This window comes from Rhizobium sp. CB3090 (assembly GCF_029714285.1).
Lineage (GTDB): Bacteria > Pseudomonadota > Alphaproteobacteria > Rhizobiales > Rhizobiaceae > Rhizobium.
Map to the genome: position 1 here is coordinate 56,803 of NZ_CP121664.1, position 57,671 is coordinate 114,473.

The following is a 57,671-nucleotide window of genomic DNA, read 5'->3' on the forward strand; positions in this document are numbered from 1 at the left end:
CGCCTGCTTCCAGCCGCGATCTTCGAACAGGTCGCGCAGGGTAATCATGAGGTCGGCGCGGAACTTCATGTCGGCAGCTTCCGAAGCGTTGTCCGATATGACATCGAACAGGCTTGTGACGCGCTTTATCATTGAATTTCCTTGAGTGAATATATAAGATTTGGCATATTTATGCGACGTCGCCCGAAATGTCAACAATTTAGATAATCAATTTTAGCCGCCAGCTGACGGCACAATGGAGACGTCGACGAAGTTGAGAACGGCCGCCGGTTGATGATGAGCCTCTGCCCGGGCACGTAGGCGTTGTCGCCGCTGCGGGAAACATAGTCGGCGTCAGCGTTCGGAAATTTATCCGAAATCGATATGGTAATTGAAGTCAGGCGCCAGTTAAGCTCGGAGCGTCCAATTTGCGTGCAGAGCGGGTAATTTCCTCTAGGTGGTGTGAGACAGTGGCAGTGTCGGGAGGTTTGAAAGAAAATACAAATAGATAGCTTTTACTTTTGGCGGGTCGATGGTTCGATTCCGCTCAAGGCGATCATTTGCCCTAAGCAATAGGAAGATCGCAGCGGACGCTGACAAGGACCATAGATCATTCACTTAACCGGCCCGTCGAGCAGATCCCAGGGATACCTGCGGGTACCATTTAACCTATTTCGCCTTGCTTGTGGCTATTCAATCTCAAGCGTATGCCCTCCCTTGGCAAACTCCGCCTTTATATCATCTAATATCGCTTGCTTTTCTGCAGCCGAAATCGGCAAGGCTTGGTCAGGTGGATCCCAGAAATCGATGGTGTCTGAAAAGACCGCAAAGCCAAGCTTGTCGTTTCCTGGAAAGAACATCTCCCCCTGCACCGTTGCAATGCGGTCCAAAATCTTCACCTTGATATGGCCTCGTGATACATCAAGGATCATGGCTTACCTCGCGTAAAGATGACCTTACTAGCGCCCGTCGCAGGGTCAATAGTAATGATTTGCGTAACTTTAGGATTGTTCATCAAGGCGGGGAGCTCGGCGGTTTCCCAGACGTTGCCCGGCCGAAGGCTTGAGCCAATGACCGCGCGAACTGTTCCCGAGGCACCGGCAGCATATAGCGCGGAAATATTCTGCCACGCTTGGACAACCGCAGGATTTGAGGCGTCCCATGCTGGCATCTGGACGCCATTTTGCCCAATTAACGTCTCAAGTGTCGTACCGCCGTTCTCCAGGGCAATTTGGGCGGCGACGTCTTGACCGCCAACACTGCCAGTTCGACCTGACCAGAAGAACGCAGTATTCGGTTGCGTCGCAACCGGATTGTTCGTGGCCGTAGAACCCAAACCACTCGACTGCTGGAAGTATGTGACACCGCTATTGCCACCCACGGCTATGGCATTGCCGCCACTATCGAGCGTGACGTATTTCCCGGTCGTTTCACCACTCGGACCGAGTTCCTCATAGACCGGCTCACTGCCGTTGTATGTGGTACCGACGCTGCGGAACAGACCGCCTGAGCCATTTATAGCGATGCCGTCGCTCTGGTTGAGCCAGTTGAGGCTCTCCGGCAATCTCACCTGACTTGGGGATGTAATCGATGGAGGCAGCCTCGGACCATTTAAGGCTTCAAATTCGTCCAGTAGATCATCCCACGTTCTAAATTCGTCTTCAGTTTCGGGGTCGACCTCCTGCCCAGTCTCACTGACGACGGTTTTGTCCTCGGAGCTGAGGACGGTGATCTTGGGGCCGATCTCAACAATCCCTATGATCGCGCGCGCCAGATCGGACGAAATTGTGCCGTATGAAGGGTCGACGCCAGAGCATATGCTGCCGTTACTCTGCTTCGCGCAGCTGATAAGCGCTGTCTGAAGCTTCGGGTCCTTCAGGCTCAACAGAATGTTGCGCGCCGTCTGACCATCACTGGACGATATCTTCCGATCGGCGACCATCTTATCGAGCGCATTGCCGATTGCCTGCATCAGCGTCTGGCCGGCATCCACGGCCGCCTGCAGGCTCTGAACCGAGATATACGGCTCCAGATCGATATGCTTGTCCTTGGTGACGACGTTCTGCTGGGTGGGATTGGTGTTGATCTGGTCGACCGCTCCCGTCTGCCCACTCTGTTCAAGGGCGGCCTGCCGATCCGGATTACGGATGGTGATGTTGCCAGCCCCGCCGCTGCCACTGATCGTCGCCTTGACAGACTGCTCGACATCATCGAGCTGGTACTTGCCCTCAGCACTGCTGTTGTTCTGCGTCTTGCCGTTTGCATCGGCGCCGCCATAGAGATCGATATTGGCGTCGACCTGATAACCCTGGTATTTTTGCGAACCGACGAAGTCGGACCAAGTCAAGGTGCCGGTGTCGAGGTTCACCTGGCCATTGGTGGAGATCAGGCCTGCCGCCGTCAGGTTGGTGTTCTCGCCGACGGTGATGTTCTGATCGCCGGTGGAATAAAGGCCGGCCGGCGTGTCGATCCAGTTGGTGGAGCCCTTGCCGGAGCCGAAGCCCGGCTGCACGCCGCCAAGGGTGAGTCCGCCAAGCGCCGTGCCGACATTGCTTGCCGTCAGCAGGTCCTGACCTTCCGTCTTGCCGATCGTGCCTCCGGTAAAGGAGAAACCGAGCGAGGAAGAACTATTCGACTGGGCGCCGGTATTCGGCGTCGAGATGATGGAAAGATTGCCACCGACATCACCGTCGATCGTATCGGCGGAGAAGACGGTGTTGTTGAGCGTCGTGTCGCCCTTCGAGACGAATTTGATGTTGTTCGAGGCGCTGACGGACGAGATGACCTGCGTCGTCGAGGAGCTGGACGATTTCGATTGGCCGGCCGACACACTGGCTGTCGGCGTGATGCCGGTCGCGCCACCTATGCCGACGCCGACGGAAACGCCGATGCTGGCGCCAGCGGACTCGCTGCGTGAGGAGGCATCGCTTGTCGCTTGCGCACCGGCCATGTCGATATTGTTGGCCGAGATCAACACGCTGCCGTTCATCGGGTCGGCGGCGTGATCCGGGCTTGCTTGCGCCGAGATCTGCAGGCCGCGGCTCACAAAATCGCCGTTGGTGGAGATGTCGACGGAGCTGCCCGAGATCGTCGGCAGCACCGGCGTCGAACTCGAAACCGAGGTCTCGGTCTTCGAATAGGTAAAGCCGGCCGTCAGTGAGACGGAGGCGAGATTGCCGGCCGCGACGCTGTCCTTGAGATTGGAGAGCGCCTCATAGGCCTTCATGCCGGCAAAGGCGACGTTGGCGGCCGAATAACCATCTGTGACATTGCCGAGTTTGGACGCGAGGTTCTCGATGCTTTGCCCGGCGCTAACGAAGCTCGAGGAGACACCGACGCTGACGCCGGCAAAGAAGCTGGTGGCCACTTCGTCGAAATTGGTGACGTCGTTGCCGGAGAGGATATTGACGCCATTCGCGCCGCTGATGGTCACACCGCCGCCTGCGGCGATCTGACCGGCTTGGTCGTTAAAAGTATCGCCCGCCTTAAGTGTGATGTCGCCGCCAGCGTTGATCGTCGAGACCGCATTGGTATCGGCGCTTTGATTGACTTGGTCGGTGAAGCGGCCAACGCCGATGCCGATCGACGCGCCGCCACCGCTGGTCGAGACCTGGATGCCGAAGCCGGAGCGCTTGTCGCTCTTCGAGGTATCATCGCTTTCATGCCCCGGCAGGATGTTGATATCGCCGGTGGCCTTACCCGTGACATCGCCGTTGGTCGCCGCGATCGAGGATCCGATGATGTTGAGATCGCCCTTGGTGGCGTTGAGCATGATGTTGCCATTGGCGGCAGTGAGTTTCGACCCGACGTTATCCGTTGAGCTTTCGCTGATCGTCTTATCGTGGCTGCCGTAAATCGAGATAAACCCGCCGCCCGAACCGACGCCGATGCCTGACTTCTTCGTCTGCTTGTCGCTCTCGTGCTCTTCCTCTGCCGCCATGACGGTGACGGTCGAGCCGGAGAGGCTGAGATCATTGCCGGCGGTGACGCGCGATCCGGAGATGACGGTCTCACCGCCAGCGGCGACGTTGACGTTGCCGGATGCCGTAATGGAGGAGCCGACGGCATCCTCGTCGTAGGTGTGCGTATGGGTCTTCTTCGACGACAGGAAACCGCTCGACTTACTGTCGGAGGTCGTTTCCTCCGTATCCTTGCCGGAGGCGACGACGATGTTGCCGGCAGCACTGACCTTGGCATCGGCGGTGTGGTTTGCGTCGCCAGCGGTGACATCGGAAGCCGAGATCGTGACGTTGCCGCCGGTGGAGGCGATGCTGACGCCGGTCTGGCCGGAGATCGTCGATCCCTCAGCCGTGGTCGTCGTCTCGCTGCTCTTGGTATTTCCGGACTTGCTGGTGGAAGAAGCACTATCGGTTGCTTCACCAATGGTGATGTCACCCTTGGCGACCAGGGTGGCGGTGCCTCCCTTGGCGACGATATCGGACCCGATGACGCTGAGATTGCCGGCATCAGCCTCGACGGTCACTTTGCCATTCTCGGAGGTGATCGACGAGCCGTTGCTGCTGACCGAGGTTGAGGACGAGCTGCCGCCCTTGTAGCCGGTGGCCAGGCCGGCGATCGTCTTCGACTGGCTGGTGGTCTGATCTTCAGTCGCCGTGATCGCAATGTTGCCGCTCGCCGAGACGATGCCGAGATTGCCCTTGGCATCGAGCGTCGAGCCGGCGATCAAGACGCCCTGATTGCCGGAGACCAGCATGGCGCCGCCGGCGATCAGCGACGAGCCCTGCTGGATCTGGCTGGTGGTCGTGGTGATGGTGCCGCCTTGGGCAAGGCTCAGCCGGTCCTTGGTGAGGACGGTGTTCTCAACGCCGGCGGAGATGATGTTGACCGAACCGTTCGAGGAGAGGACGGAGAGATCGCCGCCGACTTTGGCGGAACTTGCGATAATGTTGACGCCATTCGTGCCGGCGATGGAAAGGTTGCCGCCGGTCGTCACCGTGGTACCGATGAGAGCCTGCGTGCCACCATTGTCCTGCTTGACGGCACCAAGCGTCACGGTCTTGCCGGAAAGCTCGGCCGAGCCGCCGGCCGCCACCTTGGTGCCGGTGAGCGTCAGGCTGCCGGCGCCGGCATCCATCTTCAGATTGCCACCGGCGGTGACCCCGCCATTGGCGGCAACGACGGTCTGGCCGCCGATGTTCATCGTCTGGGCGGCCAGCGTGATGCCGTTGGTGGCATTGAGGTTCATGTTGCCGCCGGCGAGGAAGACGCCGCCATTGGCCTTGATGTCGGTGGCATTGATGGTCATGCCGTCGGCGGCAGCGATCGCGCCGGAATTGTCGACGGAGCCGGCATCGATGCTGACCGTGTTGCCGGCAATGACGGCGCCGCCGCTATTCACCTTGGCGCGGTCGGCGGCCGAGAGATAGACGACCGGCACCAGCACCTGCGCCCCGTCGACGATCTCGGTCTGGTAGATGACGATCGACTGGGTGAGCGACGCCGCCTGCTCGGGCGTCAGCCCCTGGCCGAGGGCAAGGCCGTTGGCCTCGGCATAGGCGACACCATTGTCGAGAAGCGTCTTCATCTGATCGGTGGCATTGTTGCCGGGGATGAAGGAGCCGGCGCCGAGGCCATCGCCGACCAGTTGCCGCAACTGCTCGTCAATGAGCTGGTTGTCGAAATAGGCGTCGCCGAGGAAGGGAACCTGCGTCTCCGGCGTATAGCCGATCCGGTCGATAAAATAGGCCGAGCCGTAGAACTTCGATACGTCGAGGAAGGCTGCCCGCGTTTCGAACAGGAAGACCTGGCCCGGCACCGTGCCGCCGACGCCGCCGGACTGCGGCTTGGCAAGTGCGGCGAGCTGAGCGCCGTTTACCTGCAGCATCTGGGCAAGATTGCCGCTGTTGCCGATGGCGGCGGTGAGCTTGCCCATCAGGCTATTGGGATTGACCGAGGCGCCACCGGTGGTCAAGGCAGTCGAATTGATCGAAGGTCCGCCGGCGGCGGTCACGCCGTTGCCGCTCAGCGAGGCGCTACCATTCGCCGTCAGGCTGCCGCCGCTAATCGAAACGCCGTTAGCGACAGCCACGCTGTTCCCGTCCACTGAGGCGCTGCCATTCGCCGTCAGGCTACCGCTACTGATCGAGGTGCTGCCTGCAGTCAGGCTGCTGCCATTGACCGTCGGACCGCTGGCAATCGTTGTGCTGGTGCTTGCAAGCGACGGGCCGCTACTGAGGCTGGCACCCCCATTGGCGGCGACGCTGGCGAGTGCAGCATTGACGTTGAACAGGGCGCCGCCGGCCGTCATGCTATTCAAGGCGCCGAGCGGATTGCTCGCGGTTGCCGGCGCATCGATGGCAACCCCGCCGTTGATCGAGCCATTGGCGGCGACGTTGTTGACCGTGCCGCCGCCATTGATGACGAGCGCGCCCCGCGCCTCGATGACGCCCGAGATCGCGCCGATCGCCTGTAGGCTCACCGTGGAGCCGGCGGCAAGGTCCTTGGAAGCGTCACGATTGCCGTTGGGATTGTCGGAATAGGTGAGCGACGGATCGTTGCCGCCGATGCAGGGATTGTTGGGGCCGCTGCAATCCGGACCGCCTTGCGTCGTATCGGATTTGATGACGTCAGGATAATATTGGCAGGGCGTAGAGCTGTCGCAGGTGGTCGTAGTGGTGCGGTTCAGCGTCGTGCCGTCATTGGTCAGCGTGCCGGCGACGGTCAGCAGCATGTTGCTGTCGGACTCGATCGAGCTATAGGCGTTGGTCAGATTGATCGCATTGATGGTCAGGGGACCACCGGCACGGATCTTGGCCGAAGCGCCGGCGCCCGAGATCAGTTGATCCTGCGAGACGATCTGGCTCACCAGATGGTCGACGGTCTCCGTCCAGGCATAGGTCGGCTCATGTTGTCCCGAGCCGGTGCCGCACCGCGTCTCGCACTTGTAGGTCTCGGTGATCAGATCATAAGCGCTGAGGATGGTGTTGGAGATCTGCACATTGCGCTGGATCACCGGTCCGGAGGTCGTGGTGTTGGTCAGACCGTTGGTCAGGATCGACATGCTGCCGCCGGACTGAATGAGGCCGGCGTAGTTGACGACGGCGCCATTGCGACCGCCGCCTGGCCCTGCAATGGCAAGACCATTACCGGACAGCAGAGCTCCCTGGTCATTCGTGAGCACGCCGCCGACAAAGAAGTTGGCGTTGTTGCCGGCAAAGACGAGGCCGGAGGGGCTGTTGTAGAAATCCCCTGATACGTTGAAGGTGAGATCGTTGCCGGCGGCGAGCTGACCGGCATTACCGAGCGACGGCAGATTAAGCGTCAGGTCGTGCGCGGCAAGCAGCGAGGTGCCGGCCGTCGTGGTAAGGCCTGCGGCGGAAACGGTGATGTCGCCTGAGCCGCCACCGTTGGTGACGGCGCTGACGTCAGCATTGGAGAGGTCGGCGTTGCCGGAAAGATTGAGTGTCAGGCCGCCGAAGACGAGATTGCTGCCGGAGAGGTTGGCGGAGGATGCGTTGACGATCAGCGTGCCGGCGCCGGCAATCGCGCTGCCCCGGCTGCCGGAAAGATCGAGGGCGCCGGTGTTGAGGGTGAGATTGCCGCCGACACGGGTGGTGCTGGTATAGCTGATGGAACCGGGTGCGGTGAGCGTGGCATTGCCGAGGCTCTGCAGGCTGGCATAGCCGATGTTCTGCGTTGCCGTGGCGGCAACACTGCCGCCGGAGAGCAGCACGTTGGCGTTGATGCTGCCGCTGGAGGCGGCAAGTGTCATCGCGCCGGTGTGCTGCAGCATCAGGCTGCCGCCTGAGGCCGCACTGGTGGCGGCAAAGTCGACGCCGGACACCAGGCTGTTGATTGTCATCGACCGGGCAGCAAGATTGGCGTTGCGCGCGGCCAGCGACTGGCCGCTAAGCGTGATCGCATTGCCGGCATTTACCGTCAGGTCGCCATGGGCAACGGCATTGGTGCTGACATTGCCCGCCGCATTGGCGGTGATGCTGCCGGCGGCCATCAGGCTGCTGACAGAGATGTCGCCGGACGTCGCCTGCAGCGTCAGATCACCCGCATTGCCGAGAACGATATTGCCGCTTGCCGATTGGCTGGTGGCGGTAAAATCGACGCCGGCGACGATGACGTTGCCGCTGATGCTGGATCCGGTGATCGAGACGTCGCTGGCGCCAAGAAGCTGGCCGTTGATCGCAATCGCGCCGGGGCTGGTGGACGAGCCGATCGCCACCGTGCCGTGGCTGGTGATATCGCCGCCGGTAAGGGCGCTGGCCGCCACATCGAGACTGCCGGCGACGATCAACGTGCCGGCCGTGACGCTTGTCGCAACGATGTCGAGATCGCCACTAGATCCGAGAGCGATGGCGCCGTTGGACGATTGCGCGGTAGAGGCAAAATCGACGCCGGTGACGGCCTGACCGACCTGGACGGCCTGGCCGGAGAGCGAGACATCATCGGCGCTCAGAAGCTGGCCGGTGACAATGACACTGCTGCTGCCGGCAAGGGTGACATCGCCATGGGCGGTGACGGCGCCGGCTGTAATGGTGGCAGCGCTGGCGTCGATATCGCCGGCCGACAGCATGGTCGACGTTGCAAGACCGGCGGAGGCGTAAAGATCCATGGCGCCGGACGATGCCAGCACGATACTTCCGCCGGCGGCATTGGTCGCGGCAAAATCGATGCCGGAGATCAGGGTGGGGGCGCTGATGCTGCCGCCATTGATGGTGAGGTTGCCGGCGGCAAGCACCTGGTTGCTGACATCGACATTGCCGAGAATACCGACCTTACCGTGGCTGGTGATGCTGTCGGCCTGAAGATTGGCCGCCTGTGCGGTAAAGTCGCCGGCCGACAACATGGTTTGCGAGACGATATCGCCTGTCGCGGTGAGGTTCATGGCACCCGATGATCCGAGCACGATATTCCCGCCGGCCGCGGTGGTGGCGGCAAAGTCGATGCCGGAGATCAGCACCGGCGCGCTGATGCTGCCGCCGTTGATGGTGAGATCACCGGCGGCGAGGATCTGGCTGGTGACATCGACGTTGCCGTTGATCCCGACCTTACCGTGGCTGGTGATGCTGCCGGCCTGAAGATCGGCAGCCGTCGCCGCAAAGTCGCCAGCAGACAGGATGGTGCCGGCTGTGGCATTGCCGGAGACGGTGAGGTTCATGGCGCCCGATGATCCGAGCACGATATTGCCATTGGCAGCGGCCGTGCTTGCGAAATCGACACCGGAGACGATGGCGCCGGCGGTGATGCTGGAACCGGAGATGGTGATATCGCCGCCGCCAAGAACCTGGCCATTCACTGTGGTCGCGCCAGCAAGCGTGATGTCCTGGTGCCCGGTGATCGCGTCGGCAGTGACAGTGGCCGCGCTGACATCGATGGCGCCGGCAGCCTGCATGGTCGATGCCGCGGCGTTGCCGCTGACCGCAACCGTCAGATCGCCTGCCTGGCCAAGCACGATATCACCGCCGGCAGCATTGGTGGCGTCAAAGTCGATGCCGGCGACAAGGGTTTGGGCACTTAAGCTCTGGCCGGTGATCAGCACATTGCCGGAGCCGAGCACCTGACCATTGACGACGATGGCGCCGCCGAGCGTCACATCGCCATGCGCCGTCATGGCATCGGCAGTGACGGTCGAACCGGCAGCGCTGAGATCGCCCGCCGACAGCAAGGTGCCCGTATTGATGTCGCCGGCCGAGGTCAGCGTCAGATCGCCACTGCTGGCAAGGACGATGTTGCCACCGGCGGCCACCGTTGCGTCGAAGTCGACGCCGGAAACGAGCGCACCGGCCTTGATGCTGGAACCGGAGATGTCGATGGCGCCGCCACCGAGGACCTGGCCGCTGACGGCAGTGGCGCCGGAAAGGGTGATGTCCTTGTGGCCGGTGATCGCGTCAGAGGTAACGGAAGCTGCACTGATGTCGATTGCGCCGGCGGCCTGTGTGGTCGACGCCGCGGCGGCGCCGCTGACCGAAATGGTCAGGTCGCCGGTTTGGCCAAGGACGACATTGCCACTAGCGGCATTGGTAGCGTCGAAATCGATACCAGCGATGAGGGTCTGGGCCGACAGGCTCTGGCCGGTGATCGACACGTTGCCGGCACCAAGAATCTGGCCGCTAACGCTGATCGCGCCCCCGAGTATCACATCACCATGCGAGGTTACCGCATCGGCGGTGACGATAGTGCCGCTGGCATTGAGATCGCCGGCCGACAGCAGCGTGCCGGCGTCGACATTACCGGTCGAGGTAAGCGTCAGATCGCCACTGCCGGCAAGGACGATATTGCCGCCGCCGGCGGATGTGGCAGCGAAGTCGACGCCGGAAACCACGGTGCCGGCCTGGATGCTGGAGCCGGAGATACTGACATCTCCGCCACCCAGGACTTGACCGTTAATCCTGGTCGCACCGGAAAGGCTGATGTCCTGATGACCAGTGATCGTGTCGGCGGTGACGGTGGCGCCGCTAACATCGATGACGCCGGCGGCCTGGATCGTCGACGCCACAGCCGCGCCGCTAGCGGAGACCGTTAGGTCGCCGGTCTGGCCAAGGACGATATTGCCGCTAGCGGCCTTGGTGGCGTCGAAGTCGATGCCGGCGACAAGGGTCTGTGCTGACAGGCTTTGGCCGGTGATCGAGACGTTGCCGGAGCTCAGAACCTGGCCGCTGACGTCGATCGCGCCGCCGAGCATGATATCGCCATGGGCTGTGACGGAATCCGCGCTGACACTGGTGCCCGTCACGTTGAGATCGCCGGCCGACAGCAGCGTGCCGGCATCAACGATCCCCGTCGAAGCAAGGGTCAGATCGCCGCCGTTGGCAAGGACGATATTGCCGCCGCCAGCAGACGTGGCGGCGAAGTCAACGCCGGAAACGACGGCGCCGGCCTTGATGCTGGAGCCGGAGATGTCAATGTTGCCGCCGCCGAGGACTTGGCCGCTAATGTCTACGCGACCGCTTGCGGTCGTCGTGCTGGTCGCGCCGGCAAGGGTGATATCCTTGTGACCGGTGATCGCGTCAGAGGTAACGGACGCTGCAGTGACGTCGATCGCACCGGCCGCCTCAATGGTCGAAGCCGCGGCAGTGCCGCTGACCGAAATGGTCAGGTCGCCGGTTTGGCCGAGGACGATATTACCGCCAGCCTCATCGGTCGCGTCGAAGTCAATGCCAGCAATCAGGGTCTGCGCTGAGAGACTCGGGCCAGTGATCGATACGTTTCCGGAACCGAGGATTTGGTCGGTAACACTGATGGCGCCGCCGAGCGTCACGTCGCCATGGGCGGTAATGCCGTCCGCCGTGATCGTCGAACCGGTGGCACCGAGATCACCGGCGGAGAGCAGCGTGCTGGTATTGATCATCCCGGTCGCGGTGAGGCTCAGATCGCCGCTGCTGCCGAGCACGATGCCGCCGCCAGACGCAGCCGTCGCGGCGAAGTCGACACCGGAGACGATGGTGCTGGCGATGATGCTGGAGCCGGAGACGGTGATGTCCCCGCCACCGAGGACCTGGCCATTGACAGTCGTTGCGCCGGCAAGCGTGATGTCTTTGTGACCGGTAATCGTGTTAGCGGTGACGGTGGCTGCACTGACGTCGATAGCACCCGCAGCCTGGATCGTCGACGCTGCCGCGGCGCCGCTGACCGCCACCGTCAGATCGCCGGTTTGGCCAAGGACGATAGTGCCGCTAGCGGCATTGGTGGCGTCGAAGTCGATACCGGCGACCAGGGTCTGCGCTGACAGGCTCTGGCCGGAGATCGATACATTGCCGGAGCCCAAGATCTGGCCGCTGACGTCGATCGCACCGCCGAGCATCATGTCGCCATGGGCCGTGACGGCATCCGCGGCGACGGTGGTGCCCGTCGCATTGAGATCGCCGGCCGACAGCAGCGTTCCAACGTCGATATTGCCGGTCGAGGCCAGCGTCAGATCACCGCTTGTCGTTTGGACGATGGCGCCGTTGGCGGCAGCCGTTGCGGCAAAATCAACGCCGGAAACGATGGCGCCAGCCTTGATGCTGGAACCGGAGATATCGATGTTGCTGCCGCCAAGGACTTGGCCGCTTACGTTAGTCGCACCGGCAAGGGTAATGTCGTTGTGGGCGGTGATCGCATCCGCAGTGATGGTCGCGCCGCTGGCATTGAGATTGCCGGCCGCCTGTATGGTCGGCGCCGTGATGGCGCCGCTGACCGCAACCGTCAGATCGCCGCTGGATGTGAGCACGATCGTGCCGCCGGCGGCATTGGTGGCGTCGAAGTCGATGCCGGCGACGAGGGTCTGGGCCGACAGGCTTTGGCCGGTGATCAGCACGTTGCCGGCACCGAGAAGCTGATCGCTCACGCTGATGGCGCCGCCAAGCGTCATGTCGCCATGCGCCGAAACATTGTCGGCGGTGATGGTCGCGCCGTTGGCTGCGAGATCGCCTGAAGACAGCAGCGTTCCGGCAGTGAGCGCGCCTGAGGCTGCAAGCGTCAAATTGCCGGTTCCGGCGGCCGTTGTGCCAAGGACAATCGTGCCGCCGGCCGCGTTGGTGGCGGCGATATCGACGCCGGAGACAATGGCGTCGGCCGCAATGCTGGACCCGGAGACGCTAACATTGCCGCCACCAAGGACCTGGCCGCTGACATCGACGCGACCGCTGCCCGTCGCCGTGCCGCTGGCGCCGGCAAGCGTGATGTCCTTGTGGCCGGTGATGGTGTCGGCGGTGATCGTCTGGCCGACTGCATCGATCGCGCCTGCGGCAAGGATCGTCCCGATCTGGACGGCGCCGGCGCTATCGTCGATCGTCAAATCGCCGCTACTCGCCAGCACGATATTGCCGCCGGCCACCTTGGTCGCGGCAAAGTCGACACCGGAGGCTAGAAGATCGGCGCTGACGCCATTGGTATTGCCGTTGATGGTGATGGCGCCGGAACCGAGCAACTGGCTGGCGACATCGACGCCGCCATCGATGTCGACATTGCCGTGGCTGGTGAGATTCTCGGTCTTCAGCAGGTTGGCTTGAGCGGTGAGATCGCCGGCCGACAGCAGCGTGTCGACATCGATCATGCCGGCGGCGGTTAGATCGAGCGTGCCGACGCTCCCGAGAGTGATATTGCCGCCCGCCGCATCGGTGGCGGTAAAATCGACGCCGGAGGCGATCGTCGTTGCCTGAATGCCGGCCCCGGAGATAGTGATGTCACTGCCGCCAAGGATCTGGCCGCTGACATCCACGAGACCGTTTGCGGCCGTCGCGCCGGTGGCGTTGATTGTGATGGTGCCGTGGCCCGTGATGGTCTGGGCCGTCAGCGATGTCGCATCGACCGTGACGTTGCCGGAGGACAGCAGGCTTGCGGCATTGACCGCACCACCCGTCGCCGTCAGTTGCAGGTCGGCGGCACTTGCCAGCACGGTTTTGCCGGCCGCATCCGCCTGCGTTGCGGCGATGTCGAGGCCGGAGACGGTGGCGCCGCTCGAGATCGAGCGGCCGGTGGCGGCAATCTTGCCCTGGGCGAACACCGTGCCGGCAACGGAAATGTCGAGACCGGCGGTAAGGCCGATATTGTTGTAGCTCAACAGCGATGCGGCCGCGATCGCGCCGGAGGTCGCCGTGACCGACAATGCGCCCTTGCTGCTGACGGCCCCCGTGAGGCTGATATTGCCGGCCGACGCCGACAGTGACGCTATTCCACCGGCCGTGACATTCGCACCAGAGATGCCGCCCGCGGACGTCATCACGAGATTGGCGGCGCTATTGACGTCACCCGTCACGCTCAATAGGCCGGCGCCGCTCGACAAGGCGATATCGTCGTCGGCAGCAACCGATTGCAGCGTGATGCCGGAATCGGCCTGAATGGCGAGCTTTGCCTTCGAGGTCACCTTGGCCGCCGTCACCTTGGACTTCGAGGTGATGGAGACGCCCTGGCTGCCCGACACATTGCCGATCGAGATCTTGCCGTCCGCCGACAGCGTCAGATCCCCGGCATTGGCGGCCATGTCGCCGCTCATGTTGACGCCGGCGCCCTTCTCTGTGACGACGATCTTGATGCGGTCGGCCTGCATGGCGCCGAGCGCCGTGCCGTCGATAGCGTATTCCGGCGTGCCGGAGACGGAAGTTAGCGCCGTCGCCTCACCCGTCGCATAGTCGTATTTGTTCGCGCCGGCCGTCAGCCGCAGCGTCTTGCCATAAACCGGGCCGTTGACGTGAATGCTGCGGGAGACGACATCGAAGAGATCGACTGCACCGGGGCTGGCCGCAAAGTTGCCGCCGGCTCCCTCGAAGGTGACGTCGCCGCCATTGACGGTGAACCCCGTCAGGCTGCCATCGGCGCCGATGGTGGGTACACCGGTGGTCAGGGTGGCATGCGGCGTGTTGATGAAGCCGCAGCCATTGCAGGTAATTCCGTTAGGATTCGCTACTATGACGTCCGCTTTGGTCCCGAACACTTCCGTCGGGCCATTGAGCGCCGAGCGGTTGCCGCTGGTGACTTCGTTGAGGATCACCGAGGCCGGGTTCGAGGCATTGAGGTTCGGATTGCCCGGCGTGACACCGCCAAGGTTCGAGGTGCCTTGCTCGCCCTTGAAATTGTTAAGGATGGCGCCCTGGGTTCCGACGTTGAAATTGTCGTATTTGTTGTGCGACAATCCAGCCGCGTTTGGGGTGACGATGTCGACCAGCGGCACGCCGTTGGGAGCCGCTCCGACACTCGGCTGGTTGGCAACAGGTGCCGTCGTGCTTGCCGAGATCGATTGGGCGTTGGCGATCATCGGCTGCAAGAACAGAAGCGCGCTGAGGGTGACGGCAAGCGTTTGATGTCCAAGGCGCGCGAGCCGGTGAATGGCCTTACGTGCCCTCGACCGCAAGACGGTCCGCTCGTTGAACGATTTGCTGGAATCCCACCCGGAATGCTTGCCCACGATACGCTCTCGCCCTTTAGAGGCTGAGGCCACGTCTGCGGATCTCGCAGGAAAATGTAGCCTACATCTTGCCTCGCCCGGACCGCGTCATGCGGCACCATATTGATGGTTTTTCTTGATTGACTTGGAGGCGGACGTCAATTCACTACACGGATATGGAGAGCAAACTTCAGGGAATTCGCGTGAATTTGGTAAAGCCTGTGTGAATTTTACACCAACCACTATAGTGACACGACGGAGAACACGCGTCGCGGCTGATTCAGGTGCTTCAGGTCGAGTGGCGCGGCGACGGCGACGTACGTCAATACGGCACCTTGGTTTGAAGCATTTGTTTTAGTCAGCTGTGTGGATCCGACCATCCTCTCTTCATTTGAGGCAGTCTCGGCTCAGTTTTGAGACCGGAATGACAGATCAAACGATCACTGGCAGGCAACTGTGTACCCCGCACCCTCGTCAAGGAGCTTGGTCAAATTGATCCAAGCGGGAAGTCTTGCGGCAATTGTTGCACTGGAATTGCCGTACCAGCTTTTTGCCGTTGTCGCGCGGCGCATAACCGGCAAAGTCAAGTTGGCCGAAGACGCCACAATGCGGACAAGCAAGATGCGCGACCGAGGGCTTAATACCCAACTTGATCTTGGCATGCAGCCGACCGGAGGGATCAAGGTCAAGCAGCCAGGCGCGGAAGACGCGTACCCAACGCGCCACCATGTCCTGCATAACGTCAAGCCGATCGGCGGCTTCCGCCATAGTCATCTGCTGCGAAAGCATCGGCACGAAGGCGGTCAGGCTTTCGCGTTTGCGGAAGCCGACAAGCGCCGTGCCGGTTCGCCGCGAAAAACCCTGACCGCAGCTCTTGCAGGAAAAATAGGGCGTTCCGGTCGGTGAAATGCCTTTGTAACGCAGAACAGTATTGCTGCTCTGGCAATAAAAGCAGGCCGGCGGATCGAGGCTCAGTGAATAGGCCTCTTCGATCTCTGCCATGAGGAAGGCGGTCAGCTCGGGATCTTCGGTCGGGGTGAGTTCGACGGGATGGCGACGGTTCTTGTGCCTCGTGCGTGGCAGCATCAGGTCGAATTCGGGTTCGGGAACCTTTTTGCGGGGCATTGGCTATCGTTTCTCCCTACGAAGGGTCCGAATTCTTAAGGCGGTCAAGCTGACATATCGGGAAAGCTCAAGTTTTTTGCGGATCCACCTTTAATTTCAAGGCGTCATCTGGCGTTTTCCAATGGATTTACTCGAAATCTTTGATGAGCCATCCATAGAGAAAGCGTCGTCCCTGTGTCCCAAACTTTCTTCTCGATCTCGATGGGACGTTGGTCGATTCCCAACCGGGCATCCTCTCGAGCTGCCGGGCAGCCCTGCGAGCCCTCGGCCACGAAATGGATCCGGAGATGGATATTCGCTCGATTATTGAGATGATGCAGCTGCCTTATCCAGGCATGCGCGGCCCGGGCTACAGCCATGGCAGCATGTCGATCGAGGCGGCCGTCCGCGGTGCAGGCGTCGCGCTCGGGCGGAGCGTGCTGGTCGCCGAAGACCTCGCGGCAGGCCGTCTCGTCTCGCTTTTCCCGCAAGCGAAGCTTGAGGTCGAATGGGGCTACGACCTGGTCTACCGCGTCGGGAGCCAAGATCATCCGAAGGTGAGGACTTTTCGGACGTGGGTCGCCGGCGAGGTTCGTCAGTTTACGTCGGCCGTTCCGTAATTCGTGTCCTCTGCTAACGGGATCGCCGCCATGATGCAGCGAGGAAATAGCGAGGGCGCGGGTTCTGCTACCGTCACGGCGAAGGAAAATCGCCTCAATGGCGGCTGCGAGCGGTGCCATTTCAAAATCGTGTCGCTTGGCAGTTAATCGTGAGAATGCGGCTGTTCCGGCGATGTTTGGCATTTAAATGTGAGAATCGTGGATGCGGATCCTATTCCTTGATGCCGATCAAAGTAGCCACAACCCTCTGTATCGTTTCGAATTTGCGGAAAGGATTCCGAGACAATTGGCCGCCATCATTTCGGGAAGAATTCTCGATTGAAGAAGGCCTGATCGATATTCTCGATTTAATTGCCAATTCTCAAATTATCTGCAACGCTAACCGTTTGAAATTATTGAACGAGGTTCTTTAAAATTAACTGCCAAGCGACACGTATCGAACCCACAATTTTTGGCTGTATTGCAGAGAATCGCTCGAGATGCTGTAGATGCGGGCAAGATTTTCTCCCGTCTCCTGTCTGAATCTGTTTTCCCCGGCGGCGACTTTGATCGTTGCGTCGGTGCCCGGATTGCGCGCTTCACGCTCCTGGCGAGTAACGATGATGGCGGCGAGACGACACAAGGTTCTTTCTGAACTGACCAGCCCATCTGCGGTTTGAGATTGCCAGAAACGGAGAAATAAAAGACGGGGTACGAAAGCGCGGAATCGGGTTGCAGGCTTCGGCAGGTCAATAAACATTTTTCGAGCATATTCTATGGAACAACAGCAGGCCGAAAATGTTGAATTCCTCAGGGAAACAACGCTCCCGCTTCCCGCAATGTCGACGCCAACTGGCTTTGACAGCAACTGCCGCCAGTAGTAACTCAAGTGTCCCGTAAAGGGCTGGCGGCGGTGCATCCACACGTCTGGAAAATTGCCAAAGAGTTCTTTCATTTTCTCGGGCATCGCTTCACCCACGCGCCCCCCACTCACTTTGCGGACAATCAGCAAGCAAGAGGCTCTGCCGCCCAGGCATGCTCCATGGCAGCGATTTCGCGAATTCAAATGAGTGGATTTCTGTACTGCTCGATGTGCATTTGGATCGTAATCGCCTCGTAAAGCGCCTCAGGCGTTTTCTCACCGGCGATTACGCAGTTGACTGCAGCGGCCATTGCAGACTTCCCACGTCGCTGTCGAGGTCGATGTGGTTCTTTTCGCACCAGAGTTTGACGATGGTCGTAACGATCGCGATTTCATTGTCTTCGAGGATGAGCAAGTTGGAGTGCAACATCAATGTGCGTTCCATAGGCAAACGGATTGGATATCCCAGTCGCCGCGCCAATCGTCACGTGAGGCCGTTTTGATCCCTCTGACAAATCAACCGAGGGCGGTTCCGGTAGGGGGCGAAATGACATTGCAACAATCTTAGATGACCGCGTCAGCTTCCCGTTGGACGTTGTGAAAAATGATAGGGCAGTGGGTGTTGGTGATCTGCCTTGTCGATCTCGTAAGGTGATGGCGGAGAACCCCGTGGGAGATGAAGCGTGCTGTCAACAAAACCGGCGAACCGCCTCATTATCCCACCGAGCAGATCGACCCCCGCAAAACCCCAAAGCAGCCACGACCCGAGACATCTCGGGTCTGGCTTCGTCTGCCGTGCTCAAAGCGGTCTGACGTTTTCCGCCTTTGACTTGCCGGTCTTCCGATCCTGACCGAGATCGTAGGATACGGATTGGCCCTCTCTGAGCACATCGCCATATTGCAGGGCGGAGACATGCACGAAAACGTCCGTTCCTCCGGATTCCGGCGTAATGAAACCAAAGCCTTTGTCGGCGTTGAAAAACTTAACCTTGCCACTCGGCATGAAAATCCCCGTGCCGTTAAAATTTGTTCGCGGCGGCAACCTAGCGGTCAGCCGTCGCCAGATCAAGCTGCTCCAGCGCAGGGCGCTCTTTCGCGTCTCGTCGGATCTGGTGGATGTAAATCCTGCCCTGCAAAAGAGATTCTAGTCCGTTCAAGACCGCCGCAAGGCCCATTACACAAGGGAGCTTAGCGTGAAGGCAGAGGCAGCGCCGTATAGACGATTTTCCCATGCACAGTCCGAACGAAGCCTTCGGGATAAAAGCGCCAGCCGATGTGAGGTGCGTTACCTCAGTCGGATGTTCTCGATTCCACTGCGGAGATCCAGCGTCTTGGATCCTTATCATTCGGTAGTGATCTCACCTGCAGTAGTTGCTGAAGGTCCTCGATACCCTGTAGGCGCCCGATGATCATCACGCTCTAACGCCAAACCTTCACGGCGCAGAAAGAGCCCGCCGACGGGCTCTTTCATTTTCATTGCTCACTTGGAGTTCTTGTGGCTCTGTTCGCCAGCTTTGACATGCTGCTCGTGTGAACCACCCTGCTTGCCGATCGAGCTCGAGCTTTCCTTGCCCGAAGCGCCTTTGCGTCCTTCAGACTTGGAGCCGCTTTTGCTGCCATGCGTTCCACTGGTAGATGGCATGTTAAAACTCCTTCGTTGGTCGAGATCATGATCGATCCCTATCGACGCGAACCGCGATCGCGAGCAAGTGTTCCGACGATTGCACCAAAAATTCTGAAACGGAACGAGCAGCGGCAGCGCAGTCCTATAGCCACCGGCGGCCGATCACGGATCTGAAGCGCCTCTCAGCCAACCGTGTCTACCGGCAGGATGACCGTGTCACAGGTTCATAAATTAGCACGAGCCAGCATTTGCAGTCGCTGCTTTTAGACACTATGGGCTCGGCATGAGGAAACGGTCACGGTTGTATCAGGGCCGGGATTCGCGGAGGAGCGCATTTAGCATAAAGCTGGCAACATCCCGATCCAGCCCTTCGAGGATGATCCCACGGAACTCCGCGGGCCGGCTGGTGGCCGTGTCAAAAACGGTCCACGCGTTCCCTCGCTCGGGCCTCAGGATGTAGTGAGCGGCAATTGGAAAGCTCATCTTCGTCTCCTTCAGGGTTCGTGTTGACGATCTCAGTTCCTTTTGACTGCAGGCATTTGCAGACGGGAAAGCTCAATCTTCCAATTCCGGTTTGTTCTTGCTCTCCTCTAAATTCAGCAGATCGGCCGTATCTTGGGCCAACTCTTTGCCAACACCGATGAGCGGCCAGCCAAGTATCTCAGCCACGTCCTGAGTGAGAGCATCGACCACCGACCAACCGCCGTTAACGTCCGCCTTCGCCGAATATTTCATGTGGCCATCATCGCTCATCTCATCAGAGGCTTGAAAAGCTTAACGTTCCAACCTTCAAATTGTTTTGGTAGAAGTCCATGCGCGGGATCAGACGGAAAGCACGCAGTGATCTGTCCGGCTGTTTATGGCAGACCAAGTTCTCCAGATGCAGCAGGCCCAGACAGATCGCGATTCATTCTGAAAACCTAGAGATCACGCACCACTCTAGCCTTGCTGGCCAGCGGCGACACCACCGTGAAGCAACGACTGCGTCTTGAAGGGCTGAGATCAAAAGAGGAAGCATCCGAGCCACGGGAACAAAAGGACGGGCTTGAATATTTGGATACCGAGACGGTTTCCGAACTCAAGAGGCTGTCGGAACTCCGAAGCGAACTCGTCAGGATCAAGACCGATGCCGGTATCTTACGCCCGGTGGTTTCGATGCCGGCGTAGTTCATTTCTGTTCCCGTGAGGGCTGAAGGAACCATCAGTCGCGATTGCGAAAATGCTGCCATGCAGTGGCTTGTGAGCTGGCATGAGATCTCGCCAGACGGTGGGAACGTCCTGCAAAGACGTGGAGGCTTCCGACTTGGATCGACCGAACGACTGAAGCGCTAAAGAACGACTGCAGGCCCATTGCCGACTATGGCTTGATCGGCAACATGATCTCGGCTGCGCTCGTCGGTCGCGATGGCTCCATCGACTGGCTTTGCCTGCCTCGTTTCGATTCACCGGCATGTTTTGCTTCGCTTCTGGGTACGCCGGAGAACGGCCGCTGGCGCATCGCGCCCGCCTTGACGCCAATGCGCAGCAGCCGGCGATATCTCCCCGGAACGGCGGTCATCGAAACCACGTTTGAGACCGAAGACGGTGTGTTTGAGCTTATCGACTTTATGCCTCTCGCCGAGGATGAGGAGAGAAGCGATATAGTGCGCATCGTGCGCGGCAAGCGCGGACGCGTCGGCGTCGAGATGGAACTCGTCTTTCGCTTCAATTATGGGCTCGTGGTGCCTTGGGTGCGCCGGCGCGACTATGGCCTGAGTGCCGTGGCTGGTCCCGACGCGGTCGAGCTTCACACCCAGGCACCGCTGGAAGGGCAGAACATGAAGACCCTCTCCCGCTTTGAGGTCACCGAGGGTCAGAGCGTTCCATTCACCTTATCCTATCATCGGTCGCACCGGCGGCCGCACTTCGTGCCGGACCGCGAGGAGGCACTGAAACACACGATAAGCTGGTGGCAGGAATGGTCGAAACGCTGTTCGTTCGACCCATCGCGAGAGGACTGGCGGGAAGCGGTTGTGCGATCGCTCATCACACTCAAGCTGCTCACTTTCCGCCCCACCGGCGGGATCATCGCCGCCCCAACCACGTCCCTTCCGGAAACGCCCGGCGGCGAGCGAAACTGGGATTATCGCTACTGCTGGCTCCGCGATTCGGCGCTGACCCTTTACGCCCTTCTTAACGCCGGGTATCGAGAGGATGCGGAGGAATGGCGGCGCTGGCTTCTGCGCGCCATTGCCGGGCGACCAGACCAGCTTCGGATCATGTACGGTCTCGCCGGCGAGCGCTGGCTGCCGGAGCATGAAATTCCGTGGCTGGCTGGATATAGGGACAGTCGGCCAGTCCGGATTGGCAACGGCGCCGCCCGGCAGTTGCAGCTAGATGTCTTCGGCGAAGTGCTCGACACGCTTCACACCGCGCGGGAGGCAGATCTCGCCTCGGCTCCGGACGCCTGGCAACTGCAAAAGGTTTTGCTCGAGCATCTTGCCCAGATCTGGCGCGAGCCGGACCAAGGCATCTGGGAAATGCGGGGACCGGCGCGACACTTCACGCATTCGTAACTCATGTGCTGGGTGTCCTTCGATCGCGCTATCAAGGCAGTCGAGCGGTTTGGGCTGGACGGGCCCGTCGATCGATGGCGGGCGGAGCGCGATGCAATCCACGCAGAAATCTGTGCCGAAGGCTTCGACCCGCGGCTGCGCAGTTTCGTCCAGTCCTATGGTTCGAAAGCTCTCGACGCGAGCCTCCTGCTGTTTTCCCAGGTCGGCTTCTTCCCTGACGACCATCCGCACATTCTCGGTACAGTCAAAGCGGTTGAGCGCGACCTCCTGCGGGATGGGTTCCTACTCAGGTATCGTCCCGAGCACACTGTCGATCCGGACAAACAACCCGAAGGCACATTCCTTGCCTGCTCGTTCTGGCTTGCCGACGCGTATGTCATGTCGAAGCGTATTGACAAAGCCGAGGCGCTGTTCGAGCGGCTGCTCTCGGTGCGCAACGACCTTGGCCTCCTCGCGGAGGAATATCAGCCCTCGTCCCGAGAGTTGCTCGGCAACTTCCCGCAGGCCTTCTCACACGTCGGGCTCGTTAATACGGCCTTCAATCTCATACATGCTGCAGGGCCGGCGCGTCAAAGAGCCGCGCGCACCGGACCCAATATCGCTTCTTAGCGCCCAACAGCGATATGATTGGCTTTCCCCGCTAGTGATGGGGGCCAGGCGGCGCGAGCAGGCGTGCGCAAGGACGCGCGCCACCATGCTATTTCTGGAACAACAAACAGGAAACCAACCTGACGCCAGTGGCTACAAGGGATATTGCTACCATTTCCTGGACATGAAGGTGGAAACGGCGCGTCTGGCGATGCGAGCTTTCCAGCATCGACACGGCGCTTCTAATTGCCGGCGTTCTTCGGAGCGTTTGAAAACGAAGCGGAGATGCGGACATTGTCATCGCCATTGAGGCGGAGACCGCATCGCCGGCGATTTGGTGATCCAGGCGGCTTGTGAAAAGGTCCGGGCTCGAGACCGGGCCTTCTGCGGAGAATTAGCGGCAGACCCGCTCCTCCGTGACGACCCTATGGTCGTGGTGCCATTCCTTTACGACCTTTGTAAAACAGTGGCGATTGTGACGGCCATAGTACCCATCGTCGCGGTCGTCGTAGTGATGGCGATGATGATAATAGGGACCGCCGTCGGTCATAACCTCAACCGAAGCAGCGTGGGATGGAAGGGCTGTGGCTGCAAGCGAGGCGGCGGCGATTGCAGAGGCGATAAAGAACTTGTTCACGGGTTTTCTCCGGTTAGCAGCATTTTGCTGTTCTATAACGTCGCTTGGGGACGTTGGTTCGAACTTAATTCCGAAGGGATGAACAAGACCTGAGGGTAGCGTTAATGGGAGCTTCAGCCGGTCGCCTACCATCACATTCGATTCGCGCGATGAGAGTGAGCCGTCTTATCGGCTTAGGTTTTTGTCGAATATAATCCGGTGGTGTCCGCCCGAATGACCGCGATCCTCTTGACGATGGCTCCGGTATTCCGGCCGGCCTGATCGGTGATATTCGTGATCACCATGATAGCGATGTCGATAGTAGCGGTTCCGATCATAGCGATATCGGTACCGATCGCCGCCGCCAATAAAGATGGCGCCGCCACTGTAATAGCCAGGGCCATATCCGCTTGTGCGGTATGGGCCTTCTTCGACGCAGCTCGACAAGGTGAGCCCGGTAAGGCCAATGATGGCAGCTACCAGCATTGATTTCATGTTCATGAACTTTCCTCCTACGCTGGTAACTAGGGCCGGAGTGTGTTTGTGGCAACGCGCCGGCGGGCAAGGGGGCGGCGCTTCGGCCGGCGGAGCAAAAGCACCGCGGGTTAGGGCAAGGGCGGGCTCCAGAGAAACCGGTTGGCCCAGCAGAAGCGAAAATTGCGCGTAGTATCATGCAATGCGGTCGAACGAAAACTTGAGATCCATGACATGAGCGGAGCCTGAATCGGAATATTGTCGCAAGCCATGAGCCGACACTACCCGAACCTCAGCAATTTCCATGAGGTCGGTAAAGACGGGCATTTTGTCGCCTGGTAGGCCGTACTCTTTGTGGTCGAACTGCGGGTGGTGTTTCTGGCCGGTCAGCGAGGCCACTTTCTAAATTATTGGCCAAAGACGGCAAGCGGGAGCCTCTTTCATCGCATCCTCACACGGCCGTGGTAAAATTCTCGGATTAAGGCTTCCGCCGAATTTCAGTATCTGCAACAGCAAACCGAAGGAAAAAACGATGTCTGAACTCGTAGTGCTCGGCTTTGACAACCCCGACCAGGCGGACGTTGTGCTCAATCGCCTCATTCAGCTTCAAAAGGAATATCTGGTCGATCTCGAAGATTCCGTCGTTGCGATCCGCGACGCTTCGGGCAAGGTTCGTCTCAAGCAGAGTGTCAATCTGGCAGCAGCCGGCGCGGCGAGTGGCGGGTTGTCAGGTGCCATCTGGGGATCGCTTGTCGGCCTTTTGTTCCTCAATCCTCTTGCGGGCATGGTTCTCGGCGGTGCGTTCGGGGCAGGTTCCGGGGCATTGGCAGGCTCGATGACGGACTATGGCATCGACGACGACCTCATCAAGCGGCTGGCCGACACCATCCCGGTAAACAGCTCAGCCCTCTTTCTGCTGATCCGGAAGGTTCAGCCGGAAAAGGTGCTGCAGGAGTTCCAGGGCGAACATGCGCGTATCTTGAGAACGTCGCTCTCGCCTGAGCAGGAGGAGCGTCTGCGCAACGCGCTTGCAGCCGAATCGTCCGCCGCGGCGCGGCCGCCGAGCGATGGGATTTGATGGAGGTGGAATCCACCGCGCGGGTAATCACACCCGTGGAACCGGTTCGTGCGTAGGAAATGCCCTCCCACAGGCCCTATCGGCTTCATCGGTTCCGGCGATTGTAGATCGTGGTGTAGTATGCAAGATGCGTGAGACAACTCGACTGTCATCGACACCCGTGCGTCGCGCCGATCGCGGTGCAAATGAGGCTTGAGGGCTTTTCGTTGAGGCGGTCCGGGTTCGAAGGAAAGGGCGCTCCCTGATAGGCTTGAGCGCCCATTCTCGTTTGTCGGAACGATCGCCGGCTAACGATCTTGCCGCAACTGGAACAATAATGGCTTGATGGGCATTCTGTTGGCGACCTATGTCCGAGAACCGCCATGGCCAGCGACAAGTTATCGACTTACAAATCAAAGCGAGATTTTCAGAAAACCGCTGAGCCGAGCGGCAAGAGGCCGATCAAAAAGGCCAACCGCCGGCGCTTCGTCATTCAGAAGCATGACGCCACGCGTCTGCATTACGATCTACGGCTCGAACTTGACGGCGTATTCAAGAGCTGGGCCGTCACCAAAGGACCGTCGCTCGATCCGCATGACAAGCGCCTGGCAGTCGAGGTCGAGGACCACCCGCTCGACTACGGCGACTTCGAAGGCACTATCCCGAAGGGCCAATATGGCGGTGGTACGGTGATGTTGTGGGATCGCGGCTATTGGGAACCGGAGGGCAGGAAAAGCCCCGAACAGGCGCTGGCAAAGGGCGATTTCAAGTTCACGCTGGGAAGGCAAGCGTCTGCATGGCAGTTTCGTGCTCGTGCGGATGCGCAATGATCGCGACCGTGGCAAGCGCACAAACTGGCTGTTGATCAAGCACCATGATGAGTTTTCGGTCGAGGAAAATGGCGCCGCGATCCTGGAGGAAAATGCGACGTCGGTGGCGTCAGGACGCTCGATGGAGATGATTGCTGAAGGCAAGGGCCGCAAACCCAGGCCGTTCATGGTCGAAGGTGGAACGATCGAGGCTGATGCGGTCTGGGACAGCAATCATGGTCTTGCCGCCGAGGAGCGCAAATCCGAAGCGCGACGCGTTAAAAGGACGAAGACTGTCATCACCGTCGATCTGCCGGACTTCATTGCGCCGCAGCTATGCGAAACCCTGCAGCGTCCGCCTGCCGGCTCGGATTGGATCCACGAGATCAAGTTCGATGGCTACCGCATCCAGATGCGCGTGCTCAGCGGCGAGGTGACGCTGAAGACCAGGAAAGGTCTCGACTGGACCGGCAAATACCCCGAGATTGCCGAGACAGCGTCGACGCTGCCGGACTGCATCGTCGATGGCGAGATCTGCGCGCCGGATTTCGCTGCCCTGCAGGCGGCGCTTTCAGAGCGGAAGACCGCAAGTCTCGTCTACTTTGCCTTTGATCTGCTTTATGACGGCGGCGAGGATCTGCGCTCGCGGCCTCTCGTTGAGCGGAAGGAGCGGCTGCAGGAGCTTCTCATCGAGGCCGGCGAGGATCCGCGGATCCGCTTCGTCGAACACTACGAGACCGGCGGCGATGCTGTCTTGCGGTCCGCCTGCAAACTCTCGCTCGAAGGCATCATCTCCAAAAAGGCGAATGCACCCTACCAGTCTGGCCGCACGGAAACCTGGGCGAAGGCGAAATGCCGTGCCGGCCACGAAGTTGTGATCGGCGCCTATGCTAAGACCAACGGCAAATTCCGGTCCTTATTAGCCGGTGTTTATCGTGACGACCGCTTCGTCTATGTCGGTCGCATCGGAACTGGTTACGGCGCAAAGAAAGTTGAAACGTTGCTGCCGAAGCTGAAGGCGCTGGAGACGGGAAAATCTCCCTTCACAGGCATCGGCGCGCCGAAGAAGGAACACGAGGTCGTCTGGCTGAAGCCGGAACTCGTCGCCGAAATTGAGTTCGCGGGCTGGACGGCTGACGGTCTGGTTCGTCAGGCAGCCTTCAAAGGGCTGCGGGAAGACAAACCGGCCAAGGAAGTCGAGGTCGAACGGCCGGCGCCGCCTGCGGAGACAGCCGTTCCAGAACCGGGTTTCCGTGCAAAGGCAAGCCCGGCGCGACGGAAAGGGGCGAAGGCCGACGTCATGGGCGTGCTGATCTCCAATCCGGACAAGCCGCTATGGCCGGACGCCAACGATGATGAACCCATCACCAAGGAGGACCTCGCGCGATATTATGAGGCGGTGGGATCGTGGATGATCGAGCATATCAAGGGAAGACCTTGCTCCATCATCCGTGCGCCGGATGGAATTGCCGGTGAGCAATTCTTCCAGCGTCATGCGATGCCCGGGCAATCGAACCTTCTCGATCTTGTCAAGGTATTCGGCGACAAGAAGCCCTATCTGCAAATCGATCGCATCGAGGGGCTTGCCGCCGTTGCGCAAGTCGCCGCCGTCGAGCTGCATCCCTGGAACTGCGAACCCAATCTGCCGGAAGTGCCAGGCCGCCTTGTCTTCGATCTCGATCCGGGTCCGGACGTCCCGTTCTCAACCGTCGTTGCCGCTGCCCGCGAAATGCGCGACCGGCTGGACGAATTGGGGCTGATCAGCTTCTGCAAAACGACCGGCGGCAAGGGCCTGCATGTCGTCACGCCGCTCGCGGTCAACAAACGCAAGCCGCTTTCCTGGAGGGAGGCAAAGGCATTTGCCCATGACGTCTGCCAGCAGATGGCGCGGGACAATTCCGATCTCTATCTCATCAAGATGACGAAGAGCCTTCGCAACGGCCGTATCTTCCTGGACTATCTTCGCAACGATCGCATGTCGACGGCCGTAGCACCCTTGTCGCCGCGCGCCCGGCCGGGTGCGACGGTATCGATGCCGTTGACCTGGGCGCAGGTGAAGGCTGATCTTGATCCCAAGCGCTTTACCTTGCGCACCGTTCCGAAATTGGTCCCGAAATCATCGGCTTGGAAAGATTATTGCGAGGGGAAACGCCCGCTGGAGCAGGCGATCAAGAGGCTTGGCCGGACCACGCATGCGGCGTGACCCATGGTGCGTCTCATTGGCGTGTCCAAGGCTCTGCTGGCTTCGCCGCTACTGCAGAAGATCATTTTGCCGTAGACGGCGCATCCGTCATATCGAAGACGGCGGCATTGTCCTGTACCTCACGCAGGCCTTTATAGGAGGGATGACGTAAGCTTCCCTCACGCGTCCAGCCACGAAACTCGATCTCCGCGATCAGGGTTGGTTGCGCGAAAACCAGGCGCTTGCCTTTCAACGGCACGACCGGGGTCTTCGTCTTGAGCCTATCCAACGTTCTACGCAGATCTTCGGCTTCCTTCCGATTGAAGCCCGTTCCGACGGATCCGACGTAGATCCAGCCGTGACCTTTCCGCCCGGCGAGCAGAAGGCTTCCGAGGCCTCCACGCGTGGTGGCGGACTCCTCGTAACCGACGATCATGAAACTTTCGCTCTGGACGCACTTGATCTTCAGCCAATCGCCGAGGCGGCCACTGCGGTAGGGCCGATCGCGGTGCTTGGCAATGATGCCTTCCAAACCAAGGTGACATGCGTAGTCGAGTAGTTCCTCGCCATCAAGCTGTAGTTCCTCCGAAAGCCGGAGGGCGCCATCGGCGTTCTCCGGGATCAGACCTTCCAGAAGGTGACGGCGCAGGGAGAGCTCGGTGCGTGTCAGGTCATGGCCGTCCAGATAAAGCAGGTCGAAGGCGTAGAGGATGGATTCGGTCGAGATGCGTTTGCCGCCGCGCCCTCCGAGCGAGCGCTGCAGCGCCCCGAAATCCGACCGGCCCTGTTCGTCAAGCACGACGGCCTCCCCGTCGAGAATAGCCGTTGTGATCCCGAGGCCTCTCGCCGCGGCTGCGATCGTCGGAAACCGATGGGTCCAATCATGGCCGCCACGCGTGAGGATCCGAATACTCTTTGGTTCGATGTGGATTGCCAAGCGGTAACCATCCAACTTCACCTCGTAAAGCCAATCCGGCCCTTGCGGCACAGTTGGCTTTAGCAGCGCCAGGCAGGGCTCGACGCGCGAAGGCATCGGATCGAAGGGCAGGCTTGGCTGATCGGGGTCGCGCCGCCGGATTGGTCGCGACTGAATCGTCGAATTCGCATCACGTAAAAGAGGAGCGGAGGGCAGACGCGGTCGGATCATCGCTCAGTGCCTGCCGGAGCGGTTCTCAGCGTCTACGGATTTGCGCAGAGCATCCATGATATTGATGACATTGCTCGGCTCCGGTTCAGCCTCTTCCTTGCCCTTGGGCTTCGACTTGACCGGCTTCTTCATCTGCTTCTTCTTGGCCGCGATAATGTCGAGCAGCTTATCCTGGACCGGGTCGGAGGCCATTTTCGGGGTCCAGGGTCGGGTCTGCTTCTTGATCAGTTGCAGTACGAGCGGCGTCATCTGACTATCGGCCGGTTCATCGTCCACCCGCTCGAAATAGTTTTCCGCATCCCGCACTTCGTCGCCATAACGCAGCGTCCAGAGCACGATACCCTTGCCGCGCGGTTCCAGCATAACGGCGCGTTCGCGCCGCGAAATCACCAGCCTTGAAATGCCCACCATGTTCTCGGCCGCCATCGCGTCGCGAATGACCGAAAACGCCTCAAGGCCGACCGGATCGTCGGGAGAAAGATAATACGGCGTATCGAGCCAGATCCATTCTACACTGTCTTTCGGTGCAAAGACCTCGATGTCGATCGTCTTGGTGCTTTCGAGCGCGACGTTCTCCAACTCCTCGTCTTCGAGGATGACATAGTCATTTTCGCCGCGTTGATAGCCTTTGACTTCGTCCTGCTCCTTGACCTCCTTGCCGGTGACGGAATCGACATAGTGGCTGACGACACGGTTCTGCGTCTGCCTGTTTAGCGTGTGAAAGCGGACCTTCTCGTTTTCGGAGGTGGCCGGCATCATCTGCACCGGACAGGTGACGAGCGAGAGTTTCAGATAACCTTTCCAATAAGGGCGGATCGCCATGGCAACCTCCGATTACCCGGCGCGGCGCTGCTGGTGGCCGCCGGAACTGCGCGGCTTCGATGCGGTTGCCCGTGCGGTCTTTTGCCTGTTCTTGCCGGCATTGACATTGGCCGCCGTGCGCTTGGTCTTTGCTGGTGCGGACATGCCGGCGCTCTCACGCAGCGCCTGCAGCAGGTCGCTCGGCTTCGAAGCCGGCGGCGCCTTCTTCTTCGGCAGCGTGCGACCTTCGATCTTGGCCTTCACAAGTTCGGCGACGGCCGCCTCATAGCGATCATCGAACTGTTTCGGATCGAACGCGCCCTTCTTTGTGTTGAGGATGTGCTTGGCAAGGTCCAGCATTTCGCCTTCGATCTTCAAATCGGGCATTTCGTCGAACGCCTTCTCGGACGAGCGGACTTCGTAATCGAAGTTCAAGGTGGAGCCGACCAATCCTTTGCCGTGCGGGCGAATAAGGAGCGTGCGCAGGCGGCGGAAGAGGACTGTCCGGGCGATCGCGGCGACGTTGGATTTTTTCATGCCATCGCGCAGCAGCTTGAACGCATCGCTGCCCATCTTGTCGGGGGCAAAATAGTAAGGCTTGTCGAAATAGACGTCGTCGACATTGTCGCAGGGAATGAAAGCCTCCATCTTCAGCGTTTTGTCGCTTTCGGGAACGGCGGCGGCGACTTCTTCCGCTTCAAGGACGGCATAGCGTCCATCATCGATCTCGAAACCCTTGACCTGATCCTCGCGCTCGACCGGATCACCGGTTTCGCTATCGACGAATTCACGCCGGACGCGATTGCCCGTCTTTCGATTCAGCGTATTGAAGGCGATCCGTTCGGACGAGGATGCGGCCGTATAAAGCGCGACCGGAAACGCCACTTCGCCGAACTTTATGTACCCTTTCCAATTTGCCCGCGGCGCCACCATCTCCTCGCACTCCTCCAGCAACCAATGCGAGTCAACAGAATCACTCCACTTATTGTTCCGAGTCAAAAAGAATCCAAAGTCAATATCTTAACGGCCGTCCGCTCCTCGCTTTCCGAGTCCTATCCATCTCTTTGAATCGGGTGCATCTTTTTGCTGCTGAGTGCGTTTTTATGAGCAACCGTCACAAGGTAAAGTCGTGCCCGCGCGCGCTCATCGAGACCGCCATGAAGGAGCGCGTCTCGACATCAGCGGCTCGCTTTGACTACAAGGCCAAGAGTAAGGCGTACGCGCGGTGAAGGCAACCGCGGAGAGCCCAACGTTACCGGGCGCGTCTTTTCAGACCCGCGACCTCTCGGTTGCCGAATTGGTTTGCTAAGGCAGCTGTGCGGGCGTACGATTTCGCTATCGTTGCCCATGAATACGGGCGGCAACGGCGCAGAGATTACAAATGCTCTAGCCCTTACTTTGAAAGGGACAGGCCGATGGTCAAGTCCCATAGACCGCCTCCGATGATACCCACGAAGTTCGGGGGATATGTCCGCAGGCACTTCGATCATCTCGATTCGAACGACCTCAACATCTGTCAACGCGCACTTGATCGCGTCTTGGCGAAACTGAATTTTGCCAAAGACAGCGAAGAAGCCGAGCAGGCGGCGGCGGTCGTCATTCATCTCTATCAACGTGGTGTCAGAGATGAAGTCCGGCTTGCCGTACTCGTCAGCGCTGCGCGCGGCCCATAGAGGGCAAAATCTCTTCCCGTTCGGCAGCGGCCTCCCGGTCTTGCTCGCAAGGCCATTCATTGAGGACATCAGAGGCCGCGCACTCCTCGGCTTTACCCACCGCTGCCCGGACCGCCGTCGCCTTCCAGGAACTCGGGATATTGGATCATTTCGCGATCATTGGTATCGGTCGACGGGCTTCCCGTCTTTTCGCCGATCGTTCGCTGCGAATAAGGCTCACATCCATCCAAATGGCCGATGAGGTGATCTATCAGCGCGATAGTATCCGCCATCATGTCGATATCGGCGTTCAACTGATCCGCAAAATTTCTGATCACAATTCTGATCTCAACCCCAGGCAAATCAGATTGGGCGTTTGGGATTTGCAATTGGTTTTGCTCAAGTCCGCTGAGTAGTTGTTTTGCACCTTGGATTTGATGAGACAACTTCGTGCGCTGCTCCAGCAAGTCATCTTTCATGAGGGCGACCATTTGACCATCTCTGTCGGCGAATGGGGCGGGCAACTAAATCCGCTGAACCATTTCAAGCGCATTGAACGATGCTATCTGCTCCTTTGTCGCCCCAACCGGGGCCATGAAGCGCGCAGACTTGCCAGCTTCGCGAATAGCCTTCACCGTATCAAATGCCGCCTCGTAGGTTTCGTGTTCTTCAGAGCCTTCTGCAGACAGTCCATCTTCTAAATAGCGTTCGACGTACCACGTCCCTTGCATTCGCTCTCCTCCGCTTTTTGATCAGGCGAAGATTGGTGATCACCGAGCGATGTCAAGAAGCAGGGGATCAAAAGCGCGCCGCAGATTTTAAGGATAGTGTGATCACGGTGGACTAGTATCCTCGGAACTGAGATACGAGCAGGAGGGTTTAATCGCTATGATCAGAATCCGCCTGTGAGGTCTCATGAGACAGCCTGCGGACGATGAGGCCAAACGGAGGTTCCCGCGTCCTTGTCGTCGAAGACGAACCCTTCATCGCGATGGAACTGACGAGCGCGCTGAAAGCGGGGGGCTTCGACGTCCTCGGTCCCGTCGACGATGCGCTTGATCTGATCGAAGAATTTCGGCCCGATGCCGCCCTCCTCGACGTCAATCTTCGAGGGGAGAGCGTTACTCCGGTTGCGATGGAATTGATTTCTCTCAAGGTGCCCTACCTTATCGTCAGCGCATTCACCGAGGAGGAGCTCGCAAGAGATGAATTTCTAGCGAGAGTTCCCAATCTCGGAAAACCGACAAACTTGAAGCGCATGGTGGAGGCAGTGCGCGCGCTCCAGTCGTAACATCAGGAAGGGTTTCGCGGTCGGCGGATGGTCCGGGAAGCCGTGCAAGATAAGCGTCGACTGACCATCGGGATCACCACCCTGGAGCGCGTGAAAGGTGCCGTGTGGCAGGTCGAAGGTGACGTGTCGAACTCCATGTGTCAGGCTTCTCCAAGATCGGTCGGACGAGAGATGCTGAAGCTGGCTTCTGTGTCTCTGGTTTTGACGGCTTGTTGCGCGGATACGCAAACAGGATGTCGACCGCGACGTCGGGACCGGAATCGAGCTTGACGGTGGCATTTTGGCCCTCATGACGGGCGATTTCAGTGATCCGGCCATCGACGAGAGGTGTGTTGCGACGCGCCAGATCGGCCCGGATATCGGGCGGAATGTCGTGACCATCGGCGAAGACCGTCAACGTGTCGGTCCAATCGTGGAACAGCCTGACCTGATTATGCGACTGCGGGCCGGACCAGACGAGGCCCCAATGCTGGTCGGCGACTTCAAAGCCGTCGCAATAGGGACAGGGCACGATGGACGTGCCCCAGCCTTCGGCAAAGCCCGGAATATCAAGCATTTGGTCGGTGATGCCATAGCTCAGGATCAGGCGGCGCGCCCCAAGGCTTTCGCCATCGCCAGTGAGGACGGAGAAATTGTCGATGGCGCCGGAAATGCTGTCGGCCCGGGCATTGACCAGCTTGACCGTGGGATAACGCGTCAGTTGCTGCCGCGCCTCGGCAAGAATGTTCAGCGGTGGCTTGTGATCGTGGCCGAGCAGACCATGCGAGTGGCCGGCGAAGCGATTGCGCGGCAGGCCGGTATCGAGAACGGTGACCTTGCGGCGGGCACGGCCGAGCTGCAAAGCGGCGGCGAGGCCGGCAAAGCTGCCGCCGATGATAATGACGTCATCCATGGTGATGGGCTCCGTGTTGCGGATGGAGGGGTTGGGTTTGGTCTGGCGCGTAATTTCGTCCAGCGATGCGCATTCGATATCGCCGGGCGGCCAAGGGAACTTGATTCGGAGGACACGATAAAATCCGCTCTTGGAATTTTAGAAACTGCGTAGTATCGTAATTCAGGAATAACGATACTGTCAAGGATTGGAATTGTCGTGAGAGAAAATAGCCAGGGCCGGCGCGGCCGGCCCGCCAACGAGGCGCTTGGCCAAACGATAGTCGACGCCGCGGGCGAACTCTTTGCGGAACTGGGTTTTCAAGCGACGACATTGGATATGGTCGCTCAGCGAGCGAAGGTATCCAAGCTCAGTATCTACAGGCACTTCGAGAACAAGGAGGCGCTGTTCGGCGCCGCCTTTGCGGCCCGCTGTCATCAGTTTGTACCAGAGGCGCTTTTTGAAGGAGTCGACGGTTCGGCCGAAGATCAGCTCATGACGGTGGGATCATCCCTGCTTTGCACGCTGTTGCGCCCGGAGGTCCGGAATGTCGAAGCCATGGTCATGGCCGACACGCCGAATCAAAAGTCGTTGAGCAAGGTCCATTACGAAGCCGGACCCGCCCACATCATCGCCCAAATCGAGGCCCTGTTGCGTCAGATGCACGCGAAGGCGGTTCTGAACGTGCCCGATCCTCTCCGGTCCGCCCGCTTGTTTGCCGCGCTTTTCAAAGGGTCCGATCTCCTGATTATCGCACGCTTCGATGAGGCGAGAGCAGAGGACGACCACGAAATCGAATCCTATTGCCGGTCGGCCGTCGCCATGTTCATCGCCGCGCACGGTGGCAACGACCACGCGGGCGGATAGCCTCATTAAGAACGGATAGAGAAAAATGTTTTATCAGGTAGCCGACTGGAATGGCCCAAGCGGGGAGCGCTGGGTCGCTTACCAGGCCCGATGCCATGATGGCCGTGTTCGGCCAGCCCGCGATCGAAGCCGCCGCGCCCGCCAGGGCGCATTGAGGCGCTTGACGCAAAGGTAGTCACCGCAGTGAAAGCCGACGACGCCGCTAGACGCCTTACCAGCATCCCTGGCGTCGGCCCCATCATCGCCGCGACGGTGCGAGCGACGATCCAGGATCCAGCAGCCTTCCAAACGGGACGTGATCTCGCCGCTTGGATCGGGATCACCCCGAAAGTGCATTCGAGCGACGGCAAGGAGCGGCTGGGCCGTATATCGAAACGCGGCAACAAACAGTTGCGAACGCTGTTGATCTCGGCGCGACATCTATCCTAAAGCAAGCTCGCAGAGGAGTTATGCTTCCCGCCTGGATGGTCTCGCTGGTGGCACGAAGACCTTATAGGATCGCCGCAGTCGCTTTGGCAAACAAAATCGCTCGAACAATCTGGGCGCTTCTCGGCAAGGGCGGTACCTACGAGATGCCGGCGATGTGATGAGAGCATAGAAGCAGGAGAGGTTCCGGCGTTCTGTCGCCGGATCAAGCGGCAAGGTGCCAAATGCGTGATGAACCCAATGGGCGAGTTCCCGATACTGATCAGATCGTCTTCCCCAATGCGCCATTGAGCGCGGCAAACTGATAAGGCGATCAGTATCGCGAATTTCACGTGGCCAGCGGTCATGGACCGCGCCAAACAGGTCGGACATATGACTGCACCGTCCGACGGGAATTCGCGCAATAAATACCTTGCTAACCGGGCCGTTCCACATATGAGGAAGACCCCTACGGCCTGACCGAGGTGGACAGTTCTCTTGCCGCACCGATCATGCAACTTGCAACGTGGTCCTGGATCATCTGGGCGAAATTGAAACCTGGCGCGCCTCGCACGAGGAAGAGGCAAAACAGCCGCGCAAGTAGCTCGGCAGCATTCGTCCGCGCATCCCCGCGAATAAATATGCATGCCCTCCGAACTAATTTTATGGCCCGGGATCAACCATTCTCTGCAGTTTTCCGGCGTCCTGCCGGGGTGGTGCACCGAAGAGCCGCTTGTATTCGCGACTGAACTGCGAAACGCTCTCGTAACCGACCGCATAGGCGACGCTCGCTGCTTCTGAGCGCTGCGAGATCAGGCGGCGACGCGCCTCGTGCAGGCGGATTTGCTTCTGGTACTGGAGCGGGCTCAACCCATTAATCGCCTTGAAGCGGCGATGGAACACCGACAAGCTCATGCCGGCCACGGTGGCCATGGCTTCGATGCTGAGATGCTCTTTATAGTGCTCGCGAATCCATGCCATCGCCCGCCGGATATGGGACAAACGGCTATCGGTTCCGGCAATTTGGCGAAGCAACGCCCCTTGCTGTCCCATGAGGAGGCGAAACATGAGTTCATGCTCCCTGTGACTCGCCATGACCGGTATTTCGCTGGGGCGGTCCAGAAGTTCAGCGAGACGCCGCCAGGCCTCGATCAATGCCGGCCCTGCGGGGCTGAAGCCGAATCCTTTATCCATCGGCGGTACCGGCGCGCTGCCCATCTCCAGGAGCAGCGCCGAGATTACCTCCGGATCGATGTAGAGATTGAGCGCGACATAGGGCTCCTCGGATGAAGCCTCGCTGATCTGTCCCATGGCAGCGAGTTCGGCCGCCACCACCATGCAGTGCCCGGCGCCGCACTCAAGCACCTGGTCGCCGATGAAGACCTGCTTGGACCCTTGCAGTACGAAGCAGACAACTGGGTCATAGACCAACCAGCCTGGCTCCGACGGCCGGTCGAAGGTGCTGACGCTGACCCGCGGCATGTTCGGTTGCGGCTTGCCTGCGTGGCGCAAGACGATGGCTTTGAGTTGGTCAAGATCGGTCATGAAAGTATCCGCTCCCGTTAGCCTGGAAAACGTCAAGCGATCGGCAGGATCAGGCAATGAATCGGCAGGATCGAGCATCGCCCGGTCCTGTGTGAAAGTCAAAATGGGCGCATCGGATACGAAAGGACACTCACGATGCAACAACGCAAACTTGGCCGGTATGGGCTTACCGTCGGCGCCATTGCTTACGGTGCCATGGGCACCGCTATCGGTTACGGCCCTAGCGACGATCAGGAATCGATCAACGCGATCCGCCGCGCCCATGAGCTCGGCGTCACCCACTTCGATACTGCCCGCATGTATGGCTGGGGTGAAGGTGAGAAGCTGCTTGGCATCGCCCTGCGGCCAATTCGCGATCAGGTAACGATCGCAACGAAGTTCGGCCTGACGGAAAGCTACGCTCCCGACTCCCGGCCGGAGACGATCCGCCAAGTTGTCGAGTCCAGCCTCAAGAACCTGAACGTCGAAATTATCGATTTGCTCTACCAGCACATCCCGGACCCCAACATTCCGATTGAGGACGTCGTCGGCGTGATGCAGGAGTTTGTCCAGGCTGGTAAAGTAAAATATCTCGGCCTTTCCAACTCGGATGAGGACACCATCCGTCGCGCCAGTGCTGTGGCCCCCATCTCCGTGAAGCAATACCAGTATTCCATTTTCGCCAGGGATGTGGAACCGCTGCTGCCGGTCCTTGAAGAACTGGGCATTGGACTGGTGGCCTATTCCCCCTTGGCGCGTGGTTTCCTGACTGGCCACGTAACATCTCGCGATCAATACGCCGCCGACGATTTCCGGCAGAACCTCGGTTGGTGGGCGCCGGCGAATTTCGCCAGGAACGTCGAGATCGCAAAAGAGCTCACCTCGCTCGCCACAGCGAAAGGCGTCAGCCTCTCACAGCTTGCGTTGGCCTGGCTGCTCGCGCGAAAGGACTACATCGTGCCCATCCCAGGCTCTCGCAACCCGCAACGAGTGTCGGAGAACATTTCCGCCAAGGAACTCGTACTAACAGATGCGGACCTCAAGCGGATCGATGAGATCACTCCAAACGGGGGTATAGGCGGACGAATTTGGGGTGAGTAGGGTCAACTTGATCGATGTCGGCAGCTGTTTGCTCGACCTGCCGCGCGATCATACGGGTTCGATAGTGCGCTCTCCTAAAAGGGTCGAGCGCCCTATTCGTTTGGCGTTGGGCGATATCAAAGACGGCGCATTGTCCTGGATTTCCCGCAAGCCTTTTTAGGAGGCCTGAAGAGATCTTGCCGATCCGTCGTCGGAAGGCCGGTTTGTCTGCGAGGAGGGCTTCTATCTGAATTACGGGCAAGCGCTTTGTCTGTGTTTCGACGTGCAAATTTAAAATTGGACGCCGATAAGGGGTGAATTTTGGACACGATGACGTAATTGCTCGCCTTCGTTCTTCGAATGACGCTCAATATTTGAGCCCCATTTTCGAAAGAGATCCGTATGAAACACTATGTTGGACTGGACGTATCGCAACGAGAAACAGCTGTTTGTGTCGTGGATGACACCGGAAGACGGGTCTTCGAGGGCAGAGCCAAGTCGAATCCCCGAGCCCTAGCGGAACTGATCCCAAGGAAAGCGCCGTTTGCGGAACGCATCGGCTTTGAAACGGGAGCTATGTCGAGCTGGCTATGGCATGAACTCAAGCGTATCGACCTCCCTGTCGTCGGCATCGACGTACGGCACGCGAAAGCCGCATTATCAGTGCGCATGAATAAGAGCGACGAGAATAATGCCCGTGGCTTGGCGGAGTTGGTTCGCATCGGTTGGGATGATGTCCCAGGGAGTGGTGTAGCTTCGGCGTTCGCCGTGCCTTCCGGGCAGAGCCGGGACTGGATCAGCTTGCCGCAGCAGGCAGGCTGATGATTGGATCATCGCTCATTGTGGCGATGGTCTCAAGGGTCATGTATCGGGAGCGCTGTACGGCCCATTCGTCATTCTGTTCGAGGAGCAACGCGCCGACGAGCCTGACGATGGCGTCCTCGTTTGGGAATATGCCGACAACCTCGGTTCGGCGCTTGATCTCGCCGTTCAGTCGCTCGATAGGGTTGGTGCTGTGCAGCTTCGTCCAGTGCTGACGGGGAAAGGTCATGTAGGCCAGCACGTCTTCTTCGGCACTGTCCATGAGGGTGGCAAGCTTCGGTACTTTCGGCCTGATCTGATCGGCGACATTGCGCCATTGCTGGCTGGCGGCCTCTGGTGTGTCCTGGGCAAAGGCCGTGGCGATGAAGGCGGAGACCACCCGTCGACCGCTCTTTCCGGCATGGGCGAGCGCATTGCGCATGAAGTGGACCCGGCATCGCTGCCAGGTCGCGGAGAGAACCTTCGAAACGGCGGCCTTGATGCCCTCATGCGCATCGGAGACGACCAGCTTGACGCCGCGCAAACCCCGCCGTGTCAGCTTGCGCAGGAACTCCGTCCAGATCGGCTCGACCTCGGAGGTGCCGATCTCCATATCCAGGACCTCGCGCCGCCCATCGGTGTTGACGCCGACGGCGATAATGACGGCGACCGAGACGATGCGGCCACCGCGGCGGACCTTCAGTAAGCGCGATTTTCCCGGCACGTTGAGCCGCCCTTGAGCGACGGTGTCTTTCAGACGGACGCATCCGGGGGATCAGGCCGGAGCAGTTTTGGCGAAGTTGAATGGCAGCAGATCGTCGATATCGGCGTTTTCGGCGCGCTGAGGCAATTCGGTGAGGACGTGGCGCAAGTAGGCCAATGGTTCGACGCCGCAGGCGCGGCAGGTCAGCACCAGGCTGTAGACGATGGCGCTGGCCTTGGCTCCATCGACGGTATCGCTGAACAACCAACTTTTCCGGCCAGTGGCAAAAATTCTGATGTCACGCTCCAGAAGATTATTATCGATCGGCATGCTTCCGTCCTCGGTGTAGCGCGTCAGATAGTTCCACTGGTTGAGGGTGTAGGACACGGCGTCGCCGAGCTTGCTGTCGGGCAAGACCTTCGGGGCGATGTCGTCGAGCCATGCCTTGAGAGCGTTGAGGATAGGGACACTATGTTGCTGGCGGAAGCGGCGGATGCAGTGATCCCGCGTTTCGCCGTCGTCGGGGATTTCGTTGCGCGCCTGCGTTTCGACCCGGTAGAGCTGTTCGAAGAACTTGAGGGCTTGTTCCGGCGGCCCGCCGGGTTTGTTTCTCGTCTTGAGGGCATTGACAAAACGCCGTCTTGAATGGGCCATGCATCCAAGATGGGTGGCACCGTCGAGTGTGCGCCAGGCGGAATAGCCGTCGCTCATCAAGATGCCGCGATAGTCGCCGAGAAAGGCCTGCGGGTATTTCTGGCCACGGCCTGGCTGATAGTCGAACAGCACGATGGGCTCATCACTGTCCTGGCCGCTGCGGTAGGCCCACATGTATGACTCGTCGGTGGCTTTCCGGTCTTTCTCCTTCAGCACCTGAACCGTGGTCTCGTCGCCATGGATGAGGATTTGCGATCCGAGCCGCAGCTTCAAGGCGTCGTAGATTCGGCAGAGATGCTTCTCGCTTGAACCGATCACCCAGTGGCCGAGAGGCCACGGCTGACGGGAACACCTGCGCGCTCGAATGCCTGCGCCAGGCGGTAGAGCGGCGTGCCGTCGACATATTTGTGGATGAGCGCGAAGGCCAGCGTCGAGGCTGTGGCGATACTGCCTGGCAAAGGTTGCGCGGGCATCGGCGCGATCACGATCGGCGTGTTGATGCCGGTGCGGTCGCAATGGCGGCAGGCATATTTGAACCGCACATTCTGCAGGACCTTGGCCTTCACCTCGATATGAAGCTGCTCGGTAATGGTCTCGCCCATGCGATGCATCTGATTGCGGCAGCAGGGACAAGCCTTCTGATCGTCGGCAAGATCATATTCGACGCGCTCGCGTGGCAGGCTTTCCGGCAGCGGTCTGCGGCCGCGCTTCTTTCCCGGCGCGCTTTCGACAGATGGCAAACCGGTATCCGGGAGGTCGGCGACATCGTCATCTTCGCCGCCTTCATCGGCAACCTGCTCGGCTTCATTGAAGAGACGGTCAATGTGCTTTTCGCTCTTCGGCGCAAAACGATGTGAGCGCGCAAGCGCCAGTTCTTCCTCGAGTTTGACGACGCGCTCTGTGAGCTGACGGTTCTCCGCCTCAAGCGCAGCAATGTGCGCCATCAACTCTTCAACAGTCGGTTCGCCGGTTCGATTCATCGGATTCTTGAATCGAAAGCGCTCCGCCGCGTCAACCACTCAATTCGGGAACCGTCAGCCTGCGACCTGATATTGCCGCACTGGATGTCGGACCATGGCGTCGATATCGATGCCGTCGAGAATCCAGTGCAATTGCTCGGTCGTAAGCTGGACAACCGTGGCCTCGCGGCGCGGCCATCGGAACTTGTCCTCCGTCAGCCGCTTCAGCACCAACACGAAGCCCGACCGATCGAAGAACAGGAGCTTCATCCGATCGCGGCGGCGATTGCAGAACGCAAAAACCGCCGGCGCAAACGGATCGAGCGCCATCGTCTCCTGAACCAGCACCGCCAGGCTGTTGATCCCAGCCCGAAAGTCAATCGGCTCGCGGTGCAGATAGACTTGAAGATCAGCGCCCAGCCTGAACATCACCCAACGCTCCGATAACCGCCGTCAATGCATCCACATCACCGCATTCCAGCGTCAACTTCACGCCGTTCGGCAACGACGCGCTCACCTTGGCTGGAGAGAAAAAAGGCGCAGCCCTTTTGGGTTCCGACCCACGCACTTCATCACAGGCCGCCGGCAAATCCATTACAACCATGCTACTCTGTCGCGGCAGGCACCGATCCGCAGCACTCTCAATCTGAACTGGGATGAACGCTGGTGGCGAGGACGGCGGGACGGATTGGGTCTCCTTGGCGCTCTTCACCCACTTGCGCAGAAGGTTCGCATTGACCCCATGTTCGAGCGCAAGCCGCGACACTGAGACCCCAGGCTCAAGGCAGGCTGCGACAAGCCGCTCCTTCGACGCGGGGTCGTAGCGGCGTCGCCCGCTCCGGCCCACAAGCCTTACCTGCAGTTTCTGATCATCTTCTTCCATGACTTGGTGTCCACCTATTTTGGTGGACACCTCATGCCTCAACACGCTCAATGGCAAAAGGTGCGGGGAAATTCGCGCTTACGACCTTCAGATACGTGGCGTCGATCCACAGATAGGGCCAGTCGCCCTCGATGGGCCTTTCAAGGAAGGCCTTTACCTTGTCGTCGATCTCCTCACACAGGCGGGAAACCTGGCTTTTGGAGATGCCGCTCATGCCCATCGCCTTGACCAGATCGTCGACGGAGCGGGTCGAAACGCCTTGGATGTAAGCCTCTTGAATTACGGCGGTCAGAGCCTTCTCGGCCATGCGACGCGGCTCGAGAAAGCTCGGGAAATAGGTGCCGGTACGAAGCTTCGGGATACGCAGCTCCACGGTCCCGGCCCGTGTCTTCCAGTCGCGCTCGCGGTAGCCGTTGCGCTGGGTAAGCCGAAAGGCGTTCTTCTCGCCGTAGCTCGCGCCGGTCTTCGCACCGACCTCCAGCTCCATAAGCTTCTCGGCGGCAAACCCGATCATCTCGCGAAGCAAATCGGCGTCGGCGCTCTTCTCAACAAGCGAGCGCAGGTTCATCATCTCGTCGGTCATCGGTGGTCTTTCCATCAGGTTGGTCTTCGACAAACCGACCCTACCGGAAAAACACTGATGGCCACCGCTACCCTGCTACACCACTCCCTGGGACATCATCTCGGTTGGTACAGAGAGGTGAGGTAAAGAGTGCCGAGCGCCAGCAGGTTCGCTCCCTCCTCGTAACGCGCTCACGCCTGGTCGAAATAGGACGGGCGATAGAAAACCAGATCCGAGCGATGGTGAAGGAGTATCGACTGCTCTTCGAACGCGCCATTGAATCGATGTTTCGGCGCAAGGTGGCGGAATTGGTCGATGCCGAACACACTCTCCAGGATGTCATCGCACCACTGCTTTCCATTCATGAACAAGTTTGCGGCGAACAGGAGAAGCTCGACAAGCGGATCGCCACTCTTGCACGCGCCGACGAAACAACCCGTCGGCTGATGACCGTGCCAGGCATCTATAACGGCGAGCAGAGTGCGCGCTTGATCTAAAACAGTGACTGATCGGCTGAGATTTTCGACTTTGGACATGGTAGGCTACCTTTCGGGTTGATCGCACGACGAGCGTGCCACCTCGGCGCTTCCCCGCATAGCTTCTCATGCCTCAGCTCACCCTCATAAAAGGTGTAGTGAAATTCGCGCTTTCGAATAACGAAGGCCAAGAATTAGAAGAATTAGCCGGGCGTTTTCCACGGATCATCGCCGTAGGTTCGCTCTTCGCGGATCGTCCCATCGCCCTTATGCAAAACAGCTTGAGCCAGCGCACCCCTTGTTGTGAGCAGCGCGACCGGCAGCAGTCGCGGCACTCTCCGCTTCGGCTTGGGACTTGTGGGTGGAAACTGTCTTCCTCACGACGTGATTTTCAAGCCCTCCTTTGAAGGCAACGAATGGAAGACCTCTCGCTTTGCCATGGACCTTACATCCTATCTAGTTAAGATGGTGCTAAAGTACAATCTTAACGATTGTCGGTCGAGGCGTGACAAGAGAGAGCGAATCTGCTTCTTCCTACTTAAAGCATTTTGGAAGGCGCTAATATGGATGGAGCAGAAAACGATCTGCGTTTGATCGCAGTTATGCGGCGCTACTTCGCTGTTAAGGAGGAGCTCGCAGATTTGAAGTTCTCGCTTGAGGATAAGCGAAAAGCGGCCGGAATTGCGGTAGGTGATTTTTATCACGTCCGCACTGAAAACGAGCATGCCGACGATGTCAGTCGCACGGTCACGCTAAGAAGGGAGATGGAGTTTCTAATGCGCCTCGCCGAAGGCTGGTCGCGGGGAGACATCATTCATCTCGCTCCATCAGCCGATTGATCGGGCAAGCGCTCAGGATATTGATAGGGCTGAACCTATCCAGCGGCCAATCAACGCCACAGATGTGGATCACGTCCAACCGCCAAACAGAGGCGAACAGCCTCGCTCGACCGAGCAAGGCTGTTCCTTGTCAGTTGTTCAGTGCATCTTTCAGCGCCTTGGCCGGCTGGAAGGTGAGCTTCTTCGCAGCTGCAACTTTGATCATAGCGCCGATCCCCGGATTGCGCGCTTCACGCTCCGGCGTGTCCTGTCGGGTAGGAACGACCCGTTGCCGGGTCGCTCCTCCCTAAGAACCGTACGTGCGAGTTTCCCCGCATACGGCTCAAGCCTCCACTAAGCCCTGTTTGACCAGAGCCGCCAGTTCCTGTCTATCGGCAGAGTGTGCGGTTTCCCCAGGCCGATCCGTAGTTTCCGACGGCAGACCACGCCTTGCGGCGAGGTAGCGGTCCCACATCGGATTGAACGGATTCGCTTCGGCTCGGATTTTGCAGTGACGACGAATAGGAACGTCGGATGCATGGAGTAGCCGCCGAACGTGATGTTTCCGGCACGATCCTTCACTGCTGCGCGGAATACCCAGTCTCGCGTGCCTTCGCGGGCGAAGTAGCGATGCTTCACCCACCGACGTGGCTTATCTGGCTGCCTGCGACATGCCCACTGCCAGAGACACTTCCAGATGAGATGCTCGACCTTGCGGAAGGTCTACTTCGCCACCTGGTTGTGATGATAATTGGTCCATCTTCCATTCCGTCCAAGGCCATGTTGGCGAGCGTGGGCGAGATTATTCCACCTTGCGGCGTTCCCGCTCGTGTCGCGTACCAATCACCATCCTGCATGTAGCCGGAGTCCAGCCATTTCCGGAGCACCGCCTTGTCCGTAGGGATGTTGGCGATGAGCCAGTCCTTGCTGATTTCGTCGAAGCAGCCAGCAATGTCTGCGTCCAAGACCCATTCCGCCGTACCACGCCCGCGCAGTGCAATGTAGCACTGACGAGCCGCATCACGGGTCGCTCGAAACGGACGGAAGCCGTACGAGTTTGGGTCTGCCGTGGTTTCCGCAACAGGCAGCAGGGCGAGCAGGTGAAGTGCCTGCATTGCTCTGTCCTTCATCGTCGGAATACCCAGCGGACGGAGCTTCTCGCTGTTTGCCTTCGGGATATATACCCGCCTCAACGGCAGAGGGCGGTACCCACGCCGTTTGAGCGACAATAATCCTCTGATGCACTTATCCGGTGTGTCCCAGATGATCCGGTCCACTCCGGGTGTCCTCTTGCCCTGATTTTCGGTAACCCGTTTCACAGCAAGCGACTTGCCGCTGAACGAGTGGGTCAGTAGCCGCTGCAAGGCTTGCACCTTGCCCCAGCGACTTTCCCGAACTGCCTTCGCAATACGCATCTGCAGCCGTCGCACGTGTTGGTAAGCCTTGCGCCAGTCGATCTGGCCCCAACTCACCGTTTCGCGGGAGGCCGCACCAGTCACTGTTGTGACCGCCATTTGCCTGTCCTCCTCCGAGGGTTCTGCACATTCTCTCGCGACGAGAGACCCGTCAGAAGTTTGCTCCCTTTCGGGCGGGGTGATGTTGGCAAGCCGCAACCCCTATCCGGATCATTACAGCCCGGCGTTCGCTTTCTCCGACATCCTCTGCCCGCACCCCCAACAGCTTTCCTTGCGGTCGGCCTGCCCGCTGCGGGGCGGAGATACGGGTTTACCGTGTTTCACCTAGATAACGTGGGCGGGTTAGATCCTGCCTATCCGCCGGCGGTCCTGTTGTCCGTGTGCCTCCAAAATCAAGGGAGACATCCGACCGCGCACCTTTTGGTCCAAGCCTGTCAGCATCTTTGGCTTGTCAAATTTCACGACGTTTATCAGCAGTTCATTTCCATTGATCAATACCACCCAGCCTAGCGCCCCATCCGCGCTGATGCTCGCAGAAGATACCTACGCCTCACGGTCTCGGCATGGCCCGAAAGCCCGGCTACATTGTCCCGGCAGCTTCACACCGGACCGTTACCAGTCCCGCATGTGCCGGTAGGCTACTGATGACGGAACATCAGGTTTGTCCCAGAATATAACTCCTGTACAAACAATTACTTAGGCGACTATCACGTCGCACTGACCTTAAACTTTCCGAATCCCGGGATGGACGTCTCTGCGCCGGAGGTCGCTGCGGCGGTAATAGATGCGAACACAGCTTCCACGACCGCCTTGCTCTGAGCCTTGGTGAGGTTGTGATCGACGGCGATTTTGTCTGCGATTTCGTTGGTAGTGGTCATAACGGTTCCCCTTATTGAACACGGGGTCATAGGTTTCATTCGCGATGGTTGTTGTCACCTGCCTCCGCGTTCGAAAGGCACTGAATCCGGCCATTTCCACAAGTTCCGACGGGTCGATAGCCTTTCGCGTACTTTTTTGCACCCCAAGTCCAGCAGGTGCTTGCAGGAGCGCAGCATTATTTGTGTTCTCATGGTTGAGCACGGAGCTGCATGTCGATGACGAAGAAATTGCGGATTATCTCCTCAACAGGGCTGCAAATCTCTTCAATCTTGAAACAGCCGCGATAGTCGATTCTCGAGGAACTCACTCTGCCGGAGCAGGTCATTGGCGGGGAAACGGCGATGAGAAACACTACTGCCTTGCACCAGCAGGGCTATCGGCGTACCCGTCGTGGTCTCCAGCCGGGTTTCGGATGGGCTGCTGCTTTCAAGCTATCGCGGCGGCGGTCATGATCTTGCCGATGCCGGCGCCAGTCATTCCTCGACACTAAGGCCGGGGCAGGCGAGAATCCTTTGGCAACTCTCGTCGCCTCCGGCGCGACGCCCGAGTTGATCGAGCAGGCATTTGCAGATTTCGCCTGCGTCAGGAAACCCTGAACCTCAGCCATGCGAGCCGACCGTTGAATGACGGCGGGGCCGTCCGGTGCAACTGCAACAGTGATGTAGTGGGCGCAGGCGAACGGAGGAGCGCTGTTGAGACATGCCGCTCGCGGATTGCACTTATTCAAACAATCAATTTTACGCAGTGTCTCGAAGGCCTTAAAAATCGCGGAACGGACGGAGTTTGAAAGAAGCTTAAGCGGGTCATCGGATCCGCGATCTTGGCGCCGATTGCGGACCTTTCGGCAAGTCACTAGAGACGAGTGTCACTGCGTAAGTTCGCAAGACTATCTTGGCTTTGTCGCAGCCGGGCAGGCGCCTAGGCCTGCCCGGCTGAATGCTGCCGCCTCCGGATGCAATTGAGCTGGGGAATCCTTTCAGGTTTAGGGCAGCAGGTTAGAGCGTGCGCGATGGCGGTAAGGGAACGCCAATTAGCGAGAGGATCCCGCTGTATGCTCGCAATGAGGTCAGCGTATCGACCCTTGCTGTTGGTGGCAGATGATTTGGTTTCGATCCACGATTGAGGTGAAGCATGTTGTATAGCTTCCTGCTTGCGTCCTGGGGGACGTCGGGTAATCTGGGCCCGTTGCTGACTATAGCTCGACAACTACAAAAGCACGGCCATAGCGTCCGCATCATGGCTGATCCAGAGATGCAGCATGAAGTGGCCGCGGCGGGTTTCGATTTCGTGTGCTGGCGTCGTGCCCCGACAGGGACAGACGCGGATCCGACTTGCTTTTCAGACATGCGCGACTGGTTCCAAAAGGCGGTGTTCGGCCCTGCGCCAGCCTATGCAGCCGACGTCCAGGATGAGATCGGCCGCATACCGACGGATGCTGTCATTGCCATCGATATGTTGTTCGGTGCCGTGTTGGGCGCCGAAGCCGCTGGCGTGCCCATCGCAATGTTGTCACCCCATGTGAGCCTTCGCCCTTTGCCAGGAATGCCGCCGGCAACCAGCGGATTGGCGCAGCCGGAGACGCCAGAAGAGCGGATCGCGATCGCGGCGGCGAACGAAAATTGGGCTGGCTTCTTAAACGAATTCCTTTCGCTTCTAAACGAGGCGCGTGCCGGCCTCGGTCTGTTCGGTTTGGCCAGGACGGTGGATTTATTTGAGTGTGTCGATCGGCACTTGCTCGCGATCAGCCGGACTTTCGATTTTGCGGCCGACCTCCTACCGGACAACGTTCGTTACGTTGGGCCTCTGCTGGAGCAACCAAATTGGTCAAAGAGCTTGAAGGCACCTTGGCCTTCGGACGCCGATCGACCTCGAGTGCTCGTCGCCTGCAGCTCCGGCGCTCAGGGTCAAGACGACTTGGTCCAACGGATCATTAGCGCGTTGGGTGCGCTGGACGTGTACGCGGTTGCGACCATCGGGCCTCATGTTGAGGCGCGGAAGCTGGTTGCCCCCGCGAACGTGCATCTATTGCGCGGCGCACCGCATGACACAGTGATGAAGGAAGTCTGCCTTTTGATAACGCAGGGCGGTCACGGCACCGTCAGCCGGGGGCTGATAAACGGTCTACCGCAATTGGTGCTCCCCAACGGACGCGACCAAGGGGATAATGCTGCACGAGTTGTGTCGAAAGGAGCTGGTCTACGACTACCCCCGAGTGCTAGCGAAGCTGAGATCGCCCATGCCGTCAGTCGGCTGCTACAGGAGCCCCGCTATCGCGATGCGGCACGCCATTTGGGCGATGGCATTAGAGCTGAAATCGCCGCCTCCTGTCTCGTTGATAAATTGGAGGCTATGGCGGCAAATAGACCCATTGTCGGATCGGCGACCTGATGCGGATGGTCTGACCGTGCATTCGGATTGTTCGAATTCATCATCGGTGCCCTCAGATATCTTCCCTACGGGGATTTAGGCATCGATGTCATTCGTTCGATGCTCCCTACCATGCAAGGCAATCTTCGTCGCCCGCCTGGGCCGCTCACAGAGTTCATCGTGCTCCAGTGTTGCCCCATTTGCCCCGGGGCATTCTCTAATCGATCACATCAGTTTGCGATCGGCAAACCATTGCCCTTGCGGTCCGACTGCCGTCCGTTGGTTGTTCCACTCTCTTTATGACGCACACCATCTACCCGTGGCCGGCGAACCCAGAAAAAGGAGCCGAACCTCATGAATGTAGCCGAATTGAGACCCATCCTGATGAACCGCAGCGGGGTGCGCCTTGCGCACTTCGAAGCAATATCGGCTTCGCCCCTAAGTCCCCCGATCGTCCTCATTCACGGCTGGACCGGCGATCACAGGATATTCGCGCCGCAGATCGAATATTTCGCTAAAAGTCGGCACGTCATGGCGGTAAACCTCCGCGGTCACGGAGACAGCGATGCCCCGAAGCAGGAGTACACGATCGAGGGGTTTGCTGACGACGTAGCGTGGCAATGCGGCGAGCGGAACCTGGAGAAACCGCTGATTATCGGGCACAGCATGGGTGGGTCGGTCGCACTCGAGCTATGCGGCCGCCATCCGGAGCTCGCCTCGGGCGTGGTGATGATCGATTCTATCGTCACGCCCCGGTGGGCGCTACGCGACAGACCTGAAATTGGCGAGTTCCTGGATGAAATTTCGAGCTCAAACTATCGGGAGGTATTGCAGAAAAACGCATGGTCGATGGCCCTCAACTACGACGCTCCTTCCAGGCGCGAGAGTATCCACAACACTTACATCCGCGCCTCGTGCGAGAAGACACCGCAGCATGTGGCCTATTCTGCAATGCGCAATTTCATGCTCGACTATGATGCGTCTCCTGCGGCAACGCGTTGCAAGGCCCCGATGGCCTACATCGCTGCCGATGTCCCGGTGGTGAGCGCTGCATGTGATCTCGACTGGCTAGAGGCTCGCTGTTCCCAGCTTGTTTCGGCCAAGACGCTGTTGGCTGGCCATTTCAACACCATCGAGGTAGCTGACCAGGTCAATGCAATGCTTGACCGCTTCTTAGCAGTCGGCCTTAGGCCGCGCCCCACCACCCGGATGTAACGGATATACATGATAGACTATTCTACGATGCTGTACCGACCGAGGACAGCCGAATTCGAGTGGGTCCGCAGTCGCGACCGACACGAAATCTGGCGGGGAATGTGAGCTTCTCAAGGGAAGCGGCGCTTGATCGTCGTGCGCCTCGCTCCCCAAGCGCGCCTTAGACGTGATCTGTGTTTCGATGACGCGCTCTATACCGCGGGTCGAGGGCGACCGCCGCAGGCGCATCGCCTACAGCGCACCTGCCTTCTTGTCGCTCAACCGCACACCATCGCCATCATCGCCGCATTTGCGTATTCGCCTAACCTTTCACGCCTCCTTGCGGGCGTGGATCGTCCGCACGTTTCCTGGGCGGCCAGCAAGAACGAAATGGTCGATCTCCGCTCCGCGACCAAGTATGTGTTCGCTCGCCATCACCAGGCAGCGCAATCCCATGCGTCAGGCGGCGGCCGACCATTCCCGAGAGCCTCGTCGAGGCGCACCTTCCCGCCCCTGCACTCTGTTCGGGGACAACAGCAGGCCTGTTGGCCTATGCGCCCATTCGCCCTGGTGGGAAAATCAGTACGCCGATGATCGTCTCAGGCCGTCTGGAAGTGACATCGCCTGGAGCGGTTGCGACATTGCAGTGCCACTTATCCTACACGGCCTGGCTGTTCCCCGAGAACAACCCTCGAAACCCTAAGGTCTGTTCAAATGCATCTGATTGGCACAGCTCTTGCTGCGACGAGAAGCGGAGCGGTTCGTTTCAACCGCTTAGACGTTGGATTTCGGCGAGGTAAATCATGCGCGGTACGTTTCTGAGTAGATTGGTTATGGCTGCGGCTTTGGCGATGGCATTCACCGTGGCGGCTTCTGCCAAGACCCCGATGACCACTGTTGCCAAGCCGATCGGTTCTAACCCCAACAGCGCTCCCAAGGAGGCCGCCGACCCTCGAGCCTATCTGAATGAGATCGACGGCGATAAGGCGATGGTCTGGGTCAAGGCGCATAACCAATCAACCGTCGACAAACTGTCGAAGGATCCACGCTATGGCGAATATCAGGCTGACATTCTGACGATGCTGCACGCCACAGATCGCATTGTTATACCCGGCTTCGCGCATAGCGGCATGATCGACAACTTTTGGCAGGACGGCGTGCACGTGCAGGGACTCTGGCGGCGTACCAATTGGGAAGCCTACAGGTCTGGAAGCCCGCCATGGCACGTCATTCTCGATGTCGATGCGCTATCGAAACTCGAGAACAAGATCTGGGTGCTCAGAAGTCAGAACTGCATGCCGCCCGTCGGCAATTTTTGCCTGCTTAGCTTGTCTGATGGCGGCAAGGATGCAGATGTGGTGCGCGAATTCGACGTTGCCAACGGCGAGTTCGTTAAGGAAGGCTTCGTCCTGCCCGAGGGCAAGCAGTCGGCGACTTGGGTGGACGAGAACACCATCTACGTGACCCGGGAGTGGACGCCGGGCGAAGTGACGACTTCCGGTTACGGCTACGTCACCAAGGTGCTGAAGCGCGGCCAAAGCCTCGATCAGGCGGTCGAGATTTTTCGCGGCAACAAGAAAGATGTCTCGTCTGGACGCAATGTGCTGCGGGACATCGATGGCAAGTATGTGATGGACTTCTCATATCGCAGCCTCGACTCCTTCAACACGGAATTAGCCTTTTACCCAAACGGTCACACCGATAAACACAAGATCTTTCTGCCACTCCCGACCACCGCCGCTTTTGGCGGCTATTACAAAGGCCAAGCAATCTATCAGTTGAAGTCGGACTGGGCTTCGGCCGAGGGCACCCTCTTCCACAACGGCGCGATTATCGCTTTCGATCTCCGCGCGGCGCTCGCCGATCCGGCGCGCGTCGAACCACTTGTGCTGTTCATGCCGAATGAGCACCAGTCTGTCCAAGGAATTACCCAGACCAAGAACCGCCTCGTGGTGTCGATCCAGTCGGATGTCAGCAGCGAGGTAAGCAGCTTCGATTTCGGCAAGAATGGCTGGTCATCCTTTAAGTTGGGCCTGCCGGAAAATTCGACCCTGTCCGTGATTTCCAGCGACAATGAGAGCGATCACCTGTTCATATTGTCGGAAGGTTTCCTCGAACCCTCCACTCTTTTTTACGCCGATGCTGCAAGCGGCAACGTCGAGAAGCTCAAGTCGAGCCCGAAACGCTTCGATGCTGAAGACTTGCAGGTACAGCAGTTCTGGGCGACCTCACAGGATGGAACGAAGGTTCCGTACTTCCTTGTGACGCGCAAGGACGTTAAGCTCGACGGCACGAATCCGACCATCCTTTATGCCTATGGTGGTTTCGAAATTTCAATGCGCCCTTTCTATTTGGCATCGCTCGGGAAGCTGTGGCTGGAAAAGGGCGGTGCTTTCGCGCTGGCCAATATACGAGGGGGCGGCGAATTCGGACCGAAATGGCACGAGGCCGGTTTAAAAACCAATCGCCAGCGTGTCTATGACGACTTCCAGGCTGCAGCGCAGGACCTAATCGCGAAGAAGGTCACCTCGCCACCGCATCTTGGGATCATGGGTGGTTCGAACGGCGGCCTGCTGATGGGCGTGCAACTGACCGAGCGGCCCGATCTATGGAATGCGGCCGTGGTCCAGGTCCCGCTTCTCGACATGGTCAATTTCACCCACATGTCGGCAGGAGCCTCTTGGCAGGGAGAGTATGGCAATCCGGACGATCCGGTCGAAGGCGCCTTCCTGCGCTCGATCTCGCCTTATCATAACGTCAGGGCGGGTGTGGCCTATCCGGAACCTTTCTTCGAAACCTCGACTAAAGATGACCGCGTCGGTCCAGTGCACGCGCGCAAAATGGCCGCCCTGTTCGAAGATATGGGTCTGCCTTTCTATTATTATGAAAACATCGAGGGCGGCCACGCCGCGGCCGCCAATCTGCTGGAAAGCGCGCGTCTCCACGCACTCGAATACACCTATATGTCTCAAAAGCTCATGGACAATTAGTGAGCATGGACCCTTCCGATTGAACGGATTTGGGATCTGTTTCGAGTACAGGATCGCACGGATGACGCGTGCTTTTTTGGCGGCGGATCCCGACGACAAAACCCGGTTGTATCAAGCGCAAATCCCTCTTCCCCCCTCGGAAAACCTCTCCGAGCGTCTCGCGACAATTCTCTTGGCACGGAATTTGCGCGATTCGATCAACGCAGATTCATTTCCAACTATCCCGCCGCCGCTGATGCGAGTGCCGATCGACCGGAATTTACGACGAGACAACTGGAAAACTGGAGACGCCTTTGGAGGTTGTTTCAAAACGCGCGCGGACGGCACTTGCTGTCCTCAGAATCGTTACCGCGCTGCTGCTCATTGAACACGGCGCCCTAAAGCTGGTCGGCGTCCCCGCATTTGGCATGGGCGGAGCAGGGGACGGAGGTAATTTATCCACTCTGATGCTGATTTTTGGCCTTCGGGAGGTATTCGGTGGCCTGGCTGTGCTGACTGGCCTCCTGACCAGACCGGTCGCGTTCCTTTTGTCAGCGCAAATGGCCCTCGGCTACTGGACCAGCCATTTCTCGGGCAAGGGCGTCTTTCCCATGCTTGTCGACGGCGATGATACGATCCTGTTTTGCTTCATATTCCTCTATCTGGCGTTTACAGGACCCGGGGCGTGGAGTGTTGACGCATGGATGAAACGAATATGAGCGACCCTTCGACACTACAGCTTGATGAGTCATATGTCCGGAAACAGCCATTGGTGACTTGCAGCTTTGGGTCCGAAGTCGGGAAGTCACCGTACATTTGGTCAGCAAACATGCGGAAGAGTAACTAACGACTGACATAAAGAAGCCGCCTTCCTTAATCAGAGCTCTCTTGCAAGTCGAACCTCATCGGCGATAGCGCGCGTCTATCGACATTTCCCGGTTGACAAGGTCGATTGCCTGGGGACATAAAAATATACGACATTAGGTCGACAATAATAACCGCGAGCGAGGTGAAATGCGTGACCGGCGGATGCTTATAGAGGCAACTTTATCAGAAAAGCATGTTCGCTCTGCTGGCACTGTTTACTGCTGTGCTCGTAATCAGCTAGCTGATTTAGTCCACGCCCAAGAGGCGAAGAACTGACAAAAGATAGCGAAGGCGGATTTCGTGCCTGCCAATATTGGCGTAGGTGTTGGAAGGGAAACAACCGCCTCGTCACTGGAGGTCTCGAGTAAAAAATTGGTTGAACGCAACCTCCATGAAATCCGAGAGGTGATCTTGTATGAACCGGCAGGAACGATCTCGCTGGCACCTGGAGAACACATAATGGAAAACAGCGCCAATGCCGTTTTTCGATATCGCGGCTCTACGTTCGATAGCATGATCGAAACCCTTACGGGAGTATTCGGCACATTCGACGCTGAGCTCGTCAGTCGCTCCCAAGACTTCCATTGGGGGATTGATCTTTCGGCTTGTGAAAGCGCCGTATTGATTACCGGCGCCCATCAGGATGGATTTCAGTTCCGCGCGGAATGGTGTTCTGGTGCAACGGAGCATCTATCGATCGTAGTGCCGCGCAGCGGCGGCATGGGGGTTACATACGGTTCGCGCACCGCCGAGGCTGGACAGGGAAAACTTCTTCTTTATAGGAATTTCGAGCCTGACGGCATCGTAATGCACGGGCAATCCAATCTGATAGATGAGTTGGTGCTTGATTGGTCCTTATTCCAACGGACTATCGGCGAAACTTTCGACTTGCCGTTCAATGGCTCCCTCGACCTCTTGCCTGAGCTGGATCTGTCCACGTCAGTTGGCCGGACGATCGGCAATCTCACGGAAACAATCATCGACGGAATACGCGATAATGGTCCGCTTTTGCAGTCTCCTATAGCGATAGCACATATCACGCAGGCGCTCGCCGATGTGGTAATAAGGATGGTGCCTCATCGGCTATTGCATCTGCTGGATAAGCAACCCAACATGATCGCTCCAAGGCATGTTCGACGTGGGATCGAGTTCATGCGCGCCAATATCAATGAGCCGATTACAATGCCGATGGTGGCGGAAGCAGCGGGTGTTTCCACCCGAGCACTCGAAGCTGGTTTCCGCGCTTTTAAGGACACGACACCCGCAGTATATCTACAGATGCTTCGATTGCGGGCAGCACGGGAGGACCTGCTAGATCCAGAGAACCGTATGCTTTTGAAAGATATCTGCCTGAAATGGGGATTCTTTCAGTTCGGGAGGTTTTCCGCAGTTTATCGGGCGCACTATGGAGAAAATCCGTCTGAAACAAGAAAGCGCGCTTGTGGGTTGCGTTATTTTAGAGCCTCCTGACGAAAAAAGATTGCCCGCAAATGGGATGACCGATTGCTTCTGAACGCGAAACGATTGTGCTGTTCACCCCAGCCTTCTTCATTCTTGCCATCGTTCCACAGCGTTGGAACTCCCGTCAGTGAGTGACAAAAATCAGGTCGCAGAGCCGCCAAGGCCCCAGGTCTACCACGCGCATGTTCAAATTTGTGCTGAATGCGCAAGTCGCGGACCACAGGGTTCCTTGATCGTCATGGCGCTTTTGAATGGGCTATGCTTTGATGAGCACAGTCTCCTCCTTGGTCTGAAGCGGGACGGTCGTGCTGTAATATGGCCAGATATACGGTCCCCCGGCCCCCTGGTTCAGGTCTTGGTTGATCGCCTGATAGCCGGCGATATGCGGGGGTGAGGACTGGCCGGTCACGAGTAACTGGAGAGCTGTGATGGGCTGTTTGCCAGGTTCGCCGTTTTTCCAGACCATGTAGATGAACTTTCCGCCTGCGCCTTGTTTCAAATCTTGTCCGGTCCAACTCCAACCAGAGGGAGGGTTCGCTTGCGCTTGACTGTAGGCGACAAAGTCGACCGACGTCACCGGATTCTCTTCGCCTAAGGTGTAGCCGATGTAGATGTACTTTCCGCCCACGCCCGTATTCGTGTCGATCGATAGGAATTCCCATGGCGGTTGATATCTCGGCCCGGGATTGTCGTCGACCTGGTTAGTTAATTGCTTAATGGGCGTAGCCATTAGACTCTCCTTGATTGGTAGAGTGATGAGTTGGTTGAGACTCAGTCCACACGCGCTGAATTGCACAATTCATGCCAAGTAAGAATCTAGCGGACACAACGTATAGGCACGAAATCAGCGTACAGTGTCTGTCGACGCTGCTAGGCTTATCGTTGAATGGAATCGTGCGCCCGTCTGGCTTGGCCGATTGATCGTGCGGGAGGCGCCGCGAACCAGAACCGGTAAAACCGTGCGTAAAAGGCGTTCGCTCTTTGCCTTGCGAAGATTGGAATACCGCCTGCTTTCAAAAAGACCAGGCGGTCCCCTGTCGCGCGGTTTCTGCTAGTCGACTTTTTTACCGGGGCCCCTGATATCTTCGCAGATGGACGGCCCCCGAGTGGCAGAACCAGTTCTACCGCTTTAATTCGAGTTGGACCGTGGATTTGGCAAGAGCCATTTGCAAAACGAATTGGTGTTATCCAAACAATAGATTTTCAATCGCTGCCTATATCGCATAGGGCAATTACGTCGTACGCCAATTCGTCGGAGCAATCTAATGCACGTTCTCGATTTTGAGGAGATGGCCCAGTTCTTCGTGAAATCGTTCACGCTAGTTGCGATATTCGCTACCATATGCGTCGTACTCGAAGTGATCTTTCCGGCTTATCGATATAGTTTTGCCTCGTACGTTCGCGGCGTGCGGAATTGGATTATTCGCATTGGATGCGGCGCCGTAATATGGCACTTGTACGCGGTGGGTTTGAAATTGTTAGGGATTAAGCCGCTCCTGACGGTCGATTTTGGTGCCTTGCTTCACTCTAACAATCCAATCATTAACACGGGCCTCGCCATCCTTTCAGGTGTGCTCGTCGCAATAGCCGGTGACTTCTTTTATTACTGGATGCATCGCGCTCAACATGCCGTTCCGTTTCTGTGGCGCCTGCATGCTACCCATCACTCAATTCGTGAACTGTCGGCGTGGAATTGCAACCATCATCTTACCGAGCCATTTGTATACGCATTGTTTGTCACCCTACCGCTTACGCTGATTAACTTTGAATCAGGCGTCGTGCCCGTCGTTGCCATGACGCTGATTACCTTTCAGGCCCACCTTTCTCACTCCAGCACACGTGTCAACCTTGGGCCGTTCCGATACATTATCGGCGACAACAAATTCCACCGCATCCACCACTCGATGGAACCGCATCATCGGCATCGAAACTATGGGTTCTTTACCACCGTATGGGACACGGTTTTCCGCACGGCATATTGGCCAAAAAAGGAGGAGTGGCCGCAAGTTGGTCTCCGAGATCAGCCTGAACCGCTCACTGTACGTGACTATTTTATGTTTCCGTTTGATAAGCGACGTTGGATCAGAGCTAAGGTTGGAAATGGTAGGCCGGGAGTTGAGGCTGGCGGATTGAACGCAGCGGAAAGAGATGGACCTGTTCGTCCGGATAGCAGTTCCGCAGCTTAAGGTTCAAAGAGCTGGGTCTGATCTAATACCTGTTGGCGACAAGCCTTGATGGATTATGCATATGCCTGGCAAGAGCATCTTCCCCGTACTCAACGGCGGCGATGCCGCGATCTCGCACACTGCCGTCATCGCGAACCACCCTCTGCAACGAGAGCGAGCGCAACAGGTGTTTTTTTGATCCTGATGCTATCTCGATCGCTTCCTTGAGGATTTCGCCTTCCATCGTCTTCTTGCCGAGGAGGCGCTGCAGCTCTTTCACCTGGTTTTGAAGCGCCCTGTATTCGGATGCCGGGATGACCTCTTCCTGCGATGCGGTGGCAGTCAGCGCACCCTGCGCTGCAAGCTTGCGCCAGGCGAATAACTGGTTCGGCTGAATGCCATGACGTCGAGCAACGATGCTGACCGTGACATCAGGCTCGTACGTCTCTTGGACTATCGCCAGCTTTTCCGCTGTCGACCAGCGACGGCGGCGCTCAGGGCCGGACAGGACTTCTATCTTCGGATTGTGACTAATCATAATGGGCACATTACTCCTCACACTTAAGTGGGAGATCGTGTCCGGGGATTTATGGGGCCACTACATGCTCCGCCATATTCAATTTCCCGCTCAATATGCAATTTGCGAAGAAAGTTTCCATAGGGCGTCTTTGCGCTGTGAAAACGTCAATTTGTATTACTAATGAGGAGTACTGATAGGTTTGGATGGCGTACATACACGCTGTGGATAGATAAGACATGCGGTTCAATGGCCTTGACCTAAATCTCCTAGTCGCGCTCGACGCCCTGATGAGCGAGCGTAATTTGACGGCGGCGGCGCGCAGCATCAACCTGAGCCAACCGGCCATGAGCGCTGCCGTCGCCCGATTGCGCACCTATTTCGAAGATGAGCTATTTACGATGGCCGGCCGCGAATTTATCCCCACCCGGCGGGCGGAAGGTATCGCGCCCGCGGTGCGCGAGGCTCTGCTGCAGATTCAGCTCTCCATTATTTCCAGGGAGCCGTTTGACCCGGCTCGGTCGGATCGCCGCTTCAAAATTGTGCTTTCCGATTACGTCACACTCGTGTTTTTCGAAAGGATTGCGGAGCGTGTCGCGCGAGAAGCTCCCGGCATCAGCTTCGAATTTCTTCCCCCCGGCGATGACAATGAGGACCTTCTTCGGCGCGGCGACGTCGATCTTTTCATTCTGCCGGAATTATTTATGTCAAACGCCCATCCCCAAGCGAGACTGTTCGATGATGTCCATGTGTGCGTAGGCTGCACCTCGAACAAGCAACTGGAAGAGCCACTCACATTCGAGAGATACATGTCGATGGGGCACGTTGTGGCCAAGTTCTATACACGGAGGCCCGGCCTCGAGGAATCGTGCCTGCTTGAGTACGGTCGCGAGAGACGTATCGACGTCGTCCTACATGGCTTCAGCATGATTCCATCCATGGTTTTAGGCAACGAGCGCATAGGAACCATGCCCTTGCGGCTCGCGCAGCATTTCGCAAGAACAATGCCGCTGCGCATCCTCGAGCTTCCGCTGCCACGCCACCTTCCGTTCACTGAA

Annotated in this window: 36 protein-coding genes and 14 pseudogenes (2 of these 50 only partly in view); 21 read left to right on the forward strand and 29 right to left on the reverse strand. The window is 58.6% G+C overall.

Features of this window, described 5'->3' with window-relative positions; translation table 11 throughout:
* The 4 genes from QA646_RS27160 to QA646_RS27175 all read right to left on the reverse strand — a co-directional run.
* A protein-coding gene (locus QA646_RS27160; RefSeq protein ID WP_283060867.1) for an XRE family transcriptional regulator crosses the window boundary here: on the reverse strand, positions 1-132 show its 5' end (the start). 174 nt of this gene lie to the left of the window's left edge; 132 of the gene's 306 nt are visible here — the first part of the coding sequence; the start codon lies at positions 130-132; its stop codon lies beyond the left edge, outside the window.
* A 536-nt stretch (positions 133-668) separates the two neighbouring features.
* Positions 669-911 (reverse strand): Imm74 family immunity protein, encoded by a 243-nt coding sequence (locus tag QA646_RS27165; protein WP_283060868.1) that lies wholly within the window; start codon positions 909-911, stop codon positions 669-671.
* On the reverse strand, positions 908-14,836 hold the full coding sequence (locus QA646_RS27170; RefSeq protein WP_283060869.1) for a hemagglutinin repeat-containing protein: 13,929 nt from the start codon (positions 14,834-14,836) through the stop codon (positions 908-910). The genes QA646_RS27165 and QA646_RS27170 overlap by 4 nt, the downstream gene beginning before the upstream one ends.
* A gap of 453 nt (positions 14,837-15,289) precedes the next feature.
* On the reverse strand, positions 15,290-15,940 hold the full coding sequence (locus tag QA646_RS27175; RefSeq protein WP_283060870.1) for a DUF746 domain-containing protein: 651 nt from the start codon (positions 15,938-15,940) through the stop codon (positions 15,290-15,292).
* Positions 15,941-16,260: 320 nt separating this feature from the next.
* Between QA646_RS27175 and QA646_RS27180 the strand changes: the two are divergent.
* Positions 16,261-16,539 (forward strand): annotated as a pseudogene (locus tag QA646_RS27180) (LysR substrate-binding domain-containing protein); the annotation flags it as partial.
* A 415-nt stretch (positions 16,540-16,954) separates the two neighbouring features.
* On the opposite strand, the gene QA646_RS27185 reads toward QA646_RS27180, so the two are convergent.
* The 5 genes from QA646_RS27185 to QA646_RS27205 all read right to left on the reverse strand — a co-directional run bounded on the left by QA646_RS27185 (position 16,955) and on the right by QA646_RS27205 (position 19,739).
* Complete coding sequence (locus tag QA646_RS27185; RefSeq protein WP_283060871.1) at positions 16,955-17,497, reverse strand: hypothetical protein; 543 nt, start codon at positions 17,495-17,497, stop codon at positions 16,955-16,957.
* Between the two features lie 169 nt (positions 17,498-17,666).
* Complete coding sequence (locus QA646_RS27190; RefSeq protein ID WP_283060872.1) at positions 17,667-17,810, reverse strand: hypothetical protein; 144 nt, start codon at positions 17,808-17,810, stop codon at positions 17,667-17,669.
* 369 nt (positions 17,811-18,179) lie between these two features.
* Positions 18,180-18,383, reverse strand: coding sequence for a cold-shock protein (locus tag QA646_RS27195; protein WP_104826349.1), 204 nt, complete (start codon positions 18,381-18,383; stop codon positions 18,180-18,182).
* Between the two features lie 477 nt (positions 18,384-18,860).
* Positions 18,861-19,022, reverse strand: coding sequence for a hypothetical protein (locus QA646_RS27200; RefSeq protein WP_199773640.1), 162 nt, complete (start codon positions 19,020-19,022; stop codon positions 18,861-18,863).
* A 537-nt stretch (positions 19,023-19,559) separates the two neighbouring features.
* Positions 19,560-19,739 (reverse strand): hypothetical protein, encoded by a 180-nt coding sequence (locus tag QA646_RS27205; protein ID WP_283060873.1) that lies wholly within the window; start codon positions 19,737-19,739, stop codon positions 19,560-19,562.
* Between the two features lie 572 nt (positions 19,740-20,311).
* On the opposite strand from QA646_RS27205, the pseudogene QA646_RS27210 reads away from it, so the two are divergent.
* Positions 20,312-22,168: pseudogene (locus QA646_RS27210) on the forward strand (glycoside hydrolase family 15 protein).
* A 373-nt stretch (positions 22,169-22,541) separates the two neighbouring features.
* Here the strand turns inward: QA646_RS27210 and QA646_RS27215 are convergent.
* The 3 genes from QA646_RS27215 to QA646_RS27225 all read right to left on the reverse strand — a co-directional run bounded on the left by QA646_RS27215 (position 22,542) and on the right by QA646_RS27225 (position 23,636).
* A complete protein-coding gene (locus tag QA646_RS27215; RefSeq protein ID WP_283060874.1) occupies positions 22,542-22,784 on the reverse strand; it encodes a hypothetical protein in 243 nt (80 codons plus the stop codon).
* 173 nt (positions 22,785-22,957) lie between these two features.
* Positions 22,958-23,167: a hypothetical protein gene (locus tag QA646_RS27220; protein WP_283060875.1), complete on the reverse strand. Its 210-nt coding sequence runs from the start codon at positions 23,165-23,167 to the stop codon at positions 22,958-22,960.
* A gap of 265 nt (positions 23,168-23,432) precedes the next feature.
* Complete coding sequence (locus QA646_RS27225) at positions 23,433-23,636, reverse strand: hypothetical protein (RefSeq protein WP_283060876.1); 204 nt, start codon at positions 23,634-23,636, stop codon at positions 23,433-23,435.
* 133 nt (positions 23,637-23,769) lie between these two features.
* Between QA646_RS27225 and QA646_RS27230 the strand changes: the two genes are divergently transcribed.
* Together QA646_RS27230 and ligD (QA646_RS27235) are read left to right on the forward strand one after the other, a co-directional pair.
* Positions 23,770-24,315 (forward strand): DUF1269 domain-containing protein, encoded by a 546-nt coding sequence (locus QA646_RS27230; RefSeq protein ID WP_283060877.1) that lies wholly within the window; start codon positions 23,770-23,772, stop codon positions 24,313-24,315.
* Positions 24,316-24,677: 362 nt separating this feature from the next.
* Positions 24,678-27,306: pseudogene (gene ligD, locus QA646_RS27235) on the forward strand (DNA ligase D).
* Positions 27,307-27,367: 61 nt separating this feature from the next.
* On the opposite strand, the gene ligD (QA646_RS27240) reads toward ligD (QA646_RS27235), so the two are convergent.
* Genes ligD (QA646_RS27240) through QA646_RS27250 form a run of 3 tightly spaced genes read right to left on the reverse strand, consistent with a single transcriptional unit; the run spans position 27,368 to position 30,166 of the window.
* Entirely contained in the window at positions 27,368-28,432 is a 1,065-nt protein-coding gene (ligD, locus tag QA646_RS27240; RefSeq protein WP_283060878.1) for a non-homologous end-joining DNA ligase, read from the reverse strand.
* A gap of 3 nt (positions 28,433-28,435) precedes the next feature.
* Positions 28,436-29,254, reverse strand: a complete 819-nt coding sequence (locus QA646_RS27245) for a Ku protein (protein ID WP_283060879.1) — start codon at positions 29,252-29,254, stop codon at positions 28,436-28,438.
* A gap of 12 nt (positions 29,255-29,266) precedes the next feature.
* Positions 29,267-30,166, reverse strand: coding sequence for a Ku protein (locus QA646_RS27250; RefSeq protein ID WP_283060880.1), 900 nt, complete (start codon positions 30,164-30,166; stop codon positions 29,267-29,269).
* Between the two features lie 509 nt (positions 30,167-30,675).
* Between QA646_RS27250 and QA646_RS27255 the strand changes: the two genes are divergently transcribed.
* Positions 30,676-30,906 (forward strand): hypothetical protein, encoded by a 231-nt coding sequence (locus QA646_RS27255; RefSeq protein ID WP_283060881.1) that lies wholly within the window; start codon positions 30,676-30,678, stop codon positions 30,904-30,906.
* Positions 30,907-30,998: 92 nt separating this feature from the next.
* Here the strand turns inward: QA646_RS27255 and QA646_RS27260 are convergent, their stop codons facing one another.
* The gene (locus tag QA646_RS27260; protein WP_283060882.1) at positions 30,999-31,376 is read right to left on the reverse strand and encodes a hypothetical protein; all 378 of its coding nucleotides are present in this window, start codon (positions 31,374-31,376) and stop codon (positions 30,999-31,001) included.
* Positions 31,377-31,409: 33 nt separating this feature from the next.
* The gene (locus tag QA646_RS27265; RefSeq protein WP_283060883.1) at positions 31,410-31,616 is read right to left on the reverse strand and encodes a hypothetical protein; all 207 of its coding nucleotides are present in this window, start codon (positions 31,614-31,616) and stop codon (positions 31,410-31,412) included.
* A 203-nt stretch (positions 31,617-31,819) separates the two neighbouring features.
* Here QA646_RS27265 and QA646_RS27270 point away from each other — a divergent pair, with 203 nt between their 5' ends.
* The gene (locus tag QA646_RS27270) at positions 31,820-32,176 is read left to right on the forward strand and encodes a response regulator (RefSeq protein ID WP_283060884.1); all 357 of its coding nucleotides are present in this window, start codon (positions 31,820-31,822) and stop codon (positions 32,174-32,176) included.
* Between the two features lie 202 nt (positions 32,177-32,378).
* Here QA646_RS27270 and QA646_RS27275 read toward each other — a convergent pair.
* Positions 32,379-33,068 (reverse strand): annotated as a pseudogene (locus tag QA646_RS27275) (NAD(P)/FAD-dependent oxidoreductase); the annotation flags it as partial.
* Positions 33,069-33,266: 198 nt separating this feature from the next.
* Here QA646_RS27275 and QA646_RS27280 point away from each other — a divergent pair.
* The 3 genes and pseudogenes from QA646_RS27280 to QA646_RS27290 all read left to right on the forward strand — a co-directional run.
* Positions 33,267-33,914, forward strand: a complete 648-nt coding sequence (locus tag QA646_RS27280; protein ID WP_283060885.1) for a TetR/AcrR family transcriptional regulator — start codon at positions 33,267-33,269, stop codon at positions 33,912-33,914.
* A 25-nt stretch (positions 33,915-33,939) separates the two neighbouring features.
* A pseudogene (locus QA646_RS27285) lies at positions 33,940-34,057 on the forward strand (SAM-dependent methyltransferase); the annotation flags it as partial.
* 4 nt (positions 34,058-34,061) lie between these two features.
* Positions 34,062-34,501: pseudogene (locus tag QA646_RS27290) on the forward strand (transposase); the annotation flags it as partial.
* Between the two features lie 481 nt (positions 34,502-34,982).
* Here QA646_RS27290 and QA646_RS27295 read toward each other — a convergent pair.
* Positions 34,983-35,864 (reverse strand): AraC family transcriptional regulator, encoded by an 882-nt coding sequence (locus tag QA646_RS27295; protein ID WP_283060886.1) that lies wholly within the window; start codon positions 35,862-35,864, stop codon positions 34,983-34,985.
* Positions 35,865-35,999: 135 nt separating this feature from the next.
* Here QA646_RS27295 and QA646_RS27300 point away from each other — a divergent pair, with 135 nt between their 5' ends.
* Together QA646_RS27300 and QA646_RS27305 are read left to right on the forward strand one after the other, a co-directional pair.
* Complete coding sequence (locus QA646_RS27300; protein WP_283060887.1) at positions 36,000-36,944, forward strand: aldo/keto reductase; 945 nt, start codon at positions 36,000-36,002, stop codon at positions 36,942-36,944.
* A 381-nt stretch (positions 36,945-37,325) separates the two neighbouring features.
* Positions 37,326-37,745 (forward strand): transposase, encoded by a 420-nt coding sequence (locus tag QA646_RS27305; RefSeq protein WP_283060888.1) that lies wholly within the window; start codon positions 37,326-37,328, stop codon positions 37,743-37,745.
* Here QA646_RS27305 and QA646_RS27310 read toward each other — a convergent pair.
* The 5 genes and pseudogenes from QA646_RS27310 to QA646_RS27330 all read right to left on the reverse strand — a co-directional run.
* A pseudogene (locus tag QA646_RS27310) lies at positions 37,720-38,427 on the reverse strand (IS256 family transposase); the annotation flags it as partial. The gene QA646_RS27305 and the pseudogene QA646_RS27310 sit on opposite strands and share 26 nt — an antisense overlap.
* A 72-nt stretch (positions 38,428-38,499) precedes the next feature.
* Positions 38,500-40,061, reverse strand: a pseudogene (locus QA646_RS27315) (IS66 family transposase).
* Positions 40,062-40,115: 54 nt separating this feature from the next.
* A complete protein-coding gene (gene tnpB, locus QA646_RS27320; RefSeq protein ID WP_283060889.1) occupies positions 40,116-40,469 on the reverse strand; it encodes an IS66 family insertion sequence element accessory protein TnpB in 354 nt (117 codons plus the stop codon).
* Positions 40,450-40,923, reverse strand: coding sequence for a transposase (locus QA646_RS27325; RefSeq protein WP_283060890.1), 474 nt, complete (start codon positions 40,921-40,923; stop codon positions 40,450-40,452). The genes tnpB and QA646_RS27325 overlap by 20 nt, the downstream gene beginning before the upstream one ends.
* Positions 40,924-41,005: 82 nt before the next feature.
* A pseudogene (locus QA646_RS27330) lies at positions 41,006-41,506 on the reverse strand (transposase); the annotation flags it as partial.
* A gap of 104 nt (positions 41,507-41,610) precedes the next feature.
* Between QA646_RS27330 and QA646_RS27335 the strand changes: the two are divergent.
* Both QA646_RS27335 and QA646_RS27340 read left to right on the forward strand, forming a co-directional pair.
* Positions 41,611-41,982 carry a hypothetical protein gene (locus QA646_RS27335; RefSeq protein WP_283060891.1) on the forward strand — a complete coding sequence of 124 codons (372 nt, stop codon included), beginning with the start codon at positions 41,611-41,613 and terminating at the stop codon, positions 41,980-41,982.
* 542 nt (positions 41,983-42,524) lie between these two features.
* A complete protein-coding gene (locus QA646_RS27340; protein ID WP_283054562.1) occupies positions 42,525-42,800 on the forward strand; it encodes a hypothetical protein in 276 nt (91 codons plus the stop codon).
* 130 nt (positions 42,801-42,930) lie between these two features.
* On the opposite strand, the pseudogene QA646_RS27345 reads toward QA646_RS27340, so the two are convergent.
* From QA646_RS27345 to QA646_RS27355, 3 pseudogenes are all read right to left on the reverse strand, one after another.
* A pseudogene (locus QA646_RS27345) lies at positions 42,931-43,050 on the reverse strand (HU family DNA-binding protein); the annotation flags it as partial.
* Between the two features lie 72 nt (positions 43,051-43,122).
* Positions 43,123-44,293, reverse strand: a pseudogene (locus tag QA646_RS27350) (reverse transcriptase N-terminal domain-containing protein).
* Between the two features lie 620 nt (positions 44,294-44,913).
* A pseudogene (locus QA646_RS27355) lies at positions 44,914-45,072 on the reverse strand (HU family DNA-binding protein); the annotation flags it as partial.
* 379 nt (positions 45,073-45,451) lie between these two features.
* Between QA646_RS27355 and QA646_RS27360 the strand changes: the two are divergent.
* From QA646_RS27360 to QA646_RS27385, 6 genes and pseudogenes are all read left to right on the forward strand, one after another.
* Positions 45,452-45,669, forward strand: a pseudogene (locus QA646_RS27360) (asparaginase); the annotation flags it as partial.
* A 640-nt stretch (positions 45,670-46,309) separates the two neighbouring features.
* Positions 46,310-47,461, forward strand: a complete 1,152-nt coding sequence (locus QA646_RS27365; protein WP_349254278.1) for a nucleotide disphospho-sugar-binding domain-containing protein — start codon at positions 46,310-46,312, stop codon at positions 47,459-47,461.
* Between the two features lie 333 nt (positions 47,462-47,794).
* Positions 47,795-48,655, forward strand: a complete 861-nt coding sequence (locus tag QA646_RS27370; RefSeq protein WP_283060893.1) for an alpha/beta hydrolase — start codon at positions 47,795-47,797, stop codon at positions 48,653-48,655.
* Positions 48,656-49,437: 782 nt separating this feature from the next.
* Positions 49,438-51,624, forward strand: a complete 2,187-nt coding sequence (locus tag QA646_RS27375) for a prolyl oligopeptidase family serine peptidase (RefSeq protein ID WP_283060894.1) — start codon at positions 49,438-49,440, stop codon at positions 51,622-51,624.
* A 293-nt stretch (positions 51,625-51,917) separates the two neighbouring features.
* Positions 51,918-52,322: a DoxX family protein gene (locus QA646_RS27380; protein ID WP_283060895.1), complete on the forward strand. Its 405-nt coding sequence runs from the start codon at positions 51,918-51,920 to the stop codon at positions 52,320-52,322.
* 604 nt (positions 52,323-52,926) lie between these two features.
* A complete protein-coding gene (locus tag QA646_RS27385) occupies positions 52,927-53,940 on the forward strand; it encodes an AraC family transcriptional regulator (protein WP_283061015.1) in 1,014 nt (337 codons plus the stop codon).
* Positions 53,941-54,187: 247 nt separating this feature from the next.
* On the opposite strand, the gene QA646_RS27390 is transcribed toward QA646_RS27385, so the two are convergent.
* Complete coding sequence (locus tag QA646_RS27390; RefSeq protein ID WP_283060896.1) at positions 54,188-54,661, reverse strand: hypothetical protein; 474 nt, start codon at positions 54,659-54,661, stop codon at positions 54,188-54,190.
* A gap of 535 nt (positions 54,662-55,196) precedes the next feature.
* On the opposite strand from QA646_RS27390, the gene QA646_RS27395 reads away from it, so the two are divergent.
* Complete coding sequence (locus QA646_RS27395; protein WP_283060897.1) at positions 55,197-56,117, forward strand: sterol desaturase family protein; 921 nt, start codon at positions 55,197-55,199, stop codon at positions 56,115-56,117.
* A gap of 111 nt (positions 56,118-56,228) precedes the next feature.
* On the opposite strand, the pseudogene QA646_RS27400 reads toward QA646_RS27395, so the two are convergent.
* Positions 56,229-56,634 (reverse strand): annotated as a pseudogene (locus tag QA646_RS27400) (transposase); the annotation flags it as partial.
* A 218-nt stretch (positions 56,635-56,852) separates the two neighbouring features.
* Between QA646_RS27400 and QA646_RS27405 the strand changes: the two are divergent.
* A protein-coding gene (locus QA646_RS27405; RefSeq protein ID WP_283060898.1) for a LysR family transcriptional regulator crosses the window boundary here: on the forward strand, positions 56,853-57,671 show its 5' portion. The gene runs 156 nt beyond the window's last position; the window shows 819 of its 975 coding nt (coding positions 1-819); its start codon is at positions 56,853-56,855; its stop codon lies off the right edge, out of view.

Excerpts from the sequence above, each read along its gene's own strand:
- QA646_RS27165 (WP_283060868.1), bottom strand. The coding sequence starts at position 911 with ATGATCCTTGATGTATCACGAGGCCATATCAAGGTGAAGATTTTGGAC.
- QA646_RS27175 (WP_283060870.1), bottom strand. The coding sequence starts at position 15,940 with ATGCCCCGCAAAAAGGTTCCCGAACCCGAATTCGACCTGATGCTGCCA.
- QA646_RS27190 (WP_283060872.1), bottom strand. The coding sequence starts at position 17,810 with ATGTTGCACTCCAACTTGCTCATCCTCGAAGACAATGAAATCGCGATC.
- QA646_RS27195 (WP_104826349.1), bottom strand. The coding sequence starts at position 18,383 with ATGCCGAGTGGCAAGGTTAAGTTTTTCAACGCCGACAAAGGCTTTGGT.
- QA646_RS27200 (WP_199773640.1), bottom strand. The coding sequence starts at position 19,022 with ATGCCATCTACCAGTGGAACGCATGGCAGCAAAAGCGGCTCCAAGTCT.
- QA646_RS27205 (WP_283060873.1), bottom strand. The coding sequence starts at position 19,739 with ATGAAATATTCGGCGAAGGCGGACGTTAACGGCGGTTGGTCGGTGGTC.
- QA646_RS27220 (WP_283060875.1), bottom strand. The coding sequence starts at position 23,167 with ATGGCCCTGGCTATTACAGTGGCGGCGCCATCTTTATTGGCGGCGGCG.
- QA646_RS27230 (WP_283060877.1), top strand. The coding sequence starts at position 23,770 with ATGTCTGAACTCGTAGTGCTCGGCTTTGACAACCCCGACCAGGCGGAC.
- ligD (WP_283060878.1), bottom strand. The coding sequence starts at position 28,432 with ATGATCCGACCGCGTCTGCCCTCCGCTCCTCTTTTACGTGATGCGAAT.
- QA646_RS27245 (WP_283060879.1), bottom strand. The coding sequence starts at position 29,254 with ATGGCGATCCGCCCTTATTGGAAAGGTTATCTGAAACTCTCGCTCGTC.
- QA646_RS27250 (WP_283060880.1), bottom strand. The coding sequence starts at position 30,166 with ATGGTGGCGCCGCGGGCAAATTGGAAAGGGTACATAAAGTTCGGCGAA.
- QA646_RS27255 (WP_283060881.1), top strand. The coding sequence starts at position 30,676 with ATGATACCCACGAAGTTCGGGGGATATGTCCGCAGGCACTTCGATCAT.
- QA646_RS27260 (WP_283060882.1), bottom strand. The coding sequence starts at position 31,376 with ATGGTCGCCCTCATGAAAGATGACTTGCTGGAGCAGCGCACGAAGTTG.
- QA646_RS27265 (WP_283060883.1), bottom strand. The coding sequence starts at position 31,616 with ATGCAAGGGACGTGGTACGTCGAACGCTATTTAGAAGATGGACTGTCT.
- QA646_RS27270 (WP_283060884.1), top strand. The coding sequence starts at position 31,820 with ATGAGGCCAAACGGAGGTTCCCGCGTCCTTGTCGTCGAAGACGAACCC.
- QA646_RS27295 (WP_283060886.1), bottom strand. The coding sequence starts at position 35,864 with ATGACCGATCTTGACCAACTCAAAGCCATCGTCTTGCGCCACGCAGGC.
- QA646_RS27300 (WP_283060887.1), top strand. The coding sequence starts at position 36,000 with ATGCAACAACGCAAACTTGGCCGGTATGGGCTTACCGTCGGCGCCATT.
- QA646_RS27305 (WP_283060888.1), top strand. The coding sequence starts at position 37,326 with ATGAAACACTATGTTGGACTGGACGTATCGCAACGAGAAACAGCTGTT.
- tnpB (WP_283060889.1), bottom strand. The coding sequence starts at position 40,469 with ATGTTCAGGCTGGGCGCTGATCTTCAAGTCTATCTGCACCGCGAGCCG.
- QA646_RS27325 (WP_283060890.1), bottom strand. The coding sequence starts at position 40,923 with ATGGAAGAAGATGATCAGAAACTGCAGGTAAGGCTTGTGGGCCGGAGC.
- QA646_RS27340 (WP_283054562.1), top strand. The coding sequence starts at position 42,525 with ATGGATGGAGCAGAAAACGATCTGCGTTTGATCGCAGTTATGCGGCGC.
- QA646_RS27365 (WP_349254278.1), top strand. The coding sequence starts at position 46,310 with ATGGCTGATCCAGAGATGCAGCATGAAGTGGCCGCGGCGGGTTTCGAT.
- QA646_RS27370 (WP_283060893.1), top strand. The coding sequence starts at position 47,795 with ATGAATGTAGCCGAATTGAGACCCATCCTGATGAACCGCAGCGGGGTG.
- QA646_RS27375 (WP_283060894.1), top strand. The coding sequence starts at position 49,438 with ATGCGCGGTACGTTTCTGAGTAGATTGGTTATGGCTGCGGCTTTGGCG.
- QA646_RS27390 (WP_283060896.1), bottom strand. The coding sequence starts at position 54,661 with ATGGCTACGCCCATTAAGCAATTAACTAACCAGGTCGACGACAATCCC.
- QA646_RS27395 (WP_283060897.1), top strand. The coding sequence starts at position 55,197 with ATGCACGTTCTCGATTTTGAGGAGATGGCCCAGTTCTTCGTGAAATCG.